Source organism: Desulfofundulus australicus DSM 11792, from assembly GCF_900129285.1.
Taxonomy (GTDB): Bacteria; Bacillota; Desulfotomaculia; order Desulfotomaculales; family Desulfovirgulaceae; genus Desulfofundulus; species Desulfofundulus australicus.
Genome location: NZ_FQUW01000026.1, coordinates 1 through 42,442, shown reverse-complemented (window position 1 = coordinate 42,442; position 42,442 = coordinate 1). Strand labels below are relative to the sequence as shown.

48 protein-coding genes and 2 tRNA genes are annotated in these 42,442 nt (G+C 55.8%); 23 read left to right on the top strand and 27 right to left on the bottom strand.

Annotated elements, in window-relative coordinates; translation table 11 throughout:
* The coding region (locus BUB44_RS10530) for an ExeA family protein (protein WP_423219790.1) at nucleotides 1-379 on the bottom strand (379 nt) is incomplete at its 3' end.
* Nucleotides 380-654: 275 nt separating this feature from the next.
* On the opposite strand from BUB44_RS10530, the gene BUB44_RS10525 reads away from it, so the two are divergent.
* On the top strand, nucleotides 655-1,026 hold the full coding sequence (locus BUB44_RS10525) for a hypothetical protein (protein ID WP_073166074.1): 372 nt from the start codon (nucleotides 655-657) through the stop codon (nucleotides 1,024-1,026).
* Complete coding sequence (locus BUB44_RS10520) at nucleotides 1,026-1,862, top strand: CBS domain-containing protein (RefSeq protein WP_073166071.1); 837 nt, start codon at nucleotides 1,026-1,028, stop codon at nucleotides 1,860-1,862. Before BUB44_RS10525 ends, BUB44_RS10520 begins: the two co-directional genes overlap by 1 nt.
* Before the next feature lie 37 nt (nucleotides 1,863-1,899).
* Here BUB44_RS10520 and BUB44_RS10515 read toward each other — a convergent pair whose 3' ends face one another.
* A complete protein-coding gene (locus BUB44_RS10515) occupies nucleotides 1,900-3,294 on the bottom strand; it encodes a DNA recombination protein RmuC (protein WP_073166069.1) in 1,395 nt (464 codons plus the stop codon).
* Between the two features lie 136 nt (nucleotides 3,295-3,430).
* Between BUB44_RS10515 and BUB44_RS10510 the strand changes: the two genes are divergently transcribed.
* Entirely contained in the window at nucleotides 3,431-3,811 is a 381-nt protein-coding gene (locus BUB44_RS10510) for an ArsR/SmtB family transcription factor (RefSeq protein ID WP_073166066.1), read from the top strand.
* Nucleotides 3,812-3,825: 14 nt separating this feature from the next.
* Entirely contained in the window at nucleotides 3,826-5,967 is a 2,142-nt protein-coding gene (locus BUB44_RS10505) for a heavy metal translocating P-type ATPase (protein WP_073166063.1), read from the top strand.
* A gap of 72 nt (nucleotides 5,968-6,039) precedes the next feature.
* Here BUB44_RS10505 and BUB44_RS10500 read toward each other — a convergent pair whose 3' ends face one another.
* The 12 genes from BUB44_RS10500 to BUB44_RS10435 form a co-directional block, all read right to left on the bottom strand.
* Nucleotides 6,040-6,669 (bottom strand): AAA family ATPase, encoded by a 630-nt coding sequence (locus tag BUB44_RS10500; protein WP_073166061.1) that lies wholly within the window; start codon nucleotides 6,667-6,669, stop codon nucleotides 6,040-6,042.
* A 141-nt stretch (nucleotides 6,670-6,810) separates the two neighbouring features.
* Entirely contained in the window at nucleotides 6,811-7,830 is a 1,020-nt protein-coding gene (locus tag BUB44_RS10495) for a beta/alpha barrel domain-containing protein (protein WP_073166058.1), read from the bottom strand.
* Nucleotides 7,831-7,868: 38 nt separating this feature from the next.
* Entirely contained in the window at nucleotides 7,869-8,648 is a 780-nt protein-coding gene (locus BUB44_RS10490; RefSeq protein WP_073166055.1) for an enoyl-CoA hydratase/isomerase family protein, read from the bottom strand.
* Between the two features lie 13 nt (nucleotides 8,649-8,661).
* On the bottom strand, nucleotides 8,662-10,209 hold the full coding sequence (locus tag BUB44_RS10485) for an acyl-CoA carboxylase subunit beta (protein WP_073166052.1): 1,548 nt from the start codon (nucleotides 10,207-10,209) through the stop codon (nucleotides 8,662-8,664).
* 403 nt (nucleotides 10,210-10,612) lie between these two features.
* Nucleotides 10,613-10,915, bottom strand: a complete 303-nt coding sequence (locus tag BUB44_RS10475) for a spore coat protein (RefSeq protein WP_051618284.1) — start codon at nucleotides 10,913-10,915, stop codon at nucleotides 10,613-10,615.
* Between the two features lie 29 nt (nucleotides 10,916-10,944).
* On the bottom strand, nucleotides 10,945-11,166 hold the full coding sequence (locus BUB44_RS10470; protein WP_073166046.1) for a hypothetical protein: 222 nt from the start codon (nucleotides 11,164-11,166) through the stop codon (nucleotides 10,945-10,947).
* 77 nt (nucleotides 11,167-11,243) lie between these two features.
* Nucleotides 11,244-12,137 (bottom strand): radical SAM protein, encoded by an 894-nt coding sequence (locus BUB44_RS10465; RefSeq protein WP_073166044.1) that lies wholly within the window; start codon nucleotides 12,135-12,137, stop codon nucleotides 11,244-11,246.
* Nucleotides 12,138-12,292: 155 nt separating this feature from the next.
* Complete coding sequence (gene ychF, locus BUB44_RS10460; protein ID WP_073166041.1) at nucleotides 12,293-13,384, bottom strand: redox-regulated ATPase YchF; 1,092 nt, start codon at nucleotides 13,382-13,384, stop codon at nucleotides 12,293-12,295.
* A 35-nt stretch (nucleotides 13,385-13,419) separates the two neighbouring features.
* On the bottom strand, nucleotides 13,420-14,253 hold the full coding sequence (locus tag BUB44_RS10455) for a carbon-nitrogen hydrolase family protein (protein ID WP_073166039.1): 834 nt from the start codon (nucleotides 14,251-14,253) through the stop codon (nucleotides 13,420-13,422).
* A gap of 56 nt (nucleotides 14,254-14,309) precedes the next feature.
* Nucleotides 14,310-14,531 carry a NifU family protein gene (locus BUB44_RS15120; RefSeq protein ID WP_157833037.1) on the bottom strand — a complete coding sequence of 74 codons (222 nt, stop codon included), beginning with the start codon at nucleotides 14,529-14,531 and terminating at the stop codon, nucleotides 14,310-14,312.
* A 97-nt stretch (nucleotides 14,532-14,628) separates the two neighbouring features.
* Nucleotides 14,629-15,927, bottom strand: a complete 1,299-nt coding sequence (locus tag BUB44_RS10440; protein WP_073166033.1) for a zf-HC2 domain-containing protein — start codon at nucleotides 15,925-15,927, stop codon at nucleotides 14,629-14,631.
* 14 nt (nucleotides 15,928-15,941) lie between these two features.
* Nucleotides 15,942-16,553 carry an RNA polymerase sigma factor gene (locus BUB44_RS10435; RefSeq protein ID WP_242655956.1) on the bottom strand — a complete coding sequence of 204 codons (612 nt, stop codon included), beginning with the start codon at nucleotides 16,551-16,553 and terminating at the stop codon, nucleotides 15,942-15,944.
* Between the two features lie 212 nt (nucleotides 16,554-16,765).
* Here BUB44_RS10435 and BUB44_RS10430 point away from each other — a divergent pair.
* The 5 genes from BUB44_RS10430 (at nucleotide 16,766) to BUB44_RS10410 (ending at nucleotide 20,551) form a co-directional block, all read left to right on the top strand.
* Nucleotides 16,766-16,854, top strand: a tRNA-Leu gene (locus tag BUB44_RS10430).
* Between the two features lie 404 nt (nucleotides 16,855-17,258).
* Nucleotides 17,259-18,041, top strand: coding sequence for a DUF169 domain-containing protein (locus BUB44_RS10425; RefSeq protein ID WP_073166030.1), 783 nt, complete (start codon nucleotides 17,259-17,261; stop codon nucleotides 18,039-18,041).
* Between the two features lie 30 nt (nucleotides 18,042-18,071).
* Entirely contained in the window at nucleotides 18,072-18,752 is a 681-nt protein-coding gene (locus BUB44_RS10420; RefSeq protein WP_073166027.1) for a class I SAM-dependent methyltransferase, read from the top strand.
* A 290-nt stretch (nucleotides 18,753-19,042) separates the two neighbouring features.
* A complete protein-coding gene (locus BUB44_RS10415; RefSeq protein ID WP_073166025.1) occupies nucleotides 19,043-19,489 on the top strand; it encodes a hypothetical protein in 447 nt (148 codons plus the stop codon).
* A 201-nt stretch (nucleotides 19,490-19,690) separates the two neighbouring features.
* The gene (locus tag BUB44_RS10410; protein WP_073166022.1) at nucleotides 19,691-20,551 is read left to right on the top strand and encodes a hypothetical protein; all 861 of its coding nucleotides are present in this window, start codon (nucleotides 19,691-19,693) and stop codon (nucleotides 20,549-20,551) included.
* A 146-nt stretch (nucleotides 20,552-20,697) separates the two neighbouring features.
* On the opposite strand, the gene BUB44_RS10405 is transcribed toward BUB44_RS10410, so the two are convergent.
* Nucleotides 20,698-20,889 carry a hypothetical protein gene (locus BUB44_RS10405; RefSeq protein ID WP_073166019.1) on the bottom strand — a complete coding sequence of 64 codons (192 nt, stop codon included), beginning with the start codon at nucleotides 20,887-20,889 and terminating at the stop codon, nucleotides 20,698-20,700.
* 275 nt (nucleotides 20,890-21,164) lie between these two features.
* Nucleotides 21,165-21,247: transfer RNA gene (locus BUB44_RS10395), tRNA-Leu, on the bottom strand.
* Nucleotides 21,248-21,343: 96 nt separating this feature from the next.
* On the opposite strand from BUB44_RS10395, the gene BUB44_RS10390 reads away from it, so the two are divergent.
* From BUB44_RS10390 to BUB44_RS10360, 7 genes are all read left to right on the top strand, one after another.
* Nucleotides 21,344-22,420 (top strand): hypothetical protein, encoded by a 1,077-nt coding sequence (locus tag BUB44_RS10390; RefSeq protein WP_073166013.1) that lies wholly within the window; start codon nucleotides 21,344-21,346, stop codon nucleotides 22,418-22,420.
* A 25-nt stretch (nucleotides 22,421-22,445) separates the two neighbouring features.
* A complete protein-coding gene (locus BUB44_RS10385) occupies nucleotides 22,446-22,760 on the top strand; it encodes a hypothetical protein (protein ID WP_027357353.1) in 315 nt (104 codons plus the stop codon).
* Between the two features lie 161 nt (nucleotides 22,761-22,921).
* The gene (locus tag BUB44_RS10380) at nucleotides 22,922-25,213 is read left to right on the top strand and encodes a dynamin family protein (protein WP_131821620.1); all 2,292 of its coding nucleotides are present in this window, start codon (nucleotides 22,922-22,924) and stop codon (nucleotides 25,211-25,213) included.
* Complete coding sequence (locus BUB44_RS10375; RefSeq protein ID WP_073166008.1) at nucleotides 25,180-25,374, top strand: hypothetical protein; 195 nt, start codon at nucleotides 25,180-25,182, stop codon at nucleotides 25,372-25,374. Before BUB44_RS10380 ends, BUB44_RS10375 begins: the two co-directional genes overlap by 34 nt.
* A gap of 21 nt (nucleotides 25,375-25,395) precedes the next feature.
* Nucleotides 25,396-25,662: a hypothetical protein gene (locus BUB44_RS10370; protein ID WP_073166005.1), complete on the top strand. Its 267-nt coding sequence runs from the start codon at nucleotides 25,396-25,398 to the stop codon at nucleotides 25,660-25,662.
* Nucleotides 25,663-25,664: 2 nt separating this feature from the next.
* Nucleotides 25,665-25,964 (top strand): hypothetical protein, encoded by a 300-nt coding sequence (locus BUB44_RS10365; RefSeq protein WP_073166002.1) that lies wholly within the window; start codon nucleotides 25,665-25,667, stop codon nucleotides 25,962-25,964.
* An 87-nt stretch (nucleotides 25,965-26,051) separates the two neighbouring features.
* The gene (locus BUB44_RS10360; protein ID WP_073165999.1) at nucleotides 26,052-26,798 is read left to right on the top strand and encodes a hypothetical protein; all 747 of its coding nucleotides are present in this window, start codon (nucleotides 26,052-26,054) and stop codon (nucleotides 26,796-26,798) included.
* Nucleotides 26,799-26,822: 24 nt separating this feature from the next.
* Here the strand turns inward: BUB44_RS10360 and BUB44_RS10355 are convergent, their stop codons facing one another.
* Nucleotides 26,823-27,092 (bottom strand): TM1266 family iron-only hydrogenase system putative regulator, encoded by a 270-nt coding sequence (locus tag BUB44_RS10355; protein WP_027357359.1) that lies wholly within the window; start codon nucleotides 27,090-27,092, stop codon nucleotides 26,823-26,825.
* 138 nt (nucleotides 27,093-27,230) lie between these two features.
* Here BUB44_RS10355 and BUB44_RS10350 point away from each other — a divergent pair, with 138 nt between their 5' ends.
* Both BUB44_RS10350 and BUB44_RS10345 read left to right on the top strand, forming a co-directional pair.
* Complete coding sequence (locus BUB44_RS10350) at nucleotides 27,231-28,226, top strand: inorganic phosphate transporter (protein ID WP_073165996.1); 996 nt, start codon at nucleotides 27,231-27,233, stop codon at nucleotides 28,224-28,226.
* 72 nt (nucleotides 28,227-28,298) lie between these two features.
* Nucleotides 28,299-28,838, top strand: coding sequence for a cell wall hydrolase (locus BUB44_RS10345; protein ID WP_073165993.1), 540 nt, complete (start codon nucleotides 28,299-28,301; stop codon nucleotides 28,836-28,838).
* A gap of 62 nt (nucleotides 28,839-28,900) precedes the next feature.
* On the opposite strand, the gene BUB44_RS10340 is transcribed toward BUB44_RS10345, so the two are convergent.
* From BUB44_RS10340 to hisG, 4 genes are all read right to left on the bottom strand, one after another.
* On the bottom strand, nucleotides 28,901-29,596 hold the full coding sequence (locus tag BUB44_RS10340; RefSeq protein ID WP_027357361.1) for a rhomboid family intramembrane serine protease: 696 nt from the start codon (nucleotides 29,594-29,596) through the stop codon (nucleotides 28,901-28,903).
* A 130-nt stretch (nucleotides 29,597-29,726) separates the two neighbouring features.
* Nucleotides 29,727-30,413 (bottom strand): acetate--CoA ligase family protein, encoded by a 687-nt coding sequence (locus tag BUB44_RS10335; protein WP_207545648.1) that lies wholly within the window; start codon nucleotides 30,411-30,413, stop codon nucleotides 29,727-29,729.
* The gene (locus BUB44_RS10330) at nucleotides 30,410-31,804 is read right to left on the bottom strand and encodes an acetate--CoA ligase family protein (RefSeq protein WP_073165990.1); all 1,395 of its coding nucleotides are present in this window, start codon (nucleotides 31,802-31,804) and stop codon (nucleotides 30,410-30,412) included. The genes BUB44_RS10335 and BUB44_RS10330 overlap by 4 nt, the downstream gene beginning before the upstream one ends.
* Before the next feature lie 148 nt (nucleotides 31,805-31,952).
* Nucleotides 31,953-32,822 (bottom strand): ATP phosphoribosyltransferase, encoded by an 870-nt coding sequence (gene hisG, locus BUB44_RS10325; protein ID WP_073165988.1) that lies wholly within the window; start codon nucleotides 32,820-32,822, stop codon nucleotides 31,953-31,955.
* A gap of 173 nt (nucleotides 32,823-32,995) precedes the next feature.
* Here hisG and BUB44_RS10320 point away from each other — a divergent pair, with 173 nt between their 5' ends.
* Both BUB44_RS10320 and BUB44_RS10315 read left to right on the top strand, forming a co-directional pair.
* On the top strand, nucleotides 32,996-33,721 hold the full coding sequence (locus BUB44_RS10320) for an LCP family protein (RefSeq protein WP_027357365.1): 726 nt from the start codon (nucleotides 32,996-32,998) through the stop codon (nucleotides 33,719-33,721).
* Nucleotides 33,722-33,839: 118 nt separating this feature from the next.
* Nucleotides 33,840-34,982, top strand: coding sequence for an amidase domain-containing protein (locus tag BUB44_RS10315; protein ID WP_073165985.1), 1,143 nt, complete (start codon nucleotides 33,840-33,842; stop codon nucleotides 34,980-34,982).
* Between the two features lie 27 nt (nucleotides 34,983-35,009).
* On the opposite strand, the gene BUB44_RS10310 is transcribed toward BUB44_RS10315, so the two are convergent.
* A complete protein-coding gene (locus BUB44_RS10310; RefSeq protein WP_073165983.1) occupies nucleotides 35,010-35,537 on the bottom strand; it encodes a BON domain-containing protein in 528 nt (175 codons plus the stop codon).
* A 155-nt stretch (nucleotides 35,538-35,692) separates the two neighbouring features.
* Here BUB44_RS10310 and ade point away from each other — a divergent pair, with 155 nt between their 5' ends.
* The 3 genes from ade (at nucleotide 35,693) to BUB44_RS10295 (ending at nucleotide 38,731) form a co-directional block, all read left to right on the top strand.
* Nucleotides 35,693-37,495 (top strand): adenine deaminase, encoded by a 1,803-nt coding sequence (ade, locus tag BUB44_RS10305; RefSeq protein WP_073166077.1) that lies wholly within the window; start codon nucleotides 35,693-35,695, stop codon nucleotides 37,493-37,495.
* Nucleotides 37,496-37,566: 71 nt separating this feature from the next.
* Complete coding sequence (locus BUB44_RS10300) at nucleotides 37,567-38,145, top strand: DUF1640 domain-containing protein (RefSeq protein WP_073165980.1); 579 nt, start codon at nucleotides 37,567-37,569, stop codon at nucleotides 38,143-38,145.
* A gap of 142 nt (nucleotides 38,146-38,287) precedes the next feature.
* Nucleotides 38,288-38,731 carry an MgtC/SapB family protein gene (locus BUB44_RS10295; RefSeq protein ID WP_242655957.1) on the top strand — a complete coding sequence of 148 codons (444 nt, stop codon included), beginning with the start codon at nucleotides 38,288-38,290 and terminating at the stop codon, nucleotides 38,729-38,731.
* A gap of 47 nt (nucleotides 38,732-38,778) precedes the next feature.
* Here the strand turns inward: BUB44_RS10295 and BUB44_RS10290 are convergent, their stop codons facing one another.
* The 5 genes from BUB44_RS10290 to BUB44_RS10270 all read right to left on the bottom strand — a co-directional run bounded on the left by BUB44_RS10290 (nucleotide 38,779) and on the right by BUB44_RS10270 (nucleotide 42,059).
* Nucleotides 38,779-38,994 carry a peroxiredoxin gene (locus tag BUB44_RS10290; protein WP_051618227.1) on the bottom strand — a complete coding sequence of 72 codons (216 nt, stop codon included), beginning with the start codon at nucleotides 38,992-38,994 and terminating at the stop codon, nucleotides 38,779-38,781.
* Between the two features lie 6 nt (nucleotides 38,995-39,000).
* Nucleotides 39,001-39,741, bottom strand: a complete 741-nt coding sequence (locus BUB44_RS10285) for a P-II family nitrogen regulator (RefSeq protein WP_073165974.1) — start codon at nucleotides 39,739-39,741, stop codon at nucleotides 39,001-39,003.
* The gene (locus BUB44_RS10280) at nucleotides 39,716-40,465 is read right to left on the bottom strand and encodes a DUF1538 domain-containing protein (protein ID WP_073165971.1); all 750 of its coding nucleotides are present in this window, start codon (nucleotides 40,463-40,465) and stop codon (nucleotides 39,716-39,718) included. The genes BUB44_RS10285 and BUB44_RS10280 overlap by 26 nt, the downstream gene beginning before the upstream one ends.
* Entirely contained in the window at nucleotides 40,462-41,151 is a 690-nt protein-coding gene (locus BUB44_RS10275) for a DUF1538 domain-containing protein (protein ID WP_073165967.1), read from the bottom strand. Before BUB44_RS10275 ends, BUB44_RS10280 begins: the two co-directional genes overlap by 4 nt.
* A gap of 302 nt (nucleotides 41,152-41,453) precedes the next feature.
* A complete protein-coding gene (locus BUB44_RS10270; RefSeq protein ID WP_073165964.1) occupies nucleotides 41,454-42,059 on the bottom strand; it encodes a class I SAM-dependent methyltransferase in 606 nt (201 codons plus the stop codon).
* Between the last annotated feature and the right edge of the window lie 383 nt (nucleotides 42,060-42,442).

Sequence of the window (42,442 nt, the reverse complement as noted above, 5' to 3'; positions counted from 1 at the left end):
CAATCTGCTTTTGTTTCCTGCCGTATGCGCAGATCAGGCAGCTGGTCACCAGATTGTTAACCAGCCGGGGCAATCCTTTGGTGATGGCGTAAATGGCCTCCAGAGCTTGCGGGGTAAAGATCTCCTCGTGCAGGCCGGCGTTTTTCAGGCGGCTTGCACAGTATTCCTGGATTTCGCCGGGTTTAAGGCCCTGCATGACATACTTTACGGTGAGCCTTTGGCGCAGGGGGCTGTTAGCATTGAGGGCCAATTTGTTGCGGATCAGCGTTTGCCCGGACAGGATCAGGATAAAGGGATTCTGTGAATCCATTTTGAAGTTGAAAAGCAGCCTTAATTCCTCCAGGACCTTACCGTCTGCCAGGTGAATTTCATCCAGCACAATAACCGGTGTAATATGGCGGTCGTAACTATTCGACCCTGCCCCTCTACCATCTGATGAAGCTGCGCGAGTGAGGCGCTGATCACTTCCACTACCTGTCGCAAAGTGCTCTGATATCGCGTCAGCTTCTGCATGACTACATAGCCGTATCTTTTATATACCGCTTTATGGCATGATTTTTATTTTTTAAAGGTAATCGGCAATTGATGACGAATAAATGCCAAAAAATAATTAAAGAATAACGCCTAAAAATTAACAAGGAAGGTATTAAAAGAATGAGTACCGGAGAAATGTCGTTTTCTCGCCCGTTTGAAATTGGCAGGAAAGCCGAAATCTCCATCCGTTTATCTGAATTTGAAATCCCGCCCATCCAGGATGTCCTGGTGGTTGGCAAGAAGGCACCAATTGGCCCAGAGGCGGTGAAGCGAATGGTGGACGCGCTTTCCCCGGAGCAATATGTGGTCATCCGGCTGGAACATGATGTCTTTGAAGCTGCCGTGCTCAAGAAATCACTGCTTAAATTTATCCCGCAGGATAAACTCCTGCCCATTATCTTGAAAGAGTGTTCTGCCATCGCCACCGAAGATTCTGTAATAAAAGCCCAGTTAAACATTGTGGTCCAGGTAAACAAGGTGGTGGACTTATAATGACCACCGTGGAAAATATCATGAACAGGAGGATAATCACTGCTTCCCCATTTGATAGTGTCAGAAAAGCGGCAGAGATGATGAATGAATTTAAAGTCGGCTGTCTACCCGTTATAGAAAGTGGACAACTAGTTGGTATTATCACTTCCAGGGATATAAGGTGTTCTCACCCTAACCGGCTGGTCATTGATGCTATGAGCAAAGATTTGATAACTGTGACGCCTTCGTGTTCCATCTGGGATGCGGCTGAAATAGTAGAGCGCTATAAAATAGAGCGCCTTGTGGTTGCTGAAGACGGGAAATTACTGGGAATAGTGACCAAGCTGGAACTCTATCATGAATTGGGTAAGCATTTTGATACGCTGACCGGTTTGAATAAGGCAGAATATTTATATTATATTACCGGTAAATTAATCAGGAACAATATTGCCTTATCTATTGTTTTCATTGACCTGGATGGTTTTGGGGAGGTCGACAAAAAATACGGCCATATTATAGGTGATGAAGTTTTGTACCGTGTCGCAAATATTATAAAAGCCCATGTTGATGAAAAACTCGATTATCCGTGCCGCTATGCAGGCGATGAGTTTGCCGTGGTTACTGTCAGGCCTGCAAGCACGGTTAAAGAATACGCGCTCAAAATAGTAAACGCCATCGCCAGTTATAACTGGGACGGCGGGATGAAAATTACAGCATCAGCAGGTGTGGTTAACTGTCAACCGGCAATAAAAAGTGATTGCGATATCCGGGAATTTGTCAATATTGCAAGCCTCGCTTCTACTAAAGCAAAAAAGAAAGGAGTTCCAGTGTTCACAGTTTTTTGCAATAAGGAGTAATATTTAACAAACTTGCACCGGACCAGTACAGCCACGGTCACCACTCTCCCGCGCCCTGCTCCTGCTCCGGCGGCAATTCCCGCAGCGCGATCTCCACCGGGGTTACCGGGTAGAGTTCTTTACCCGGCATGGCAGCCCCCAGTTCCTTTAAGCGTCTGGCCCCCGGCACCAGCCGGCTTTCCCAGGAACCAACGGCATTGTTGAAGGACTGGGTGGCCTTTTGCAGGCCATCTTTTATTTTGGCCAGATGCTGGGCAAACTTGCACACCCGCTCGTAGAGCTCCATGCCCGCCTCCGCAATCTGCCGGGCGTTCTCGGCCATCTGGTGCTGCTGCCAGCTCAAAGCCACGGTTCGCAAAAGGGCAATCAACGTGGTGGGCGTGGCCAGCAGCACCCGGCTGGCCAGGGCATCCTCAATCAAGTGGCGGTCCTGCTCCACGGCGGCACTGAAAAAGGACTCCCCGGGAAGGAAAAGCACCACAAAGTCGGGGCTGGAGGAAAACTGGCTCCAGTAAGCCCTGGAACCCAGGGACTGCATGTGCGCCCGCACAGCCTGGGCATGTTTTTGCATGGCCAGGCGCCACGCATGCTCGTCGCCAGCTTCAACGGCCTCCATATAGGCCTTCAGGGGAACCTTTGCATCCACCACCACCGTCCTGCCTCCGGGAAGTTTTACCACCAGGTCAGGGCGCAGCCGCCCCCCTTCCGTTTCCACCGAAAATTGCTCCACAAAGTCGCAGTACGGGGACATCCCCGCCACCTCCACCACCCGGCGCAGGGTTATTTCCCCCCATCTCCCCCGGACCTGGGGAGTTTTCAAAGCATTAACCAGGTTGCTTGTCTCCCTGTGCAGCAGCTGCTGGGTCTGGCTGAGTTCCTGCAGCTGCCTTTTCAGACTTCCATATGCTTCCTGGCGGGCGTTTTCCATGGCCCTTACCTGAGCCTCGTAACGGGCCAGCTCTTCTTTCAGAGGCCTGATCAGGGCGTCAATGGCTTCCTGGCGCTTCTGGAGATCGCCCCGGGCTTCCACCACCACCCCTTCCAGCACCTGGCGGGCCAGCTCGATAAAAGCCTGGTTATTATTTTTCAAAGCTTCGGCGGAGAGGGCTTTAAACGTATCACCAAGGCGCGCGGTAGCTTCGGCAAGGAGCTTTTTCTGTTCGGCAAGGTTGTTCCTGGCTTCTTCCAGGGATGTTTCCGCCCTCACCCTGGCCTGGTGTTCCTGCGCCACCTGCTGGCGCAGAACGGCCAACTCCCGCTGCAACTGCTCTACCTGCTGGCGCAGCTCGCCACTTATGCTTTCCGCGGCCGCCGCCCTGCTCCGGGCGTCCACCACCTCGGCCGACAGGGCACGCACGCGGCTGCCGGCCAGCAGCCAGCCGGCCACCACCCCGGCAGCCAGACCTGCCAGCGCAAATAAAACTTCAGCCATGGGTACCAGCTCCTTTCCACCAGCATCAATTTTACTTTAGCCCGGTTGCGGGAGCAATGAATACCTGTCTTGCAAAGAAACTGGTTGACAAACAACCATTAATAAAAATATAATTCAATTAAACAATTATTTAATTATGGATAAAGGGGGGCTTCTTACGAACAGGCATTCTCCCAACAACGATATCTGTGATACCTACTGCACATCTGGAACCACCGGAGATTTAAAGGACAAGGTGCTGGAAGTGGCCGGCCTTTCAGAGCTGTTCAGGGTGCTGGGAGATGAAACCCGCACCAAGATCCTCTATCTTTTGTCCCACAGGGAGCTCTGCGTGTGCGACCTGGCGGAAATTCTGGAAATGAGCCTGCCAGCCGTCTCCCATCATCTCCGGCTGCTGAAGGCAATGCGCCTGGTGAAGTACCGCCGGGAAGGCAAAATGGTTTATTACTCCCTGGATGACGACCATATTGTCAACCTGATCCGCGAAGCCCAGGCGCATTTTGCGGAAGAACGTTGAAAGGAGCATGTCCCATGCGCTACACCCTGGTTGGCCTGGACTGCCCCAGCTGTGCAGCCAGGATAGAACACGCGCTGCAGCAGATTAAGGGCCTGGAGCATGTTACCATTAACTTCACCGACCTCACCCTGGACTTACCCCCGGAAAGGGCGGAAGAGGCGCGGCAGGCCATAAACCGGGTAAAACCCGGGGTAAAACTGGTAAGAACCGGTAGCCCGGGAATACCGGGAGAGAACGGGGAAAACAGGAGAAACCTGTACCTCACCGGCCTGGCGGGTGCTTTCCTGGCTGCCGGCATCATTTTTCAGGAAATCCTGCACCCGGCCCCCTTTTCCTGGACCGGGTACACCATCCTCCTGGTCGCATACCTGATTGCCGGCCGGAACGTGCTGTTAAAGGCCATAAAAAATCTTGTCCGCGGGAAGTTTCTGGACGAACATTTTCTCATGTTCGTGGCCACCCTCGGAGCCATAGCCATTAACCAGCTACCCGAAGCGGTGGCGGTGATGCTCTTTTATTCCCTCGGGGAGTATTTCCAGGAAAAAGCCGTTAACCGCTCCCGCCGCTCCATAGCCGCCCTCCTGGACATCCGCCCACCTTTTGCCAGCCTGCTGGTTAACGGGGAAATAAGGCAGGTCCAGCCGGAAGAAGTGACGGCGGGCCAGGTTGTTGCGGTCCGCCCCGGCGAAAGGATCCCCCTGGACGGCGAGGTCCTGGAAGGGGAATCCCTTGTGGATACCGCGGCGCTGACGGGAGAACCGGTACCACGCCGGGTGGAAAAAGGAGACGAAGTTCTGGCCGGCATGATCAACGGCCAGGGCCTTCTGACCATCAGGGTAACCAGGCCATTTAAGGATTCTTCCCTGGCCCGCATCCTGGAACTGGTGGAAAATGCGGCGGCCAGAAAAGCCCCCGTGGAAAAGTTCATCACCACCTTTGCCCGGTACTACACACCGGCGGTGGTGCTGGCTGCCCTGGCGCTGGCCATTCTGCCTCCGCTGGTGGTCCCCGGTGCCACCCTGTCCCAGTGGCTTTACCGGGCGCTGGTCTTCCTGGTCATTTCCTGCCCCTGTGCGCTGGTCATTTCCATTCCCCTGTCTTATTCCTGCGGCATTGGCCGCGCCTCACGGGAGGGAATCCTGGTCAAGGGGGCCAGCTACCTGGACGCCCTGGCCAGCCTGCATACCGTCGTTTTTGATAAAACGGGTACCCTCACCCGGGGGTCTTTCCGGGTGAACCGGGTGAAGGCCTTGAACGGCTTTCAGGAGGAAGAGGTTCTGGCCTGTGCCGCAGCAGCCGGCGCCTATTCCACCCACCCCGTAGCCCGGTCCATCCGGCAGGCCTGGGGAAGGGAAATCCCCACGGACCGGGTGAGTAATTACCGGGAAATCCCGGGACAGGGGGTAGCAGCCCGGGTCGCGGGTAAAAACGTACTGGTGGGGGGAAAACGCCTCCTGGAACAGGAGGGCATCCCCTGCCATGTTCCCCGCCCGGAAGAAAATACGGTATTTGTGGCCATAAACCATACCCTGGCCGGTTACCTGGAAATGGGCGATGAGATCAGGCCGGACGCCCGCCAGGCCATCGCCGGGCTGAAAGCCCTGGGCGTTAAAAACGTGGTCATGTTGAGCGGCGATGAAAAAGAAACTGCCCGCCGGGTAGCCGAAACCCTGGGGCTGGATGATTACCACGCCCGTCTGCTGCCGGAGGAAAAGGTGCACCGGGTGGAAGAACTCAGGGCCGGCCTGCCCGCCCGGCAAAAGCTGGCCTTTGTGGGTGACGGCATAAACGACGCCCCGGCCATTGCCAGGGCCGATGTGGGGGTGGCCATGGGCGGGCTGGGTTCCGACGCAGCCATTGAGGCCGCGGATGTGGTGCTCATAGAAGATTCCCCTTCCAGGCTGGCTGTGGCTGTGGAAATCGCCCGCCACACCAGGGCAATCGTCAAGCAAAACATCGTACTCACCCTGGCCACGAAAGCATTCTTCCTCGGACTGGGAGCCCTGGGCCTGGCCTCCATCTGGGAAGCCGTGTTTGCCGACGTGGGGGTGACCCTGCTGGCCATTTTCAATGCCACCCGCAACGGGACCTTGACCCGGCCTGCACGGCAGGGGGCCATACCGGCCGGGGGGCGGGCCACCGGCTTTCAGGCCTGAAAGCGCTGCGGCGGTGGCCGCAACGATCTGGCGGCCACCGCCCGTACGGGCCGGCAGGATTCACCCGGCCCTTTAAACCGTACAGCTACCGTCTTCTTTTGCCAGGGCTACCTCATGGACGTTGCTGCAGCGCTTGCGCTTCTCCACAAAGCCGATTTTTTCCTTAACCGTTTTCACCCTGGTTGCCAGGTCTCCGCTGACAATGGTGTAGGGAACGTTCATGATGTCCAGGAAGTTCTTAATCTTGGCGTCCACCACTACGGCAAAATCACTATCCTGGTACCTGATCCCGTCTTTTTCCACATCAAACTCCCGGGGCACGTAAAAGATGTCGTATTCGGGCAGGTCGCGCATGGCCCATTCGTATAATTTCATCAAAGCGTAAACTTCCTTGGGGTTTTTGAAATCACAGCTCAACAGGCCGTATACGTAGTTCAAAATGGTGGCGTTATCACAGAAAATAATATCGCAATAAGAAAGCTCCTCTTCCCGGCGTTTTTGTCCTTCATAGAGCAGGAACTGTTCAAAAATGCTCCGGGGCGCCCCGTACCAGGCAATGTACGAGCGGGCAAATTCCAGGCATACGTCGCTTATATAACCGGCCATGCTGTAATCCACATCCAGCTGCTTGCACAGGGTTGTTTTACCCGTCCCGGGACCACCGAGAATGGCAATTTTTCTGGGCTTTTTACCCCTGGCCATGGTACATTCCTCCCCCTTTAACTCTGCTACCGGAATAAATTCGCCGGAAAGTTACCCGTTCCCTTTCGCCGGGAAATAAAAACCCCCTGCACCGGCCCGGCGCAGAGGGTTTCCTATGCCCGCCCTTACTCCGTCTTTGCTTTACTTATGTCCCGTGGGTCCCTTGGGAATGCGGCCGGTGCGGATGCATTCGCTGCGCAGCCGCCTGCCCACAATTTTCTCCACCATGCGCCCTATCTCCAGCACCCGGTCCACATCCACCCCCGTATCAATGCCCATCTCGTCCATCATCACCACCATATCCTCGGTGCAGACCAGCCCCACAATGTTGGGGTCCTGGTAGTAATACGAACCGGTGCCGGCCACGGGAACCCCGTCGACGAAGTTGGCCGGCTGGCCACCGATGCCGCCCATGGTGCTTTCAAAATGGGTAATGCCGGCCAGCAGGGCGGCCAGCACGTTGGCCAGCCCCCAGCCGCGGGTTACGTGGAAATGGGCAATGTGCAGGTCCGGATTGGGGAAGGCATCCAGGACCATGGAAAAATACTCATACACCCTGTTGGGCGGGGCGGAACCGTCGTGGTCCGCGTGCTCGATATCGTCAGCCCCCAGCTCCAGGAAGCGCCTGGTCACCTCGAGGGCCGCTTTCATGTCCGTGGGCCCTTCAATGGGACAGCCCCAGATGGTGCTCACGGTGCCGTTGAACTTCATCCCCGCATCGTGGGCCTTTTTAATGCACCGCTCCACTTCCGCCCAGTAAGCTTTATGGTCCAGGCCGGAGTTCTTGATCTGGTGGGACTCGGAGGTGGAAACCATCATGAGAATGCGGTCCGGACCGTAACCTTCCTGCCGGGCGCGGATGGCCCGGTCCACGGCCTTTTCCCGGATGGTCACGGCCGTCAGCTCCACCCCGGGCAGTTTATCCTGCACCTTCTTGCTGGTACGGAGGAGCTTGAAAAGTTCTTCCGCATCGGCAAACTGGGGCATTCCCCGGGGGCTGCCGAAATTGGTCACCTCCAAACGCTTGAACCCGGCCAGAATCAACTGTTCCAGCACCCAGAGTTTGGCCAGGGTGGGGATGAATTTTTCTTCATGCTGGAAGCCATCCCGCACGGTAATTTCACCCAGAACTACCTTCCGGGGGTATTTCAATTCCGCCATATCCATTCCTCCTCCTCAATTTCACTGTTCTGGTTCAATTACCTGTTCCTGTATACCGGCTTTCTCTTTTCATTGAAGGCACGTAAGCCCTCATCCCGGTCTTCCGTGGCCAGGCAGACATTGTAGCACTGGGCTTCCAGGGCGAAGGCGGTATGCAGGTCCAGCTCCAGCCCCAGGTTGATGGCCCGCTTGGCCTGCTGCAGGGCAATGGGTCCATTCTGGACTATTTCCTGCATGATGGCCATGGTCCTGGTCATCAGCTCCTCCGGGGGCACCACGTAGTTGACCAGGCCCAGCCGGTACGCCTCGGCAGCCGGTATGCGCCTTCCTGTGAAGATGAGCTCCTTGGCCCTGGCGCGCCCGATGATCCGGGGGAGGAGCTGGGTCCCTCCCCCGCCCGGGATAATGGCCAGGCCTACTTCCGGCAGGCCAAAGGTTGCCTTCTCCGAAGCCACGATAAAGTCGCAGCCCAGGGCAAATTCGCATCCCCCGCCCAGGGCATAGCCGTTGACGGCCGCCACCAGGGGCTTAGGGAAATTTACCACCGCCTCGAAGGCCCTCACAAACAGCTCCCTCTGCTTCTTCATTTCCGCTCGGGTCATATTCTTTCTTTCCTTCAAGTCGGCCCCCACGCAGAATGCCCGGTCCCCTTCGGCCGTTAAAACAGCCGCGAACACCCCGTCGTCCAGTTCCAGTTCCTCCAGGGCCGCCACCAGCTCCCGGGCCATCTGCGTGTTCAGGGCGTTTAGAGCCTGGGGCCGGTTAAAGGTAATAATCCCCACCTGCCCCCGCTCCACCTTAATGGTTTCGTAAGCCACTCCCCGCACCTCCTTATACCGGGTATACCGGATGCTTGCGCTCGGAAAATTGCTGCCGCTTGGATTCATACAGGTTGAAGCGGGCAATCAGTTCCGCCCGCAGGTCCCCGGGGCGCACAATATGATCCACCACCAGCTCCGAGGCCAGGCGGTAAATATCCACGTCTTTTAAGTATTCCTGCTGTTTTTGCTGGATGAAAGCCGGCCTTTCTTCCGGAGGCAGGGCGTTGATCTTATTTTCGTATACGGCCTTGACCGCCGCCTGGGGCCCCATCACAGCCACCTGGGCGCTGGGCAGGGCCAGGCAGCAGTCGGGTTCAAAGGCCGGGCCGCACATGGCATACAGGCCCGCACCGTAGGCCTTGCGCACAATGACCGAAATCTTGGGCACCGTGGCCTCGGATACGGCGGAAATCATTTTGGCCCCGTGGCGGATAATGCCCTGCCGCTCCACGTATCCTCCCACCATGAACCCGGGAACATCGGCCAGAAAGAGCAGGGGAATATTAAAGGCATCGCAGAGGGTGACAAAGCGGGCCCCCTTATCGGCCGAATCCACAAAGAGCACGCCCCCTTTTTCCCGGGGCTGGTTGGCCAGCAGCCCCACCACCCGGCCGCCAATGCGGCACAGGCCGGTGATCAGTTCCGGGGCGAAGAGCTTCTTGATTTCAAACCAGGTTCCCCGGTCGATAATCCGGTCAATCAGTTCATACATGTCAAAGGGCTCGCTCTCCCGGGGCGGGATGATATCGGCGATATCCCGCCCCTCCAGGGGAGGCTCCTCCAGGGCCCTGGGCGGCCGGCCCAGGTAGTTCTGAGGCATGTAGGTCAGGTAGCGGCGGCAGGCTTCTATGGCTTCCACTTCCGTCTTGCAGAGCAGGTCACCGCAGCCGCTGACGGTGCAGTGCATGCGGGCACCGCCCAGATCCTCCAGGGTAGTTTTCTCACCAATGACCATCTCGACCATGCGGGGGGAACCCAGGTACATGCTGGCATTGCCTTCCACCATGAAAACCACGTCGCAGAAGGCCGGGATGTAAGCCCCGCCCGCGGCGGAAGGTCCGAAAAGCAGGCAGATCTGCGGGACCATGCCCGACATCTTCACTTCGTTGTAGAAAATGGCCCCGGCACCCCGCCGGCCGGGAAACATCTCCACCTGGTCGGTAATGCGGGCCCCGGCGGAGTCCACCAGGTAGATCATGGGGACCTTCATATCCATGGCCGTTTCCTGAATGCGCAGGATCTTTTCCACCGTACGCCAGCCCCAGGAACCGGCCTTCACCGTGGAGTCGTTGGCCATCACACAGACGGTGCGGCCGTGAATCTTGCCAATTCCGGTGATCACCCCGTCGGCCGGAAGGTCTCCCGCCAGGTTGTTGGCAAACAGCCCGTCCTCGCAGAAGGGAGCATCGGGGTCCAGGAGCAGCTTCAGCCTGTCCCGGGCAAAGAGCTTGCCCTTTTCGGCATTGCTCCGGTGATATTTGGGCGCTCCGCCGGTTTTAATGCGCGACTCCTTTTCCACCAGTTCCGCATCCAGGCTTCTTAAATCCACGCCATCCATGCTCTTACCCTCTCCTTCCTACTGCAAACAATTATCCAGGAGGTTTTCTGGCTGTACGGCATGCGGCACATCCTGCCCCAGTACCCATGCAAAAGTATTGCAGGATGTTTATTTTTATCTCTGAAACGCCATAAATTGTTCCCCAAATGCAGGAATGGCAGGCCAACCCGCAGTCATCCCCTGAAAGAAAAAAGCCCGCGGACCCGGTGATGTTCCCGCAGGTTAACACCATCATTGCTGCTGACTCCCCGAACTACCACGCCATTTCCAGCTACTGTTTTTGATTGTTTACACATAAATAACCGGTAACCGGCGAAATAAAAAGACCGGGCTTTTCCACACCCGGTCTCCCCTTGCAAACTCAGCAACAGCTGCGCCGAACGCCGGCAGCAGCCGGGAACGGTTACATCTGGGCGGGTCCCATCCCTGGAGCCATTCTCCCCATGGGGCCTTCGGGCCCGCGGATGTTGGTGGCTTCCGGTCCCATGGGCGTGCCCGTAAATACGGGATCCAGGGGGTACCAGCCGCGGGAGTGCATGAGGTCAAAAATCTGCTTCTGGGTGTTCATTTCCTCATTGTTGATATGAATGAGGGTGTTGCGAACCCTGTCATTGGCTGCTTCCAGCACAGCCATGTGATAACCGGTGGAGATCATCTTGGTTCCGGTTAGCATATCGGCCAGGATATCCCGGTCGGAAAATTGCACTGACCACACCTCCTTATCTTTTATAAGTTTTAATGCCGGGCCATCTGCGGCAGGCCGGCATCCTGGAGCAGGTTGTTCAGAGTGCTGATGTGGCGCTGCCCCTTGTCAATGCACTGCTGCAGCAGGCCCTGGATAGCCGGATCCCTGGTTTGCGTAAGGTAAAAACGGGCCTTCTTGGTGCACAACTCTTCCGCCCTTAATTGCTCTATAATGTGCAGCTTTTCCATTTCCGTCATCCGCCAGTGATGCATCATATCCACCTCCTTTCGCGGCCTAGTATCTCACAGGAAGAGTATTTTATACCACCGGGGGGAAAGATTTTCACCCTTCACGCGTAAATCCGCCGCAACCCGCACTCCCGGGCAGTTTCCACCGCCCGGCGAAATTCCTCCCGGGTAATCCGCCGGGAGAGCTCCGGGTAACGGCGGGCCTCGTGAGCCGGATAATATTGATCCATAATATTTACAAAAGTATAGGGGGAAATTTCCTCCGCCAGGAATTTCATTACTTCTCTGGTACGGGAGAGATCCCCGGGCATAACCAGGTGCCGTACCAGGAGTCCCCGTACGGCAATGCCCCGCTCATCCACTTCCAGATCCCCCACCTGGCGGTGCATTTCCTTCACCGCCTGCCTGGCCACCGTAAAATACCTGGCCGCCCCGGTATAGCGTTCACCAATTTCATCATCACCAAATTTAATGTCAGGCATGTATATATCCACAATTCCGTCCAGCAACTTCAGAGTGGGCAGGGCGTCATAGCCCCCGGTGTTATAGACCAGGGGCAGTTTTAAACCTTCACCCGCGGCAATATACAGGGCCTCCAGTATCTGCGGCACATAGTGGCTGGGAGAGACCAGGTTGATGTTATGACAGCCCGCCTCCTGCAATTCCAGCATGGCCCCGGCCAGTTCCCGGGCGGTAACCTCGTCACCTTCGCCGTACTGGCTGATATCGCAGTTCTGGCAAAAACGGCAGGCCAGGTTGCAGTTGGCGAAAAAAATGGTCCCCGATCCGTACCGCCCCACCAGGACATCCTCTTCCCCGAAATGGGGCCCCCAGCTGCTCACTGCCGCCAGGCGGCCGCCCCGGCAGAAACCCTTTTCCCCCTGCAGCCGGTTGACGTGGCAGTTCCGGGCGCAAACCGTGCAGTCAGCCAGGAGCTGCACCGCCTTTTCCACCCGGGCGGCCAGCTCGTCCGGAAAAAGATCGCGGTAACCCATTGCAAAACCCCCCGCTTGCCATTTTCTCCTATTATACCCCCGGGCGGGGATAAGAAAATGCACACAAAAAACCTCCCGCCGGGCCAGCAGAAAAATGGCGGGAGGTTATAAGGCCATATTTGTTTTTATGGCAGGAACATCCGTCAACCTGCATCCTAAACATTAAAGCGGAAGTTAATGATATCTCCGTCCTGAACAACATAGTCCTTTCCTTCCAGGCGGGCCAGGCCTTTTTCTTTCACCCTGGCCATGGAACCAAGGCGGTATAGATCTTCAAAGGCCACCACCTCGGCCCGGATGAACCCTCTTTCCATATCGGAATGGATCTTCCCGGCGGCTTTCCTGGCACTGGTACCCCTGCGAATGGTCCAGGCCTTGACCTCATCCTCACCAACGGTAAAGAAGGAAATCAGGCCCAGTTCCTCGTAGGCAGTGCGCACCAGGCGTTCCGATCCCAGTTCCCCGACTCCCAGGTCGGAAAGAAACAGCTCCCGGTCTTCCGGTGAAAGCTGGCTGATTTCCATTTCCAGCTGGCCGCAAATTTCAATGATCTTCAGCCCCCGGTCCGCAGCTGCCTCCTCCAGAGCTTCCCGGCCAGGATACTGCCGCGACTTGAACTGCCCTTCATCGGTATTTACCACCAGAATTACCGGCTTCTCAGTTAAAAAATTATAATTGCGCAGTAATGCCCTTTCTTCCTCCTCCAGTTCCACCTGGTGCAGGGGCACCTCATTCTCCAGGGCGGCCAGGCATTTTTCCAGAACCTCCAGCTCCCGGGCACCCTCTTTGGTAATTTTCTTCCCGGACTTCAGGCGGCCAATGCGCTTTTCCAGCAACTCCATATCGGCCAGGAGCAACTCCAGGTTAACCGTTTCCAGATCCCGCAGGGGATCGATTTCCCCATCCACATGGGGGACATCCGGGTTAACAAAGGCCCGGAGCACGTGTACCAGCAGGTCCACTCCCCGGATACCTTCCAAAAACTGGTTTCCCACACCCCTGCCTTCACTGGCCCCCCGTACCAGCCCCGGCACATCACTGCACTGTATCTGGGCATAAACAGTACGACGGGGCCTGTACAGCCCGGAAAGAAAATCCACCCGGGGATCCCTTACCCGGGCCATGCTCACATTGGTTTCAGTTTTACCGGTCATAAAATTAGATGTCTGGGCAACGCTCTCGGTAACCAGATTAAAAATGGTTGTCTTGCCCACCATGGGCAGGCCCACAATGCCAAAACTTAACATATGCTCACCCCATCTTTATCTATTCTACCAGAGGGTCAGGGGACGAGCAACTCCAGGGCATAAACATCCGTTCGCCGGTGGCGCAGCAGGGGGAGTTCGGAGCGAACCTTATCAATGAGACCCGGATCTATTTCCGCATAGATGATTTCTTCCCCTTCCCCGGCCATGCTGACCACCTTCCCCCAGGGATCCACCACCAGGGAATGGCCGTAAGCCACATAGGGGGCTCCGGGATCCCGCGCCGGAGAGGCCCCGATGAAATAGGCCTGGTTATCAACAGCCCGCATACGGAAAACCAGTTCCCAGTGTGCCGGGCCGGTGGTCATATTAAAGGCTGCCGGGATTACCACCACCCGGGCCCCTTTCAGCACCATCAACCGCATCAGCTCGGGAAAACGGATATCATAGCAGATGGCCACACCCAGGCCGCCCAGTTCCGCAGGAATGACCGTAACCCTGTTTCCGGCCCCAAGGGTGCTGGATTCTTTAACGGACAGCCCGCCGGCCAGCTCCACATCAAAAAGATGCACCTTCCTGTGTTTCCCCAGTAGCCGCCCGTCGGGTGCAAAAATAAAACTGGTATTGTAAACCCGGTCGCCGTCCCGCTCCGGCAGGGACCCCCCCACCAGGTAAACACCCTCCTCCCGGGCCGCCCGGGAGAGCATCTGCAAGCTGGGACCTTCCGGGTAACTCTCGGCATACCGGGGGAAAAGCCTGGCCACGTAGGGACAGTTAAACATTTCCGGCAGCACCACCAGCCTGGCTCCCTTTTCCGCGGCCCGGGCAATCATTTCCCGGGCGCGGGCGATATTTTTTTCCTTGTCCCGATCAATGGCCATCTGGCATACGGCCACCCTGTAACCCTGCACCGGATCACCCCCATTTATAGAAAAAACCCCTGCTCGTGCAGAGGCTTTTTGTTTCTTTAAACCTGGACTACTTCCTTTACTTCAGGAACTGCCTGCTTGAGCGACCGCTCAATCCCCATCTTGAGGGTATAGGTGGACATGGGTCACCCGCCACAGGCCCCTTTCAACCTGACCTTGACCACACCGTCAGCGCTGACATCTACCAGTTCCACATCGCCCCCGTCTCGCTGCAGGGCAGGACGAATTTTATTGAGGACTTCTTCTACTTTTTCCCGCAAAGCCCCTCTCCCTCCCTTCTACTAAAGGCGGTCAAGCCTAGTATAGGTATACCTTTGCAAACTTATTCCCCACTACACCACACCACATTGTCTTACCCTATTTTACCTGCAACTGGTCCTGCTGGCAAGAAGAATTTGTACATAACACAATCCTGACCGTAATCTTCCGGGCGCTTTCGGAAAGCGCGTCCAATTGTTCTGTTACCTTTTTAATCTCTTCCTGCACCTGCACCAATTCCGCCGGATCGGCTTCCCTGTTTAAAGCAAGAAGTTCCCTCTCCCTTTCCTTGAGAAGCCCCAGTTTTTCCTCCAGCTTTTCATATTCCGGCGTAATGTCGCGGGTATCGACCCGGTACTCCCTCACCCGTCCTATAGCTCCAAGTTCCTTAAAAAAACCGGGCCACACCTCACCGGGGATGATAAATGCAAATTCAGACTGCTCCCCGGCCTCGACGGGAGCATTATATTTTTGCCCCAGTTCCAAAATACGCCCCCCGGCTTCATTAATATCTTTTACTTCCAGCACAAGCATGATTTTTTTCACGGCTTTAACGCCGGAACTTATATCATCCCCGGGTAGAGAAGTGCCGGGGGCCAGCATCGGCCCGGGGGGAAGAGCGCCCGGGGCATCCCCGCCTCCGTCTTCCTTCCGCAGTTTCCCATTTGCACCGGAACGGCTGGTACCCGCTGCCCGTTGTTCCTTTTCTCCGGAAAGGGCCTGCGGCGAATTCAGTACGAATAGCCCGGGAGCGGGCTCCCGGGCAGGAACTGGACGCTCACCACGTTGCTCATCTTTTACGGCGCCACCGGCCTGCTGCTCCTGGCCGGGATAATTACCACCTGCCATCTGCGGCAGCTTTTTAACGGCCACGGTTTTCGCAGGCGAAGCAGAACCGGCGGGCGCGGCCTGTACCCGGCGTTCCTCCCCACCCGGGGGAGATCCGGATTCCTTCCCGGAAGATTTAAGGAGATCGCTGCTGATGCCATCATCCCGCTCCCGGTCAACCTGGCCTACCAGCGGAGCATTATCCCCGCCCTTCTGCCAGGGCCACATAACCCGGGGAATGATCTGGCCCGACCCAAGCCGGGCCAGGGAAAGGACAGCAACCAGAATGACTGCCGCGGCAGCAAATCTCAGCCAGGCCGGCCTGAACCTGGCGTACCAGGGAGTAAAGCGCCGGCCGGGCAGCCTTTGAAGCAATTGCTCCCTGAAAAATTCCGGGGGGGATACTTCGGGTAGAGCGCGCAGCAGTTTCATGCTGGCCTGCAGCTCTTCCCAGTGGCGGCGGCAGGCCGCACATTCTTCCAGGTGCGCTTTTATTTGCCCCAGCCGGGAGGATTCAAGTTCACCATCCAGGTATGCCGAAAGATATTCCCGTATCTGCTGGCAATCCATACGTCATCCCCCCTCTACTCAAGAAGACGGCTCAGGAACTTGAAATGTTCCCGCCGCCCGAACAACTTCTGCCGGAAGGCTTGACGGGCACGGCTGAGGCGGGATTTAACCGTCCCCTGGGCAATATCCAGGGCTGCAGCTATTTCAGCATAGGAAAGGCCCTGGATCTCCCGCATAACCAGGACCAGCCGGTACTCATCGGGCAGTTCATTCAAGCAGGCCTGCACCATTTCCTGAAATTCCCGCTGCTCCACAATTTCATCCGGAGACAGGCTGTTACCATCGGGCAGCCCGGGACAGGCATTTTCGGCCGTCATTTCCTCCAGGGAGGTTTTTTTATGCCGCTTCTGCCGGCGCAGTTCATCCCGGCACAGGTTGGCGGTAATGCGGTAAAGCCAGGTATTGAAGCTGGCTTCACCCCGGAAACGTGGCAGGGCCTGGTAAACCCTGATAAAAACTTCCTGAGCCAGATCGGAAGCATCGCTGTAGTTGCCGGTAAAACGGTAGGCCACGGTAAAAACCTTCTTCTCATAACGGCGCACCAGTTCTGAAAAGGCCTCCAGATTACCCGCGGCGGAACGTTTTATCAATTCCCGCTCATCCAAATCCCGAACGTCCGGGTGCAACAGGATCCACTCCCACCGGGCAAAATGTGACTTTTTTGCCCGGGGAGTAATTCTATAAATGGAAAAGGTAATCCTGCTCGTTCCCGGTTCAAATTACTCCCAAAACCGAGGCACAAGAACAGCCGCTGAAAACCACCCCGGACCCCCGCCCTCCCCGCCCTCCGGGGCATTGACAATTCACCGGCAATGTGCTACTATTTAAAGTACTGTATGCCGAAGTGGTGGAACTGGCAGACGCGCCGGACTCAAAATCCGGTGGGGCTCACACCCCGTGCGGGTTCGACTCCCGCCTTCGGCACCAGCAGGAAAATCAAGGGGTTGCGGTTCTGGTAGTAAATACCACCGGCCACTCAAAAAGTGCGAATCCGGTGGTGTTAAAAAGGGTCGCAAACCTTACCGGATTCACCCCTTCCGGCTGCCGCCTTCGGAAAGACTAAGGCAGCGAAGGGGGTTTATTGTTTTATGGCGAAGGGGAAAGTCTTACGCATTCGCAAAGACGTACCCGCCACATGGGGGGAAGCATTACAGCAGTTCCTGCTCTGGAAGCAGGGGGGGCAGAAAAGCTAGCGGACGGAGAAGGTTATCTTTTTATGGCCAAAATCAACCCGGAGGTATTATACATCCCTAACCCTGGGGTAGTTCCCGAAAGGAAATCCGGCCATCGATGTAGAACCTTTCTTAAAATTTTCTCCGGAGGCGAGGTTTATGCAAAGCAAAATAGCCGCAGCCTTAAAGCTCAGGTATTCTCCGGTGGCAATCCTGTTAACCGATGAGAAGCCGGAAGGCGCCCTGCAGTTCAAAGAGGGGCGCTGGGGCTGTGTGGTGGCCATGTTCACTGCGGCTGCCAGGGGACGCACGGCCGTATTCGACCGCAAAACTTTCGGCTGCCTCGGCGGCGGGGTGGGGCTGGGATTTGGCAACCAGTATAAAAATTTCCCCGGCGGTATCGAATATTTTCTCTCCACCGGCAACAAGGATTTCTGCCGCAGTGAGGTGGGGAAAAACCTGGTGCGCAATATGCCGGCCCTGGAAGAAGGGGAGCGCTACCTGAAAACCCCGGAAATGGCCAGGAAGTTTGTGGACTCCCTGCCCATCACCGAGGTACCTGCCACCTACGTGGTGTTCAAGCCCCTGCCGGAGGTAAGTCCGGACGAAACTCCCGCTGTTGTTGTTTTCCTGGCCAATCCCGACCAGCTTTCCGCCTTAACCGTCCTGGCCAATTACGAGGGCGGCGGCAGGCTTAATGTTATAGCTCCCTTCGGTGCCGGCTGCCATACCCTTTTCCTCATCCCTTATGCCGAGGGCAGGTCGGAAGAGCCCCGGGCGGTAATAGGGCTGACCGACATTTCGGCACGCAAGCACGTGGATAAAGACCTGCTCTCTTTTGCCGTACCCTACAAGATGTTCCTGCAAATGGAAAACAATGTGGAGGGGAGCTTCCTGGAAAGGGAAAGCTGGCTGCAGGTACTGAAAAGAAACCAGTCTTAAACTTTCAACACCCCCCGGAGAGCCGGACAAATGCCCGGATTAAACATATCCGCCAGGGAAGTCACCATTTTCCTGCCGGGGTTGACCCTGCCCCTCCTGGTACCCCGGAACGTCGAGGATCTCATCACCGACCCCGCGGATGAAGATAACATTCCATTGTGGGCTGAAATCTGGCCTGCAGCCAGGGGACTGGCCCGATATATCTGGGAAAACGTTCCCTTTTCCGGCGAAACCGTCCTGGAGCTGGGTGCGGGAACCGGCCTGCCCGGCCTGGTCTGCGGGCTCAAGGGAGCAAGGGTAACCTTTTCCGATTATAAACCTGAAGCTTTACAGTTCTGCAAAGCCAACGCCGCTCTGCAAAAAGTAAAAGAGGCGTATTACCTGCTGGCCGACTGGCGGGATTTTACCACAGACCGGCAGTTCGACTGGATTATAGGCTCGGACATCCTCTACGACCCCAAATTTTACCCTTTCCTGGCTGAAATTTTCACCCGCTGTTTGAAACCGGGAGGCCAGCTTCTTATCTCCCATCCGGGACGCCCGGCCACCTTTGACTTTCTGGAGAAAAGGTTGCCGGAATACTTTCATCTGCTTGCCGTCAAAACCATACCTGTGACCATTGAGGAACCCTATTTCCTCCACCACGACATATTCATACATCACTACCTGCGGGCAGGAAAGCTTGATCCCTGCCCGCCAGCCGGAAAATAAGGTGGGCTCCCCTTCCGTGGGGAGCCCTGCTGCCTTGGGGATTTTTATTAAAATTTTACATTCTTTTTGATGGCGTTGCCCGCGGAGACCGCCTGGTGGCAGCAGCAATTTACCTGCCAGGCGATTACCCTAGAGTGACGTGACATGCTCCAGCTGGTTTTCCAACTCTTCCCGCTGTTATAAGCATTTTTTAAATTGCCTTTTATATATGTTCAAATATGTTTGTTTAGTAACCATTTAATGGTGTATGTCATAAAATGATAATAAATCCAATATAAGGGGGGATGTGGATGAGAAAAAGAAAGTTCTTACTGGCTTTTGTTGCCGCGCTGATGTTGCTGTTATCTTCGGTACCGGGAGTATGGGCTCAAGAACCGGTACAGAACTCCTATGAAGGGGAAGGCTTCCATTATGTATCCGGTGAAAGTTTTCCCACCGCCATTCAGGTCACCGGTTATGACCAAAAGACCCGAAACTACTACCTAAACTACACCCTTCATACCACAAAGACTGTTGATGCTGCGCAAACTGTCACTTTTAATTACGTAATTGAGGTATTTGATGCGAATGGTGTACAAATAGGTAACCTGGGTACTTTTGATGTTCCTGAAACGGCATCCGGGGATGTTGGTTCCACCGATGCCACTGTGAAAAACAGTGAAATCACCATCAATGATCCAGGGCTCCCCGCCGCCTACCGAGTTGTAATTACAATCATTGAAACAGCAGTGGCTTAAGTTAAATAAGCAACACTGGATGGGGTTTTACCCTGTCCAGTATTATTTTTCTTGTTTTATGGTGGCATTAATTCCGGCAATATCATATTGTAATAAAGAATGCTTAGGTCCCTTTTCCTTTAATGCCCTTGCCGTATCGAACTTCTCGCGTCTCTCGTGCCCCTTTTCGGATACTTACTTTTAGAAAAAGGAGGTAGATAAATGTCGGATAACCACAATACAGAAAAAATTTCAGACATGAAACTGAATAAGAAAAAGAAATTTCTTCTTTTGGCAATTCTAGCTATAATGATTATTACCCTTATTATGATATTATGTTATTATCGTCCCAAGCCATCTCCACCTGTGGAAGTTTGGTTTGAAGAAAATTTTGAGCAAGGTTTAGGGGACTGGGAGTATTTAGACGCCAAATGGATTGACGACCAGGGGGTATTTGATAACACCTCGGTCCGAGTGGGAAGGAACGTGTACCTGGCTCCATACCTGAGCTATAAATTAAATCCTCCAATTTACAGGGATCAGATTGTCGTTGAATTCTATACCAAAATAGAGGACATTACCGGTGCGGCCACCACCCTGGCTTCTCTGGATTTTCCCACCGGTGAGATAACCGTGGTAGTAAACAGGGATAGGTATCTCGGGCTGGCATTCGGGCTTTTTGAACCCGCCCGGTACAGTACTCAGCGCCTGGCTCCGGGGGAGTGGACAAAAATTCAAATTTATGTTGACACCTCGGAAGGCAAAGTATCCTTATATCATAACGACTTGGAAATTTTGGTTACTCAATGGTCCGGGACACAACCCCTTATGAAAATCTGGTTGGGTTCGGTCTGGATTTACGGTGCGGAAAACTATGAATCCACTATTGGAAGCTATTACGACGCTATTCGAGTCGGGAACCCCGGCCTCCTTGCTTCACAAACCCTATTGGATAGAATAAAGGTAACCATTCCCGGCCTCTGGCGTAAGCCTGCGACCTCGTCCGGTATACTCCATTCCAAAGAGGAATACAATGAGCCCGAAAGCTTAAAAGTTAATCAACCAGCTAATATGGAAGATTAAACTAACTATGTGCTTACACCGGGCGGTGGTTATCTGATTACCAATTTAGCTAAGATGGGCTCCCCTTTCGTGGGGAGCCCACCTTTTCGAACCGGACCATCAGTGCAGGTTTATTATCTATCTTATAGATAATATTATCATGCTTTTTAGCCGTTCAAGGAAACGGAATGGCTTTCCCCTGACAAGCTGCGCGGGTAGCACTTTTTCTGCTGCCCCCGCACCAGGCGCAGCTTTGGCCCGGGCTGCTCATTTTTCAGCATCTCGGCACGCGCCAGTTCAACCTGACAGAATGGTTCTTCCAGGTATTTCGTCACCAGGTGCTGAATCCATTCCCGCATGCAAACCACCCCTTTCGGATCACCTGACGGGATTAATTTTATTTTATATAAGACCGGTAAGGTGGAAAATAAATTTCCCGCCAACGGCCCTTTTCGGCTGGCGAGTTTTTCACAAGCACGGAAAAGCAACCAAATAGCTAGGCGAACTGTTCACAAGGCCCGCAAACACGAGCCGGGAGAAAAAGAAACGTGGACGGAACAGTCCACGGAAGGGCTGCAAAACAAAAGGCCCCTGTAACATAAAGCTTACAGAAGCCAGACAGGGAATATAATTCTGGTGTCGGAGGCGGGACTCGAACCCGCACGGTTTCCCACACGCCCCTCAAACGTGCGCGTCTGCCAGTTCCGCCACTCCGACATCGCATTTCTTATTATACGGCTTACAAAGCCCTCCTGTCAAGGGTATAATATTTTTTAAACTGGCAGCCATGAACGCGGGAGAGGTTGTTCGCAAATGCCCAATTCCATCTGGCTTTATCGTCTGTACGACGTGGCGGAAGAGATCAACCTGGAAATTGTGGAACAGTCACTGGCTCATACCAAGCCCACTTCCAGGCTGCGCATCTCCCGGGCGCGGTTGATGTCCGTGCATATCCCCAACCCCCCCGTAACCGTGGAACTGGGAGAAGAATGGATCAGGCTGGGCCAGCAGGATTTTCACGCCCGTTTTACGGGCAAGGTCTACGACCTGGGGGTAGTCAGCCTGTGCATGCAAATAATACTCCCGGAAGGGTACAGCTACCGGGAAATCAAGGAGCTCGCCCTATCTTTAGGTGAGGATGAAGTTATTGACAGAATTACCGAAGATATATTTAAGAAGAAACTGGCCGAGGTAACAGGCAGCCTGAGCAGGGCCATGGTTCGCCCGGAATTTAAAGGGGCGGAAGAGGATTACATCCTGTTTTTCTTTCAGGAATGGAACCGGGAATGGGATCCCGTGCCCCTGCTACTGGCCGAATCTGAACCGGTAAGCCCGCAGGTGCGCCGGGAAACCCTGCAGCATTCCTTTTCCTACGGCCCGGATGACCTCACCATCATTACCTGGGCCTCGGCCCTGGTATACGACGCGGCCGGCAGCCACGACATTCCCGACCTGCTGGAATTTGCCCTGACCCAGCTCCTGGAGCTCCGTTACTACGATAACCTGCTCAGCGAAGAAATGGGTAAAATGTACGGCGATATTGAAGAGGCGGAAAAGGTTACCGTCTTGAGGCGCATGGGGCATTACCGGCACATCATGAACCGCCTGATGGAACTGGTGGTGGATATTAACGAGATCCTGGAAAGAATTCAGAACTCTCTCAAAGTAACCGAAGACGTTTTCTATGCCCGGGTATACGGCGCCGCCCTGGCCGTATTCCGCACCAGAGCCTGGGTGGAAAGCATCCAGCGCAAGCTCTCGCTCATCATGCAGAATTATACCCTGCTCAGCAACCGGGTGGTCAACCAGCAATCCGTGCTGCTGGAACTGGCCATTGTCCTGCTCTTTCTACTGGAAATATTTATCAATCTCCCCTCCCTCCTTCACTAGCGCTCACTGCCAGGAGGTGTTTTCAGTGCAAGAAATAAACCCGGATGTCCACAAGCTGCTTGTTTTTTTACAGAACCTGCAGGGAAAAACGGTGCCGGAAATAAGCCAGGCCTGCATGCAAAAAATCCGCCACATGGAGCTGACGGGCAGTCCCGACCGGGCCCTGGTGGAACATTTGAAGTCCATTATCCTGCTCATCCGGCACCTGCGCCGCCCGCCCCTGGCCGGGGACGAGAGGGTGCGGCGCTTCCTGATTGAATTCTTCACCAGGATCCAGCAGCATGACCGCCGGGCAAAACACGTTCTTGAGGTCCTGCAGAAAACCGGCTCCAGCGCTTAAACCCTTCCATTCCCCCGGCCGCCCTTACCCCGCCGTAAGTTTACAAATGCCGCGGGTCTCCCCATGTCATATTTATCCCCCGATGCTAATATATAGCAGATAGGCAGGTGGACGGTCCGGCCCGGCCAGGACCGGCCAAAATATCCGGGGAGCGTGTTGAAATGAACGGGACATTTCCATCTGAAAACCCGCGGCAGCGACCCCACCCTTTAAAGCGCATTGGTGAACTGCGGAAGAAGTATCTCCCGCCCCAACCTTCACCCCTCCTTGCCGTTGCCGGAGCCCGTAATGCAGGAAAATCCACCCTGATCAACGCCCTCCTGCAGGAAGATATTTCACCGGTGGACGTCCTGCCGGCCACTCCCTGCCCCATCTTTTTCTTCCACGGCCAGGCCTTTTCCGTATCCGCAGGCAGGTTCAAGCCGGTCCACTCCCGGCAGGGGCTGGCCTCCCTGCTGCGCCGGGGGGACATCCATGCCGGCCGGGTAGATGTTACCCTGCCCAACCCGTGGTTAAGAATATGTACCCTGATCGACACCCCCGGGCTGGATGCCGCCAGCCAGAGCCACCTGGTTGAAAAAACCCTTGCCCCAGCGGATCATATCCTCTACCTCTTCCACCAGCGGGGCATGGACGAACAGGACCGGCTCTTACTGCACCGCTTGAAAGGGAGTCTTTCCCGCCCCGGCTCCAAACGGATCTCTTTCTGGATCAACTGTAACTGCGGCCGCCCTGACGGCAGCGCCCTCGCAGCCACCCGGGAGGCCCTGGGAGAAATCTTCGGCCGGGAAATCCCGGTCAACTACCTGAACACCAGGGATGCGGAGAGTATTGAAAACCTGCGCCTGTTCGTGGAAGTGGAGCTGGCCTTCATTATCCTGAAAGAACTGGAGAAGTTTTTCTCCGGGGAAGACAGGCACATACCCCGCCAGCTGGCCGGAACCCTGGCCATCGGGGAAGACGGGCTTTTCCTGGATGCCTTCTGGAGCATTTACGAACGCGCCCGTGACGCGCTGGAAACCAGCCAGCTGTTTGCATCCCTGCAGCAGGTACGGCTGGAGATCCGGGAAAAGCTGGCCGCATATAACCGGAAAGTTCCGGCTGTCGCAGCATCACCCGCCGGCATGGAGAATACGTGGCAGGCCGTCAGTTTTCCGGTACTCAAAGAGCGCCTGCTCAATTTGCTGCAGCGCCTGCTGGAAGCCCCGTTCTTACAGTCGCCGGCTACCAGGGAGCGCCTTGCGGAGCTGGCCGGGAGCCTGGCCGGCGACCGCTTTTATGTTACCCTGTGGGGCCCCTTTTCTTCGGGAAAAAGCACCTTTCTCAACGCCCTGATGCAGGAAGAACTGCTACCGGCCCAGGATAAATCCACCACATCCACCCTTGTCCGCCTGCATCACGGGGCGGAAAAGGTAGCGGTAATCCATTATCCCCGGGAATTAACCCTCTTCCTGGTGGAAGAAAAAGAAGGGAACGCCTACCTCTGCCGGGAGGAACTGGTCACCCTGTACCGCTGGCTCAATAATCCCGGGTTGCTGAAAGACCTCCGGCAAATGGAGGCCTGCACCGGGGGCAGATATTCACGGGTTAACGCGGCCGAACTGGCGGCGCTGCTGATCCAAACTCAAAATCTTTTCCGCCCGCCGGCCCTTCCGGGGAACATTTATAACCACGTTCCGGCCATCACCCGCCCCATCTCGCTGAAGCGGGCCGCCCGGGCACTAACAGCGGTACGCCTGCATTTTCACCACGTCCGGGAAAAGGTCTTCCACCTGGCAGATCCCGGCGAGCTGGCAGAATTCAGGCGGCTGATGATAACCCCCGAAGAAGCCATGCTTATCGAGGCGATAGACATCCACCACCCGGCGGAAATGCTCAAGCTGGCTACCTTTGTGGACTCCCCGGGAATAGATTCTGTACACACCCGCTACGCCAGGAAGGTGGCAGAATGGCTGCGTAACAGCGACCTGCACCTGATCTTTTTCAACGGCCGGCATATGCTCTCCCCGGTCCACAGGGAATTCCTCCGCCAGGAAATCCCCCCGGAAAGACAACGGGATAATTGTTTTTACGTGGTTAACTTCGCCGATACATTAAATCTCAGTGAAAGGGAACGGGTGGCCACCTGGCTGCGCAGGGAACTGGCCCCGGCAGCATCCCGGGAAATCCACTTTATTTCCGCCCTGGATGCCCTCAAGGACGGGAAAAACCTCGCCTTTAACCGGCTTTTACGCCAGCTCGAGCAGGCCATTCTCATCCAGCGGGGCGAAAAAATACTCCTGCGCCGCATTGACCAGATTGGGGAGCTGCTGGCCGTGGAAGCACGGGAATCACCCCCGGTGGGACGTTTGCTGGAAAAATACATCCGGGAACTGGAAGATATCCGCCTGATCCTGAAACGACCTGGAGGTTATCGCATATGGAGAACGCCCGCATCCTTGAGGAAAGGTTAAAGCGTATTATCCGGGAGATCAGCAGCCAGACCGGCAATGAGATCAGGCAAAACCTGCTGCAGGAACTGGAAAAAGAGGTCACAGACATCATCCACCGCCATTCCGAGGAGGAAGTCAACCGCTTCCTGAACCTGCTTAAAAAAGCTATTAACCAGATATAAAGTTTTTAAGGAGGTATCCCCATGTCCGCCAGGCAAACGACCCGGGATGAAGCACTCCAGGCCCTGATGAAGGAAATCCTGCTGGCCATGCGCGAAAAATTGCTGCAACCTCTGACCCAGGAAATGAACCGCCTGGCCCGCAACGTAAGCGAAATGCAGGAACAGCAGGCCGCCTTTTACCGGGAAATCAAAGAACAGCTCGGGCAGCTGGAAACCAGGGTGACGGAAGCCCCCCTGGTTACCCTTACCGCCCTGCGGGACGCCATTCACCAGGCAAAGGAGGGTTAAACATGGCCACCGCACAGGGCAGGGAAAAAGAGGTGGTGGACTCCCTGGCCAGGGCCATCCGCCAGCGCCTGGTTGCCCCTGCAGAAGAACGTTTCCACCAGCTGGACGGCCAGGTAATCAGCCTGAATACCGCCCTCCACGACAGCTACCGGGAGTGGCGCTCGGCAGCGGAGGAACTGGAAAAGCGCATCAGGCACCTGGAAAAAGGGCTTGCCCGGGCTGGAAAGCAGATCCGGGGGCTGGCCCTGACCCTGGCCCTGCTCCTGGCCGGCGCCGTCTTTTTCTTCCTCAAAGGGTGGTAGGCTAAAATTTGTTTTTGCGGGTAGGAAAATGCCGCCCGGGGGTAGAAAAAGATCCACCAACCATTCAGCCCGGTGGGGGTAATGAGGTTGTATCCGCAAACCCATGTTTTTTTTGCCGAAAGAGTGTGCGGGAAGCTTTCCCAAGCCCTGGCCCTGGGCAGTATTTTCCCCGATATGGTTGCTGCCCTGGTTCCCGGCCGTGACGACAGCCACGGCCGGGGAACGGAACTGCTGGCCGTCCTGGGCGATGATCCCCAGCTCAGAGAGTTTGCCCTGGGGGTGATGACCCACGGCATCAACCCGGAAGGCCTGGATTATTACGGGGACGAAAAATATCTTCACTTTGAGCGGGGCTACTGCTTTGAAAAGGGTCGCCCGCTGGTAGAGGAAACCATCAGGGCTTGCAACCTGCCCCCGGCCCTGGGCTGGTGGAAAAGCCACAACATCGTGGAGATGGGGATCGAGCTCATTACCGGCAGGAACGGCTCTTACAGTAAAGCACTGGCCGCCGCCTTCGGCAATACCGCCCTGGTGGACAAAATCAGCCGGCGGGTGGCCCCGTTCTACGGAGTGGAACCACGCCGGCTGTACCAGCGCATCCATAACTTCCCCTATTACATTGAAATCTCCCGCCTGGATCCCCGCGCCCTGGCGGCCAAATACGACGTGCAGATGTTTTTCAAGCACCGTATCCGCATCGATATCGAGCGGACAGCCCGGCTTATTGAAACCGCCCGGCATATTGTGGAAGCCGACCTGGAGGAATTTTTTAAATACGCAGAAGAGCAGGTGCGTCAGAACATGCACAGGGCGAAAGCCTGGGAGGCAACATGAAATCCCGGTTGCAAACCGGGATTTTTAACCGGAAACCTGCGTCAGGGAGGGTCCCAGGGCAACGGACTTCACCACCACTCCCTGGATCTGCTGCAGCTCCTGCTCCAGCATCCTGCGCTCATCATCGTCCGCTTCCATGGTCAGGGTGATGATCCCCCGCCTGCGGCTGGGGTCGGGAATTCCCGATCGGCTTAAAATCCTGGAACCGTGCCTGGTGAGCACCTGCTGCACTTCCGGTGCCTTCTCCGCCCGCCCATCCACCAGGATGCCCACCACACAAATATCCTTCGCCATTATCCCACCTCCCGTATTTTTTAAACCCCTACAAAGTATGAACCCCGCCGGCAGTTTTTATGACCACCCGGGGGAATACAAGGTAATGATACCACTGACTGGTTAATATGTTTTACTAAAAACCCAAGGGGTGATCCGGTGGGTGAGGTTCTTTTGTCTATTATTTGCCTGGCCCTGGCCTTTGATTTCATAAACGGTTTCCACGATACGGCCAATGCTGTGGCCACCTCCCTGGCCACGGGCGCACTGGCCCCCCGCCCGGCCATTTTTCTGGCCACCACCATGAACTTCGCGGGGGCTCTTACTTTCACCGGGGTGGCCATGACCATCGCCGGGGACATTGTGGATACTGCCGTACTCTTCCAGTACCCCCGGGCCATCCAGGCCGCCCTGCTGGCGGCCATTCTCTGGAATCTTTTCACCTGGGCCGGGGGATTACCCAGCAGTTCTTCCCACGCCCTGGTGGGTGCCCTGACCGGTGCCACCCTGGCTGCAGCAGGCGCCCCGGGGGTTAACCTGGCGGGCATGACCACCATTCTGCAGGCCCTCATCCTCTCCCCGCCCCTGGCCCTGGTTGCCGGCTTTACGGTTATGCTGCTCGTTTCGTACCTGACGGGAAGCCGGGCCGGCCCCCGCCGGGACCACCGCTTCAGACGCTGGCAGCGCCTGGCCGCTGCCTTCCAGGCCTTTTCCCACGGTACCAACGACGCCCAGAAAACCATGGGGGTAATCACCCTGGCCCTGGTTCTTACCGGGTACCAGGATAATTTTGTGGTCCCCCTGTGGGTTAAAGTCCTGTCGGCCGCAGCCCTGGCCCTGGGAACATCCTGCGGCGGCTGGCGGATCATACGCACCCTGGGCCGGGGCATCACCCACCTCAACCCGCCCGCGGGTTTTGCTGCGGATATGGGCTCGGCCCTGGTCATTTTCACAGCCACCCTGTGGGGGCTGCCCGTCAGCACCACCCACGTCGTTTCTTCCTCCATCACCGGGGCAGGTCTGGCCCGGGGGGCGGGCAACGTCTCCTGGCCCACGGTGGCCAGGATTATCCTGGCCTGGACTTTTACCCTGCCGGCCACCATCGCCCTGGGAGCCCTGCTTTACGCAGTATCAGCCAGGGGGTCCATAATTTAACGCTTGATTATACCGCCAACCTGCGCTATACTCGCCAGTAGCCTGGGAGAAACGACGGAAGGAGTGGAAACCATGGCTTTTTTTCTCTGGCTTAAAGAAAATAAAATGGCTTTGAAGGCCACTGCTGGAATTATGGTCATGTTTGCCCTGGTCCTGGCAGTCCTGCCGGTGGTGGGTGGCGCCGCCCCGCAGGCGGACCAAAAAATAGCCCACCAGGAGCAGGTGGCCAGCAGCCAGGTTTCCCGCGGAACCAGTATCAGCCGGGAAGACCTGATCCTGATGGCCCGGGTAATTGAAGGTGAAGCGGCCGACGAACCCTATATTGGGAAAGTAGCGGTGGGAGCGGTGATCATAAACCGCACTCAGAGCGGGGAATTTCCCAGAACCATCCGGGGCGTGATTTACCAGCCTGACGCCTTTGAGGCCGTGACCAACGGCCAGTATATGCGGCCCCTTACCAGGGAATCCATTGCCGCGGCTCAGGAGGCCATCAGCGGCCACGATCCCACCGGCGGCGCCCTTTATTACTGGAACCCGGTCAAAGCACAGAGCACCTGGGTCTGGTCCCGGCCGATTATCACCCGGATAGGCAACCACGTTTTTGCCCGTTAGAAAAAGCAGGGGATGCCCCCTGCTTCTCATATTTTAGCGGCAGCGTTCCTGCCGGCGTATTCCTACCACCAGGGATAGTTGTTGCGCAGGCGGTTGCGGGGAGCCAGGAGCTTCATCAGGATCATCCCCGACACAAAACCGCCCACATGGGCCCACCAGGCCACGGGGTTGACCACCCCGCCGAGGGAAGCCGCACCGTTAAAGAGCTGGATGATAAACCACAGGGCCAGAAAAATTACCGCCGGTACCTCCATCAGGGTGAGGAAGAAGAACACCGGAACCAGGGCCAGGATCCTCGAGTGACGGAAGGTAACAAAATAGCCGCCCAGCACTCCGGCAATGGCCCCGCTGGCCCCGATCACCGGCACGGGGGAAGTGGGATTGGCCAGAATATGAAACAGGCTGCCCACCATACCGCAGAGCAGGTAAAAAATTAAAAAGCGCAAGTGCCCCAGGCGGTCCTCCACGTTATCACCAAAAATCCACAGGTATAGCATGTTGCCCCCCAGGTGCACCCAACCTCCGTGGAGAAACATGGACGTAATAAAGGGCAGTAAAAGCGGGTCCAGCGGCGCCCCGATCTGGAGGGCGTGAACCACCCGGGCGGGAATAACCCCCAGGTTGTAGAATAGTTCGTTTAACTGCGCCTGGGAAAGGCCCAGCTCTTTAAAGAAGAAAACCCAGATATTGGTTAGAATCAAAAGCCAGTTTACAAAGGGCCTTCGCCGCGGGCGGATGCTGTCGCGCAATGGTATCACCGGATCAACCTTCTTCCCCTGTTATTGTCAGGCCACGACCTTTCTTCAATATAGCATATACTATAGCATATACTTTTCTGCTCATTTCTGACAAGGATATTAATGGATATGGAAAAAGCCGGGCTGAATTTCAATCGGCCAGCACCGCCCGCGCATCCAGAACCAGCGCCCCGCGCTCGTAAACCACCACCGGGTTGAGGTCCATTTCCTGTATCTGCGGAAATGCGGCGGCCAGCCCGGAAACCTTCACCAGTATATCCACCAGGGCCCCCTCATCAGCAGGGGGAATACCCCGGTAACCGGCCAGCAGGCGGTATCCCCGCAGGGAACGGACCATATCCCGGGCCATGTCGGGCTCTACGGGAACCAGTCGAAAGCTGACATCACCCAGAACTTCCGCGAAGATACCCCCGAAACCGCACATGAGCACGGGCCCGAACTGCCGGTCGACGGTAAAACCGACAATCACCTCCCGGCCGGGGGAAGCCATGGGCTGCACCGTAACCGCAGCCTCGGGATCCACTCCCTTGACCCTGTCCATGATCTGCCGGTAGGCCCGGCGTACCTGGTAGCCGTTGGCCAGGTTCAGAACCACTCCACCGCTATCCGACTTATGGGCAATTAAAGGGGAGCGCACCTTTAATACCACGGGATAACCCACCTCTATAGCCCGCGCCACCGCTTCTTCCTCGCTGCGGGCCAAATAGCAGGGGGTTACAGGTACACCAACCCGCTGCAGAATCTCCTTTACCTCATCCTCACATAAATACCGGCGCCCGGCAGAACGGGCTGCAGCCAGCATTTCTGCCACATTCACCGCCTGATTCCCCCTCTCTGCAGGGCATAGTGCAGGAGAGCGGAAACTCCCCACGCCGCCTCCTCGGGAGTGGTATAGACGGGAATATCCCGGGAGTGCAGGAGTTCCCTCTCTTCCTTAACTTTTTCCCCGGTGGATATATAAAGGGCCACCACCGGCTTACCGCTGCGCTCCCGGGCATCTAAAATTTCCACCGTGGGGCAGCGCCAGTTCAAATGCAGGCAGTATACGGCCACCAGGATGTCGATGCACGGGTCGTCCAGCACCGCCTCCATCAGCGGGCCCAGATTTGCCGCCTGCATACCCTGCCCGGCCGCATCCAGGGGGTTTTTGAGCACTACCGGGGGGTTCTGACCCAGCACTTCTTTAATCCTGCCCATGGTACTTCCGGCCAGGGCAGGGAAAACCCCTCCCCGCAGGCTTATCTCATCCAGCAGCACGATACTGGGACCTGCCGTATGGGTAACCACGCCCACGCCGTTCCCCCGGGGAATGGGTGCCATGGCCAGGGCTTTGCAGGCAGCCACCATCTCCAGGGTGCTGTCCACCACCAGGAGGCCGAACTGCTGCAATACCTGCCTGTACACCTGATAACTGCCGGCCATGCTCCCGGTATGGGTTAGGGCGGCGTGGCTCACCGCACCGGAACGCCCGACCTTATAAAAAACCACCGGCTTGTGGCGGGCCACCTCCCCGGCCACCTGAACCAGCCGCCGGGCATCATCGGTGCCCTCCACAAAAACACCTATGACCGCGGTGCTGTCATCCCGGGCCAGGTATTCCAGATAATCGCTTATCTCCAGGGTGCTCCGGTTACCCACCCCCACCCACTTGTTGATCCCCAGTCCTTCATCCACGGCCTTATGCAGTATGGTCAGCCCCACGCCCCCGCTCTGGGTAACAAACGAAACTTTTCCCCGGGGTAGCTGCATGGGATAAAAAGTGACATTTAAATTGGCCCGGGTATTGATCAAGCCCAGGGTATTGGGGCCAACCACTTCCATCTCATACTGCCGTGCCGCAGCCACCAGGCGCTCTTCCAGGGCTTTTCCCTCTTCCCCCATCTCCTTGTAGCCGCCGGCAATGCAGACAACCCCCTTAACCCCTTTCCTGCCGCACTGCTCCACCACCTCCAGGGTGGCCAGCTGGTTTACCCCGATTACCGCCAGGTCCACGGGTTCAGGTATTTCTTCCAGGGAACGGTATACCGGCAGCCCCTGCAGGCTCTCCAGGCGGGGGTGCACCGGGTAGATCCGGCCCTGAAATCCCGCGTGGATAATGCTCTGCAGCAGGTTGTATCCTACCCGGTCGCTGGAACCGGTAACCCCTATTACAGCCACACTGTGGGGATAAAATATGCTGTCCAGCACATCCTGTTTTCTGGCGGGCAATGATGATCCCTCCCCTCAAAAAAAATACCCCGGTTATAAAATTCTAAAAATTTTCTGCTAAACCTGCCGGCCGAAAAATAAAAACTTCCCCGTACCGGGGAAGTTCTACCGGAGTTCAGCCGGCCCGCTAGCCTTCCGGGCATATCCCTCAGGGAATAACCTTGTTCAGTGGGTACTCAATAATGTCGTGGGCCCCGCTTCTTTTCAGGGCCGGGATCAGGTCCCGCACCTTCTTTTCGTCCATAATTACCTCTACCGCACACCAGTCGCTGTTCACCAGCTGGGAGATGGTGGGGTGCTTCATGGCCGGTAACAGGGCCAGAATATCGTCCAGCTTTTCTTTAGGCACGTTCATTTTCAACCCCACCTTGGCATCGGCCCGGAGCGCCCCCTGCAGGAGTACGGCCAGGTTTTCCAGCTTCTCCCGCTTCCAGGGATCCTCCCAGGCCTTTTTATTGGCGTGGAGGCGGGGCGTGGATTCCAGAATGGTGGCTATGACCCTCAGGTTATTGGCCTTAAGCGAGCTGCCGGTTTCCGTGAGATCGGCAATGGCATCCACCAGGTGGGGCACCTTCACTTCCGTGGCCCCGTAGGAATATTCCACATAAGCCTCCACACCGTGGCGGGCAAGAAACTTCCTGGTCACCCGGACCAGCTCGGTGGCAATCCGCTTGTTCTGCAAATCCGCCACCGTCCGGATGTCGCTATCATTGGCCACAGCCAGAACCAGCCGGATGGGGTTGGTGGTCTGCCTGGAATAAACCAGCTCGGCCACTTCCACCACGTCGGCTTCATTTTCCATGATCCAGTCCAGGCCGCTGATACCGGCATCCAGCACGCCCTCATGCACATAGCGGGGAATCTCCTGGGCGCGCATCAGCACTACTTCCAGCTCGGGATCGTCAATGCTGGGAAAGTAGGAACGGCTCCTCACCATTATATTAAAGCCAGCCCGCTTGAACAATTGAAAGGTGGCTTCCTGCAGGCTTCCCTTGGGCAAGCCCAAACGCAGTTTCATTGCCAGCACCCCCGAATTCTTTTTTACTTTAATATGCTAATTTGCTACTAAAAGAAATCACCATCCAGTATAAATCACCTTTCCCCGCATGTCAATAGCAAGATCACCCGGAGTATAAAAGAGGGAAAGGAATGCCAGAATAAATTTGGCACGGCAAAGGAGGTTAAGGAACGTTGAGTTTCCGGAAATTGCTCCGGTACGCCCTTCTTGCAGTGTTGGCTCTATTCTGCTTTTCTTCTTCTTTTAAGGCCTGGGCGCAGCAGCAACCGGAAACCGAGAACGCCCTTATCTTCTGGACCGACGGACCCAAATTGAAAGCCGTAACCCTGGTCGCCATCACCCCGTGCAGAAAACCGGTGGGTATTGTTTCCATCCCCATCAACACCCGCGTTCATGAAATTTCGGGCGTGGCAACGCTGGAGGAACTGTATCACCTGGCGGGGCGGGAAGGAATCACAGACTACCTGGAAAAGCGGTTCGGCATACCCATTGAACACTATATGGATATCAGCCAGGCCACCCTGACCCGTACCAGCGAGGCCCTGGGGCCGGTGGTAATGGCCGGCAGGCAAACTTCCCTCCTGGAGGTGTTCGAAGGAACATATACTAATCAGCGCATGGACCTGCAGACGGAGATCCGGGCCCTGGCGGCAAGGTTGATCGAACCGGCCGTACTGCTCAAACTACCACGCCTGTTGTGGATTTTTACCAGCGGGGTGGAGACAAATCTGGGGCCGGGCCATATCCTCACCCTCTACCAGGCCCTGCAGGGAAACGGCCCGGAAATCCTGCGTAAGCAGGCCCTGCCCGGGCGGGACTACTTTGACGGCCCGGTCAGGTACCGGGAGGTATCCCCCGACGCCTGGAAAAGCGTTTTGCGGGAAGTAACCTGCTCCTGATAAATGGCCCCTGTGGTGAAGCGCTTTGGTGTACATTTTACCACCGATACCCGGGCAAGAACTCTTCCTTCCGGGGAAATATATAAACGGCGCAAAATTCACAAAACGGGGGTCCGTTATGCTGTGGCAAAAAGTTACTGTATCATTAATGATTGTTGGCCTGGTCTTTCTACTGGGAGCTTCCAACTGCACGGCCACTTCCCCTCCCCTTTCCCAAAAAGAACTGGAAAAGGCGGTGAAAGAAATTTTCAATGCCCGTGCCCGGGCCATTGTTACCGGCGCCGATCCCGCCCCGGTTCTGGCCTCCTACGATACCGCCACCAAACTGGGGCAGTGGGCCCGGGCCCATGAAGAACACAAGCTGAATTTTATCCAGTCCTGGGCCAGGAAAAGGGGGGTGCGGATAATCGAAGCAAAACCGGAAATTCGCATCCCCTGGTCGCAGATCAATGGGGAAAGGGCGGAACTGGTGGTTCACCACACCCTCCAGCTGGTTTACGTATATCCCGATACTCCCGTGGTCAACCGCTTTGGTATTGGCACCCGTCACTGGATGGAACTGGCCAAAAAGAACGGCCGGTGGTTGATCCAGAAGGACTTTTATACCGACGGCCTGGGTGATGATACCCTGGTACCCGTACCCACCCCCGCCGACGGCGCTGCCTGCCCGGGTCAACCCGTAAATTCCAGTTCCAGCCAGAACCGCTCCAGAGGTATTTATGACCGGGAGGGGGCAGCCCGGTATGCGGGCAAGTATGCCGGCCTGGCCTGGGGAGCGGGCAACAACCATAAGTACAATCCCCGTTACCGGGATCTCAACGGCAACGGCGGGGACTGCACCAATTTCGTCTCCCAGTGTCTGGGAGACCGGGAAGGGGGCAAGCTCCCCATGGATGGAACCTGGTACTACCGGTACGAACAGGGCGGTGGTTCGGGCAGCCGGGCCTGGGTGCAGACCGAGGCCTTTGCCAGCTGGCTCCTGTACAGCGGCCGCGCCCGGCTGCTCGCCCGGGGCACTTTCCCGGAGCTGAACCAGCCGACAAGCAAATTTCCGCGGGGGGCCGTCAGGGAGTTGCAGAAAGGTGATGTCATCGGGTACGAGGAAAAGGGGAACATCGAGCACTTTGCCATTGTGGTCGGGACGGACTCCCACGGCTACCCTCTGGTTAACGCCCACACGGTGGATCGCTACCACTGCCCCTGGGATATGGGGTGGGATAAAAAGACGGTATTTCACCTCTTCCGGATTAACGAAGTTTAAAAAGGGGGATATGCCTGCTTATCCCCCTTAAAATATTCTGGCCTCTCCCTCATCTTCCCGGTCGTTGTTCACCTGGTGGTGGAAAATAGCTTCCAGGCTCTCATCATCATAACCCCCGGGGGAGCGCAGCTTGAGCTGGCTGACCACTTCCTTCACTCCCCGCGCTCTGGCGGCAGCAGCCCTGGCCGCTTCAATTTCTTCCGGGCTGTCCACCCGCCCCTGGAGAAAAACCACTCCCTTAACGCATTTTACCCCCACATGGCGGCGGTTGATACCGGCCGCATCCAGCTCCTCACCTACCTCGAAGGCCACATCATCATCGGTAATGGCCCCGTCGGTGCTTACAGCCACACCATTCTCCACCGCCCGGATGCCCTCAATGGCTGAAACGATGCGGCTCACCTGCTCCCTCTCGGCCAGGGTATCCACAATGCCGGTAATGCGCGCCTTACCGTCCACCACATCGGCCTTCAACCCATATTCCCTGGTACGCACATCGCTATCCAGAACTTCCTGAACCTTCCGGGTCAGGATTTCATCCCTTTCCGCCGACAAGAGAACCCCTCCTCGCAGCTGAAAACTTGACTTTTAAAGTCCGGCAAACAATCCTCCTGCCGAAAATGACACAATTTTCGCCCTGCCTGCAGGTATTATTCCCTCACACACGGTAAATATAGAGGGGAATCATTTCATTTTTGCGGGGTGAAAAAATGTTTTACCAACCAAACCGGCGCCCCCTGTGGGAAATTACCGCCGAACTTTCCCTGGCTGCCCTGGGGAAAATACCGGCCGACGTGGTAATTAAAAACGGGCGGGTGGTGAACGTGCATACCGCCGAAATACAGGAAGGCCTGGATGTGGCCATTAAACACGGCCGGGTGGTGCTGGTGGGCCGGGCCGACCACACCATCGGGAAGGATACCCGGGTAATCGACGCCGGGGGTCGTTATCTGGTGCCCGGCTTCCTGGACGGCCACATACACGTGGAGAGCAGCATGGTTACCGTCACCCAGTTTGCCCGGGCGGCAGTACCCTGCGGCACCACGGCCATCTTTATGGACCCCCATGAAATTGCCAATGTACTGGGGATGGAGGGAATCCGCCAGATGATGGAGGAAGGGGAGGGGCTGCCCTTAAAAGTGTTTACCACCATGCCCTCCTGCGTTCCGGCTGCACCGGGCTTTGAAGACGCCGGGGCCAGCATCGGCCCGGAAGAGGTTCGCGAGGCCATGACCTGGCCGGGAATCATTGGCCTGGGCGAAATGATGAATTTCCCCGGTGTGCTGGCGGGAGATCCCCTGGTGCACGGGGAGATACAGGCCACCCTTAAAGCCAGCAAGGTCGTCACAGGACATTATTCCCTCCCGGAAACGGAAACCGGACTCCAGGCCTATATTGCCGCGGGTATTTCCTCCTGCCACGAGTCCACCCGGAAAGAAGACGCCCTGGCCCGCATGCGCCTGGGTATGTACGCCAAGATGCGGGAGGGTTCGGCCTGGCACGATGTCAGGGCAACCATAAAAAGCATCACCGAAAACCGCCTGGATTCCCGCTACGCCATCCTGGTTTCCGACGACACACATCCGGAAACCCTGCTCACCCTGGGCCACCTGAACCACGTGGTGCGCAGGGCCATCCAGGAAGGGGTGGACCCGGTAAGGGCCATCCAGATGGTCACCATCAACACCGCCCAGTGCTTCGGGGTAAGCCGCGACCTGGGCAGCATAGCCCCCGGTCGCTGTGCCGATATCCTGTTCATCCCCGACCTGGCAGAGATGAAGGTGGAACGGGTGATGGTGGACGGGGTGATCGTGGCCGAAAAAGGGCGGATGCTTTTCGAGTTGAAACCTTACGCATACACGGAAAAGACCCGCCATTCGGTGCACCTCCGGCGGCGGCTGACCGCCGGCGACTTTACCATTGCCGCCCGGGGGAACAGGGTCCTGGCAAGGGTGATGGAGGTAATCGAGGCCAAAGTGGGAACCCTGCACAGGCAGGTGGAAATACCGGTGGAAAACGGAGAAATCAGACCCTCCGTGGAGCTGGACGTGGCCAAGGTGGCCTGCATCGAGAGGCACGGCGGGCCGGGAAATATGGGCCTGGGCCTGGTCAGGGGCTTTCACCTGAAGGGCGGCGCGGTAGCTTCTACCGTAGCCCACGACAGCCACAACCTGCTGGTGGTAGGCATGGATGAATCCGACATGGCCCTGGCCGCCAACACCCTGGCCGAATGCGGCGGGGGCATGGTGGCCGTTTTGAACGGGCAGGTGCTGGCCCTCTTACCCCTCCCCATAGCCGGGCTGATGTCCGAACGACCGGTGGAGGAAGTGAGGGAAATGGTGGCCGCCCTGGAAAGGGCCTGGAAGGAACTGGGCTGCCCGCTGGTCTCCCCCTTCATGACCATGGCCCTCCTGTCCCTGCCGGTCTTACCCGAACTGCGGGTAACCAACCGGGGCCTGGTGGACACGGTGAACTTCCGTTTTGTGGACCTGGTGATCGAGGAATTGGTGTGATACTGCCCGACTTTTTCCTTGCCTGAAACGCCCTTACCTGCTATGCTGGAAGTGAAAGGCAGGTGGCAGCCGTGGAAGAGGTCAAAAGGGAAATAGCAGCCACTTCCGATGAACAGGAATACCGCCAGGCCGGACAAATGTTCTTTCTGGGAAGCTGGGTTCAGGGAGAAATACGGGACCTGCGGGCCGAAATGCGGGAATTGCGCAAAGAATTATCCTCGACAGAAGACGGGTTAAGGCAGGAAATCAAAACTGTTGAAGAAAGCCTGAGAAAAGAAATCAAAGCTGTTGAAGAAAGCCTGAGAAAAGAAATTAAAACCGTTGAAGAAGGTCTGAGGAAGGAAATTAAAACCGTCGAAGAAGGCCTGAGAAAAGAAATCAAAACCGTTGAAGAAGGCCTGAGGAAGGAAATCAAAACCGTCGAAGAAGGCCTGAGGAAGGAAATCAAAACCGTCGAAGAAGGCCTGAGGAAGGAAATCAAAACCGTTGAAGAAGACCTGAGGAAGGAAATGATAACTCTTGAATCAAATTTAAGGCAGGAGATAAACTCGCTAAGGCAAGAAATAAAAGGTTTTTTCTGGGCTACCGTCGGCATTGCGCTGGCCGCCCTGGCTGTTAGCATCAGTGTGGCCATCAAAATCTGGCAGTGATCATCCTTGTTCTAATGAAGCCTCCGGGGAAAATTACGGGGGCTTCATCGTTTTTTCAAACCCGGCCCACGCATAACCGGCGGGCAGGGCCGATCATAATACAGTTAAACACTTATCTAAAGGGTGAAGCCCGGTGCTCCGCATGCAAGAAATGATTGCCAGGCTGCTGCTGGCCTTTTTAGTGGGATTTTTCATCGGCCTGGAGAGGGAAATAAGCCATAAGCCGGCGGGTATACGCACGCACACCCTGGTTTGCCTGGGTTCGGCCCTGTTTACTTTAATCAGCAGCTACGGGTTTACTTCCTTAATCGGCGCAAACCCCTACCAGCCCGGAGACCCGGCGCGCATTGCCGCCCAGATCGTCACGGGAGTGGGCTTTATTGGCGGCGGCATTATCTTTAAGGACCGGGATCATATCCGCGGGCTCACCACCGCCGCCAGCATCTGGCTAACCGCCGGGCTGGGAACGGGCATAGGCGCAGGCCTGTACGTCCCCAGCCTGGTGGCGGCAGTCCTGGGTTACCTCACCTTGAAATTGAACCACCTTCTCCGGAGATGGGGCCTGGATGACCCGGGTGAAGAGTAAAAAAAAGCCCACCGCAAAACCGGGCGGGAGAAATGCTTCCCGTCACCCTATATCGTCCCGACCCTTTCAAAGTCCCGCCTTATCCCCGGCTGGCCCGGCTGCCACTGCGCCGGTACACCTTCACCCGTGGCGGCAGCATACTGAATGGCCTGGAGAACGCGGATGATCTCATCCACGTTTCTACCCACTTCCCGGGGGTACACGCAGTAGTATTCTACGCGGCCCTGAGGGTTGATAATAAAGGTAGCCCGGTGGTTATACATAACATACTAACGCGGGTTACTTTCGGAAAGCATCTTTCTCACCATCCTGTTGAGCTGGCGATTAATACCGGCCACCCTCTCAACCTCCAGAACAAAGGCAATGCCCTTTCCGGGCTTATTCAGGTCTGTTTCATTGACAATGGCTTCCAAAACCTTGCCGCTCTTTGGACGTTCAATCAAAGTTAAAATGATTTCCTTCTCAGGCTCAATAGGAATACCGAACAATCTGGCGTTCTCGTGAATTCCCGTGCCGCGGCCGAAAAGTATGGTTCCCCCTTCCGCACCGACTTTTCTTGAAGCATCAACCACTTTTTCCGAATCACCCTTGTTAACGATGGTCACAATTAAATCGTATAAAACCTCTTCGCCATCCTTTATCATTTCCATTCCTCCCGGATTCTGCTCAGGTGGTACAGCGGGGGTACCCAGGTGACAGATACCGGCCACCCGGCTCACGTCGAGAACAAAAGCTATCCCGCGGCCGGGTTTATCCAACCTGGCAGCAGAAATTACGGCCTGCAGCACAACGTCCAGCTTGCTTTCATCCACCAGTATAAGAATAATTTCTTTTTCCGGCTCTAGTTCGATCCCCAGAATCTCCGAAACTTGATGGCCCCCCGTACCTTCGCCCAAAAGAGTGGTCCCGCCTTCAGCCCCGGCCTTCTTTGCCGCCTTTACCGTCTTTCTGGCCACGCCATAGTTCACAACGGCTATCAACAGCTTATACTTCCGCATGATAGCGTTCATCCTGCTTCTCCTTTCTGCTGAAGAGCAGACCTAAAGATAAAACTGCCAGAATGGGAGAAAGCGCTACCATAGCAATCATCCCGAACCCTTCGGTTAAGGGATCACGGCCCTCTAAAGCCGAGGCAAAGCCCAGAACCATGGTTAATATAAAAGTCACGGTCATCGGCCCGGTGGCCACTCCCCCCGAATCAAAAGCTATGGCCACAAAGGAAGGGGAAGAATAACGCGCCAGTATGAAAGCGAGCACGTAGCCCGGAATTACCAGATACCACAGGGGAATTCCCAGCCAGACTTTCCACAGCGACAGGGCAATGGAAGCGGCCACACCCAGTGATACCGTATAAAGCATTACCTGCTGGGGAATATAACCCCCCGATGCCTTCTCCACCTCATAATTTAACACACGGACGGCAGGTTCGGCAAACGTAGCTACAAAACCCATTAAAAAACCAGCCGGTATGATTAACCAGCCGAACTCCAGGCTACCCATGGTTTTCCCGATTATTTCTCCCACGGGCAGGAAACCCACGTAAACGCCCTGCAGGAAAAAGGACAACCCCAGGAAGGTCAGCACGAAACCTTTTAAAACTCTAATAAATCTCCTTCTGCTGAACTTCAGCAACCAGACCTGCAGAATCAAAAATAACAGCAGGAGAGGAGCCAGCGCAACGGCCACCTCCAGCAGAACGTGGCCAAAACCGTCAAATATTTTAAGTTCATTCAACCATAAATCACTCCCAGCAGCAGCACGGATAAGATGGGCCCAACAGAGCCCAGAGCCACGTAGCCGAATCCATCGGCGGAAGTGCTTCTACCCCCCAGAACAGATGCAACCCCCACACCCAGGGCAAGAATAAACGGCACCGTCATCGGGCCTGTGGTAACGCCGCCGGCATCCAGAGAAACGGCCCTGAATTCGGCGGGGGCCAGCACGGCCAGGATAAAGACCAGGGCGTAACTGGCAAGCAAAAGATGCCGCAGGGGAACACCCAGAACCACCCGCAATATGGCCAGTCCCACAAATATGGCCACGCCCAGAGCGACAAAGATAATTAAAAGATCTTTGGAAATGGCTCCCCCGGATACTGCATCCACCTGGGTGGCCAGAACCCTGACATCCGGCTCGGCCACAGTCACCACAAAACTGAAAAGAAAACCGAAGAGGACCAGAATCCAGACCCTACCAATTCTGGAGAGCGCCGAACCGGTGGCTTCACCAATTTGCAGCATTCCCAGATGAATGCCCACCAGGAAGAATATCAAGCCAATGGTGACCATGACCACCCCGATCAAAAACTGCGCCATAACCAGAGAAGGTAACCGGAGCACTGCCTGCAGGATGAGCACAAATACAGTAACCGGTAAAACAGCCAGAACAACTTCCAGCACAGTGCCCTTAATATCTTTCATGACCTCATCCTTTCTTTTATGTTTTTACCCTGAACATTCACCCTGCAAGCTCAACCAGGGAACCCATAAAAAAATTTAATACGTCACCAATGAAAATTATATCATTTGTATCTTTGATTTATCAATCCAGTGGTCAAAAAGGGAATAATTAACAACCACATGGCGGATATGCACTCCGGGTACTGTGTAAGTTGCTGAAAGACGGGAAAATAAAAAGGGGAGGTAAACTCCCCTCCAGCGTACAGATAAAGTGTTTCCGGGATGTGCCCCGGCTTTACTCGCGGCGGCTCCGGCGGCTCCAATTATACAAAACGTCTTTTCCGCATCAGGCAAACCCAGGCTCTGGGCGGGTTCGGGCGGTTGGAACCAAAATGGCTGGAAACGAGCGAAAGAATTTCGAAGTGAGGTTCCACAGAATTAACAATATCCCTGGCCGTCCTCTGTGGCGGACCCGGGCCTTCTCGCCGCTCATCGGCGTTGCCGATAATACTCAGCCACAGGCCATCTTCTTCCAAATGGGCGGCCACCTTTTCCGCAAAGCTCTCCCGTTCCTTACCGGAATTCAATGAATGAAAACAACCTCTATCAAATGCAAAACCAAACGGCGCCCCTGTAATTTTGTTTGTGAAGAAGTCAATCACCATAAAGGTACACCGGACATTGGCCTTTGAAGCTTTCTCTACTGCCTTTCCTATTGCAATCTCCGAAGTATCAACGCCTGTCACATCGAAGCCGTTCTGGGCAAGCCAGATGGAATTATCACCAGTTCCGCAACCGATATCCAGTGCTTTACATGGTTTTATGGCCATTGCAGTCACAGTCTGAATAAGGTTAAAATCAGGTTTGCCAATATCCCAGGGAGTATCGCCCGTTTCATATCTTTTCTTATAACCTTCCTTTACCGTCATCCCCGTTCACCTGGCTCAAAAAGCTCACAATACCCAACAACGGTTAGTTATTGTGAACCCGACCCTCCTATTGACCAGGTTTTCCCCCCTTTCCGGATCAATCCCTCATAGGTAGATGACTAAAGTTCTCAAAAAAATAGTTTCAATTCCTCATAGGTAGCATTCCTGTAAACAGGAGTAGTGGGGCTTGAGGGAAAGAAAAAATCCTGGTATGGTGTAAATGCCAAAACCCAAAACCACCAATACCAGGAGGGATCAGCGATGTACAATCCCCTTTCCCAGAAGCTTGCCATGATCACACCTGAAACCTTAATTGTGGGTGTAGACGTGGCCAAGCATACCCACTACGCCCAAATGATCAATTTCCGGGGGGAGGGACTGCA

Excerpts from the sequence above, each read along its gene's own strand:
- BUB44_RS10525 (WP_073166074.1), top strand. The coding sequence starts at position 655 with ATGAGTACCGGAGAAATGTCGTTTTCTCGCCCGTTTGAAATTGGCAGG.
- hisG (WP_073165988.1), bottom strand. The coding sequence starts at position 32,822 with ATGAAACTGCGTTTGGGCTTGCCCAAGGGAAGCCTGCAGGAAGCCACC.
- BUB44_RS10390 (WP_073166013.1), top strand. The coding sequence starts at position 21,344 with ATGCCCAATTCCATCTGGCTTTATCGTCTGTACGACGTGGCGGAAGAG.
- BUB44_RS10380 (WP_131821620.1), top strand. The coding sequence starts at position 22,922 with ATGAACGGGACATTTCCATCTGAAAACCCGCGGCAGCGACCCCACCCT.
- BUB44_RS10500 (WP_073166061.1), bottom strand. The coding sequence starts at position 6,669 with ATGGCCAGGGGTAAAAAGCCCAGAAAAATTGCCATTCTCGGTGGTCCC.
- BUB44_RS10375 (WP_073166008.1), top strand. The coding sequence starts at position 25,180 with ATGGAGAACGCCCGCATCCTTGAGGAAAGGTTAAAGCGTATTATCCGG.
- BUB44_RS10440 (WP_073166033.1), bottom strand. The coding sequence starts at position 15,927 with ATGGATTGCCAGCAGATACGGGAATATCTTTCGGCATACCTGGATGGT.
- ade (WP_073166077.1), top strand. The coding sequence starts at position 35,693 with ATGTTTTACCAACCAAACCGGCGCCCCCTGTGGGAAATTACCGCCGAA.
- BUB44_RS10370 (WP_073166005.1), top strand. The coding sequence starts at position 25,396 with ATGTCCGCCAGGCAAACGACCCGGGATGAAGCACTCCAGGCCCTGATG.
- BUB44_RS10425 (WP_073166030.1), top strand. The coding sequence starts at position 17,259 with ATGCAAAGCAAAATAGCCGCAGCCTTAAAGCTCAGGTATTCTCCGGTG.
- BUB44_RS10520 (WP_073166071.1), top strand. The coding sequence starts at position 1,026 with ATGACCACCGTGGAAAATATCATGAACAGGAGGATAATCACTGCTTCC.
- BUB44_RS10515 (WP_073166069.1), bottom strand. The coding sequence starts at position 3,294 with ATGGCTGAAGTTTTATTTGCGCTGGCAGGTCTGGCTGCCGGGGTGGTG.
- BUB44_RS10505 (WP_073166063.1), top strand. The coding sequence starts at position 3,826 with ATGCGCTACACCCTGGTTGGCCTGGACTGCCCCAGCTGTGCAGCCAGG.
- BUB44_RS10405 (WP_073166019.1), bottom strand. The coding sequence starts at position 20,889 with ATGCGGGAATGGATTCAGCACCTGGTGACGAAATACCTGGAAGAACCA.
- BUB44_RS10275 (WP_073165967.1), bottom strand. The coding sequence starts at position 41,151 with ATGAAAGATATTAAGGGCACTGTGCTGGAAGTTGTTCTGGCTGTTTTA.
- BUB44_RS10355 (WP_027357359.1), bottom strand. The coding sequence starts at position 27,092 with ATGGCGAAGGATATTTGTGTGGTGGGCATCCTGGTGGATGGGCGGGCG.
- BUB44_RS10270 (WP_073165964.1), bottom strand. The coding sequence starts at position 42,059 with ATGACGGTAAAGGAAGGTTATAAGAAAAGATATGAAACGGGCGATACT.
- BUB44_RS10290 (WP_051618227.1), bottom strand. The coding sequence starts at position 38,994 with ATGTATAACCACCGGGCTACCTTTATTATCAACCCTCAGGGCCGCGTA.
- BUB44_RS10510 (WP_073166066.1), top strand. The coding sequence starts at position 3,431 with ATGGATAAAGGGGGGCTTCTTACGAACAGGCATTCTCCCAACAACGAT.
- BUB44_RS10410 (WP_073166022.1), top strand. The coding sequence starts at position 19,691 with ATGTCGGATAACCACAATACAGAAAAAATTTCAGACATGAAACTGAAT.
- BUB44_RS10470 (WP_073166046.1), bottom strand. The coding sequence starts at position 11,166 with ATGCATCACTGGCGGATGACGGAAATGGAAAAGCTGCACATTATAGAG.
- BUB44_RS10345 (WP_073165993.1), top strand. The coding sequence starts at position 28,299 with ATGGCTTTTTTTCTCTGGCTTAAAGAAAATAAAATGGCTTTGAAGGCC.
- BUB44_RS10285 (WP_073165974.1), bottom strand. The coding sequence starts at position 39,741 with ATGAACGCTATCATGCGGAAGTATAAGCTGTTGATAGCCGTTGTGAAC.
- BUB44_RS10365 (WP_073166002.1), top strand. The coding sequence starts at position 25,665 with ATGGCCACCGCACAGGGCAGGGAAAAAGAGGTGGTGGACTCCCTGGCC.
- BUB44_RS10465 (WP_073166044.1), bottom strand. The coding sequence starts at position 12,137 with ATGGGTTACCGCGATCTTTTTCCGGACGAGCTGGCCGCCCGGGTGGAA.
- BUB44_RS10420 (WP_073166027.1), top strand. The coding sequence starts at position 18,072 with ATGCCCGGATTAAACATATCCGCCAGGGAAGTCACCATTTTCCTGCCG.
- BUB44_RS10315 (WP_073165985.1), top strand. The coding sequence starts at position 33,840 with ATGCTGTGGCAAAAAGTTACTGTATCATTAATGATTGTTGGCCTGGTC.
- ychF (WP_073166041.1), bottom strand. The coding sequence starts at position 13,384 with ATGTTAAGTTTTGGCATTGTGGGCCTGCCCATGGTGGGCAAGACAACC.
- BUB44_RS10415 (WP_073166025.1), top strand. The coding sequence starts at position 19,043 with ATGAGAAAAAGAAAGTTCTTACTGGCTTTTGTTGCCGCGCTGATGTTG.
- BUB44_RS10485 (WP_073166052.1), bottom strand. The coding sequence starts at position 10,209 with ATGGATGGCGTGGATTTAAGAAGCCTGGATGCGGAACTGGTGGAAAAG.
- BUB44_RS10295 (WP_242655957.1), top strand. The coding sequence starts at position 38,288 with ATGCAAGAAATGATTGCCAGGCTGCTGCTGGCCTTTTTAGTGGGATTT.
- BUB44_RS10495 (WP_073166058.1), bottom strand. The coding sequence starts at position 7,830 with ATGGCGGAATTGAAATACCCCCGGAAGGTAGTTCTGGGTGAAATTACC.